Annotated in this window: 56 protein-coding genes; 52 read left to right on the plus strand and 4 right to left on the minus strand. The window is 31.8% G+C overall.

Features of this window, described 5'->3' with window-relative positions:
- The first annotated feature begins 169 nt into the window (after nucleotides 1–169).
- Together J2Z80_RS09800 and thpR are read left to right on the plus strand one after the other, a co-directional pair.
- The gene (locus J2Z80_RS09800; RefSeq protein ID WP_209454235.1) at nucleotides 170–721 is read left to right on the plus strand and encodes a GNAT family N-acetyltransferase; all 552 of its coding nucleotides are present in this window, start codon (nucleotides 170–172) and stop codon (nucleotides 719–721) included.
- A gap of 22 nt (nucleotides 722–743) precedes the next feature.
- Complete coding sequence (thpR, locus tag J2Z80_RS09805) at nucleotides 744–1,298, plus strand: RNA 2',3'-cyclic phosphodiesterase (RefSeq protein WP_209454236.1); 555 nt, start codon at nucleotides 744–746, stop codon at nucleotides 1,296–1,298.
- A gap of 9 nt (nucleotides 1,299–1,307) precedes the next feature.
- Here the strand turns inward: thpR and J2Z80_RS09810 are convergent, their stop codons facing one another.
- Nucleotides 1,308–3,026, minus strand: coding sequence for an Rqc2 family fibronectin-binding protein (locus tag J2Z80_RS09810; protein ID WP_209454237.1), 1,719 nt, complete (start codon nucleotides 3,024–3,026; stop codon nucleotides 1,308–1,310).
- A 179-nt stretch (nucleotides 3,027–3,205) separates the two neighbouring features.
- Here J2Z80_RS09810 and dapF point away from each other — a divergent pair, with 179 nt between their 5' ends.
- The 19 genes from dapF to J2Z80_RS09905 all read left to right on the plus strand — a co-directional run bounded on the left by dapF (nucleotide 3,206) and on the right by J2Z80_RS09905 (nucleotide 19,941).
- Nucleotides 3,206–4,039 (plus strand): diaminopimelate epimerase, encoded by an 834-nt coding sequence (gene dapF, locus J2Z80_RS09815; RefSeq protein ID WP_209454238.1) that lies wholly within the window; start codon nucleotides 3,206–3,208, stop codon nucleotides 4,037–4,039.
- A gap of 40 nt (nucleotides 4,040–4,079) precedes the next feature.
- Nucleotides 4,080–4,955, plus strand: coding sequence for a YicC/YloC family endoribonuclease (locus J2Z80_RS09820; RefSeq protein ID WP_209454239.1), 876 nt, complete (start codon nucleotides 4,080–4,082; stop codon nucleotides 4,953–4,955).
- A gap of 11 nt (nucleotides 4,956–4,966) precedes the next feature.
- The gene (gene remA, locus J2Z80_RS09825; protein ID WP_209454240.1) at nucleotides 4,967–5,251 is read left to right on the plus strand and encodes an extracellular matrix/biofilm regulator RemA; all 285 of its coding nucleotides are present in this window, start codon (nucleotides 4,967–4,969) and stop codon (nucleotides 5,249–5,251) included.
- 14 nt (nucleotides 5,252–5,265) lie between these two features.
- On the plus strand, nucleotides 5,266–5,874 hold the full coding sequence (gmk, locus tag J2Z80_RS09830) for a guanylate kinase (RefSeq protein ID WP_209454241.1): 609 nt from the start codon (nucleotides 5,266–5,268) through the stop codon (nucleotides 5,872–5,874).
- Between the two features lie 3 nt (nucleotides 5,875–5,877).
- The gene (gene rpoZ / locus J2Z80_RS09835; protein ID WP_209454242.1) at nucleotides 5,878–6,087 is read left to right on the plus strand and encodes a DNA-directed RNA polymerase subunit omega; all 210 of its coding nucleotides are present in this window, start codon (nucleotides 5,878–5,880) and stop codon (nucleotides 6,085–6,087) included.
- Between the two features lie 11 nt (nucleotides 6,088–6,098).
- A complete protein-coding gene (gene coaBC, locus J2Z80_RS09840; protein ID WP_209454243.1) occupies nucleotides 6,099–7,298 on the plus strand; it encodes a bifunctional phosphopantothenoylcysteine decarboxylase/phosphopantothenate--cysteine ligase CoaBC in 1,200 nt (399 codons plus the stop codon).
- A 30-nt stretch (nucleotides 7,299–7,328) separates the two neighbouring features.
- On the plus strand, nucleotides 7,329–9,524 hold the full coding sequence (gene priA / locus J2Z80_RS09845; RefSeq protein WP_209454244.1) for a primosomal protein N': 2,196 nt from the start codon (nucleotides 7,329–7,331) through the stop codon (nucleotides 9,522–9,524).
- Nucleotides 9,525–9,535: 11 nt separating this feature from the next.
- Nucleotides 9,536–10,015, plus strand: a complete 480-nt coding sequence (def, locus tag J2Z80_RS09850; RefSeq protein ID WP_192402659.1) for a peptide deformylase — start codon at nucleotides 9,536–9,538, stop codon at nucleotides 10,013–10,015.
- 1 nt (nucleotide 10,016) lies between these two features.
- Nucleotides 10,017–10,952, plus strand: coding sequence for a methionyl-tRNA formyltransferase (gene fmt, locus J2Z80_RS09855; protein WP_192402658.1), 936 nt, complete (start codon nucleotides 10,017–10,019; stop codon nucleotides 10,950–10,952).
- 2 nt (nucleotides 10,953–10,954) lie between these two features.
- Nucleotides 10,955–11,707, plus strand: coding sequence for a DUF116 domain-containing protein (locus tag J2Z80_RS09860; RefSeq protein ID WP_209454245.1), 753 nt, complete (start codon nucleotides 10,955–10,957; stop codon nucleotides 11,705–11,707).
- 4 nt (nucleotides 11,708–11,711) lie between these two features.
- Nucleotides 11,712–12,395 (plus strand): zinc metallopeptidase, encoded by a 684-nt coding sequence (locus J2Z80_RS09865; protein WP_192402656.1) that lies wholly within the window; start codon nucleotides 11,712–11,714, stop codon nucleotides 12,393–12,395.
- Between the two features lie 78 nt (nucleotides 12,396–12,473).
- Complete coding sequence (rsmB, locus tag J2Z80_RS09870) at nucleotides 12,474–13,817, plus strand: 16S rRNA (cytosine(967)-C(5))-methyltransferase RsmB (RefSeq protein WP_209454246.1); 1,344 nt, start codon at nucleotides 12,474–12,476, stop codon at nucleotides 13,815–13,817.
- Between the two features lie 45 nt (nucleotides 13,818–13,862).
- Nucleotides 13,863–14,894 (plus strand): dual-specificity RNA methyltransferase RlmN, encoded by a 1,032-nt coding sequence (gene rlmN / locus J2Z80_RS09875; RefSeq protein ID WP_192402653.1) that lies wholly within the window; start codon nucleotides 13,863–13,865, stop codon nucleotides 14,892–14,894.
- Between the two features lie 5 nt (nucleotides 14,895–14,899).
- Nucleotides 14,900–15,634: a Stp1/IreP family PP2C-type Ser/Thr phosphatase gene (locus J2Z80_RS09880; protein ID WP_192402651.1), complete on the plus strand. Its 735-nt coding sequence runs from the start codon at nucleotides 14,900–14,902 to the stop codon at nucleotides 15,632–15,634.
- A 4-nt stretch (nucleotides 15,635–15,638) separates the two neighbouring features.
- Nucleotides 15,639–17,540: a Stk1 family PASTA domain-containing Ser/Thr kinase gene (gene pknB / locus J2Z80_RS09885; RefSeq protein ID WP_209454247.1), complete on the plus strand. Its 1,902-nt coding sequence runs from the start codon at nucleotides 15,639–15,641 to the stop codon at nucleotides 17,538–17,540.
- Entirely contained in the window at nucleotides 17,540–18,415 is an 876-nt protein-coding gene (rsgA, locus tag J2Z80_RS09890) for a ribosome small subunit-dependent GTPase A (RefSeq protein ID WP_209454248.1), read from the plus strand. Before pknB ends, rsgA begins: the two co-directional genes overlap by 1 nt.
- Nucleotides 18,416–18,417: 2 nt before the next feature.
- A complete protein-coding gene (gene rpe, locus J2Z80_RS09895) occupies nucleotides 18,418–19,071 on the plus strand; it encodes a ribulose-phosphate 3-epimerase (protein ID WP_209454275.1) in 654 nt (217 codons plus the stop codon).
- Nucleotides 19,068–19,703, plus strand: coding sequence for a thiamine diphosphokinase (locus J2Z80_RS09900; RefSeq protein ID WP_209454249.1), 636 nt, complete (start codon nucleotides 19,068–19,070; stop codon nucleotides 19,701–19,703). Before rpe ends, J2Z80_RS09900 begins: the two co-directional genes overlap by 4 nt.
- A 52-nt stretch (nucleotides 19,704–19,755) precedes the next feature.
- The gene (locus tag J2Z80_RS09905; protein WP_209454250.1) at nucleotides 19,756–19,941 is read left to right on the plus strand and encodes a hypothetical protein; all 186 of its coding nucleotides are present in this window, start codon (nucleotides 19,756–19,758) and stop codon (nucleotides 19,939–19,941) included.
- A gap of 162 nt (nucleotides 19,942–20,103) precedes the next feature.
- Here the strand turns inward: J2Z80_RS09905 and rpmB are convergent, their stop codons facing one another.
- Nucleotides 20,104–20,292: a 50S ribosomal protein L28 gene (gene rpmB, locus J2Z80_RS09910; RefSeq protein WP_209454251.1), complete on the minus strand. Its 189-nt coding sequence runs from the start codon at nucleotides 20,290–20,292 to the stop codon at nucleotides 20,104–20,106.
- A 250-nt stretch (nucleotides 20,293–20,542) separates the two neighbouring features.
- Between rpmB and J2Z80_RS09915 the strand changes: the two genes are divergently transcribed.
- The 9 genes from J2Z80_RS09915 to J2Z80_RS09955 all read left to right on the plus strand — a co-directional run bounded on the left by J2Z80_RS09915 (nucleotide 20,543) and on the right by J2Z80_RS09955 (nucleotide 27,876).
- Entirely contained in the window at nucleotides 20,543–20,893 is a 351-nt protein-coding gene (locus J2Z80_RS09915; RefSeq protein ID WP_209454252.1) for an Asp23/Gls24 family envelope stress response protein, read from the plus strand.
- Between the two features lie 10 nt (nucleotides 20,894–20,903).
- Nucleotides 20,904–22,502 (plus strand): DAK2 domain-containing protein, encoded by a 1,599-nt coding sequence (locus J2Z80_RS09920; protein WP_209454276.1) that lies wholly within the window; start codon nucleotides 20,904–20,906, stop codon nucleotides 22,500–22,502.
- 8 nt (nucleotides 22,503–22,510) lie between these two features.
- On the plus strand, nucleotides 22,511–24,559 hold the full coding sequence (gene recG, locus J2Z80_RS09925; RefSeq protein ID WP_209454253.1) for an ATP-dependent DNA helicase RecG: 2,049 nt from the start codon (nucleotides 22,511–22,513) through the stop codon (nucleotides 24,557–24,559).
- Between the two features lie 19 nt (nucleotides 24,560–24,578).
- Complete coding sequence (locus J2Z80_RS09930; RefSeq protein WP_209454254.1) at nucleotides 24,579–25,421, plus strand: DegV family protein; 843 nt, start codon at nucleotides 24,579–24,581, stop codon at nucleotides 25,419–25,421.
- A gap of 110 nt (nucleotides 25,422–25,531) precedes the next feature.
- The gene (locus J2Z80_RS09935; RefSeq protein WP_013297986.1) at nucleotides 25,532–25,759 is read left to right on the plus strand and encodes an alpha/beta-type small acid-soluble spore protein; all 228 of its coding nucleotides are present in this window, start codon (nucleotides 25,532–25,534) and stop codon (nucleotides 25,757–25,759) included.
- Between the two features lie 168 nt (nucleotides 25,760–25,927).
- Nucleotides 25,928–26,155 (plus strand): alpha/beta-type small acid-soluble spore protein, encoded by a 228-nt coding sequence (locus J2Z80_RS09940; RefSeq protein ID WP_013297985.1) that lies wholly within the window; start codon nucleotides 25,928–25,930, stop codon nucleotides 26,153–26,155.
- A 211-nt stretch (nucleotides 26,156–26,366) separates the two neighbouring features.
- The gene (rsmD, locus tag J2Z80_RS09945) at nucleotides 26,367–26,951 is read left to right on the plus strand and encodes a 16S rRNA (guanine(966)-N(2))-methyltransferase RsmD (protein WP_209454255.1); all 585 of its coding nucleotides are present in this window, start codon (nucleotides 26,367–26,369) and stop codon (nucleotides 26,949–26,951) included.
- On the plus strand, nucleotides 26,920–27,399 hold the full coding sequence (coaD, locus tag J2Z80_RS09950; protein ID WP_209454256.1) for a pantetheine-phosphate adenylyltransferase: 480 nt from the start codon (nucleotides 26,920–26,922) through the stop codon (nucleotides 27,397–27,399). The genes rsmD and coaD overlap by 32 nt, the downstream gene beginning before the upstream one ends.
- Before the next feature lie 12 nt (nucleotides 27,400–27,411).
- Nucleotides 27,412–27,876: an ATPase gene (locus J2Z80_RS09955; RefSeq protein WP_209454257.1), complete on the plus strand. Its 465-nt coding sequence runs from the start codon at nucleotides 27,412–27,414 to the stop codon at nucleotides 27,874–27,876.
- Here the strand turns inward: J2Z80_RS09955 and ylbJ are convergent, their stop codons facing one another.
- Together ylbJ and J2Z80_RS09965 are read right to left on the minus strand one after the other, a co-directional pair.
- Nucleotides 27,877–29,040 carry a sporulation integral membrane protein YlbJ gene (gene ylbJ / locus J2Z80_RS09960; RefSeq protein WP_209454258.1) on the minus strand — a complete coding sequence of 388 codons (1,164 nt, stop codon included), beginning with the start codon at nucleotides 29,038–29,040 and terminating at the stop codon, nucleotides 27,877–27,879. It lies immediately after the preceding gene.
- Nucleotides 29,041–29,102: 62 nt separating this feature from the next.
- Nucleotides 29,103–30,308, minus strand: coding sequence for a nucleotidyltransferase (locus J2Z80_RS09965; RefSeq protein WP_209454259.1), 1,206 nt, complete (start codon nucleotides 30,306–30,308; stop codon nucleotides 29,103–29,105).
- Between the two features lie 149 nt (nucleotides 30,309–30,457).
- Here J2Z80_RS09965 and pta point away from each other — a divergent pair, with 149 nt between their 5' ends.
- From pta to J2Z80_RS10070, 22 genes are all read left to right on the plus strand, one after another.
- The gene (pta, locus tag J2Z80_RS09970) at nucleotides 30,458–31,444 is read left to right on the plus strand and encodes a phosphate acetyltransferase (RefSeq protein WP_209454260.1); all 987 of its coding nucleotides are present in this window, start codon (nucleotides 30,458–30,460) and stop codon (nucleotides 31,442–31,444) included.
- Nucleotides 31,445–31,472: 28 nt separating this feature from the next.
- A complete protein-coding gene (locus tag J2Z80_RS09975; protein WP_209454261.1) occupies nucleotides 31,473–32,675 on the plus strand; it encodes an acetate kinase in 1,203 nt (400 codons plus the stop codon).
- Between the two features lie 64 nt (nucleotides 32,676–32,739).
- Complete coding sequence (locus J2Z80_RS09980) at nucleotides 32,740–33,231, plus strand: YceD family protein (RefSeq protein WP_192401744.1); 492 nt, start codon at nucleotides 32,740–32,742, stop codon at nucleotides 33,229–33,231.
- Between the two features lie 12 nt (nucleotides 33,232–33,243).
- Entirely contained in the window at nucleotides 33,244–33,426 is a 183-nt protein-coding gene (gene rpmF / locus J2Z80_RS09985) for a 50S ribosomal protein L32 (protein WP_013297976.1), read from the plus strand.
- A gap of 106 nt (nucleotides 33,427–33,532) precedes the next feature.
- Nucleotides 33,533–34,117 carry a transcription factor FapR gene (fapR, locus tag J2Z80_RS09990; protein ID WP_209454262.1) on the plus strand — a complete coding sequence of 195 codons (585 nt, stop codon included), beginning with the start codon at nucleotides 33,533–33,535 and terminating at the stop codon, nucleotides 34,115–34,117.
- 2 nt (nucleotides 34,118–34,119) lie between these two features.
- Nucleotides 34,120–35,121 carry a phosphate acyltransferase PlsX gene (plsX, locus tag J2Z80_RS09995; RefSeq protein ID WP_209454263.1) on the plus strand — a complete coding sequence of 334 codons (1,002 nt, stop codon included), beginning with the start codon at nucleotides 34,120–34,122 and terminating at the stop codon, nucleotides 35,119–35,121.
- Nucleotides 35,108–36,109, plus strand: a complete 1,002-nt coding sequence (locus J2Z80_RS10000) for a beta-ketoacyl-ACP synthase III (RefSeq protein ID WP_209454264.1) — start codon at nucleotides 35,108–35,110, stop codon at nucleotides 36,107–36,109. Before plsX ends, J2Z80_RS10000 begins: the two co-directional genes overlap by 14 nt.
- 10 nt (nucleotides 36,110–36,119) lie before the next feature.
- Nucleotides 36,120–37,064 carry an enoyl-[acyl-carrier-protein] reductase FabK gene (gene fabK / locus J2Z80_RS10005; RefSeq protein WP_209454265.1) on the plus strand — a complete coding sequence of 315 codons (945 nt, stop codon included), beginning with the start codon at nucleotides 36,120–36,122 and terminating at the stop codon, nucleotides 37,062–37,064.
- Nucleotides 37,064–37,996, plus strand: coding sequence for an ACP S-malonyltransferase (gene fabD, locus J2Z80_RS10010; RefSeq protein WP_209454266.1), 933 nt, complete (start codon nucleotides 37,064–37,066; stop codon nucleotides 37,994–37,996). The genes fabK and fabD overlap by 1 nt, the downstream gene beginning before the upstream one ends.
- Nucleotides 37,996–38,739: a 3-oxoacyl-[acyl-carrier-protein] reductase gene (gene fabG, locus J2Z80_RS10015; RefSeq protein ID WP_209454267.1), complete on the plus strand. Its 744-nt coding sequence runs from the start codon at nucleotides 37,996–37,998 to the stop codon at nucleotides 38,737–38,739. Before fabD ends, fabG begins: the two co-directional genes overlap by 1 nt.
- Nucleotides 38,740–38,779: 40 nt before the next feature.
- Nucleotides 38,780–39,010 (plus strand): acyl carrier protein, encoded by a 231-nt coding sequence (gene acpP / locus J2Z80_RS10020; RefSeq protein WP_013297969.1) that lies wholly within the window; start codon nucleotides 38,780–38,782, stop codon nucleotides 39,008–39,010.
- Nucleotides 39,011–39,068: 58 nt separating this feature from the next.
- Complete coding sequence (fabF, locus tag J2Z80_RS10025; RefSeq protein WP_209454268.1) at nucleotides 39,069–40,298, plus strand: beta-ketoacyl-ACP synthase II; 1,230 nt, start codon at nucleotides 39,069–39,071, stop codon at nucleotides 40,296–40,298.
- Nucleotides 40,299–40,311: 13 nt separating this feature from the next.
- Entirely contained in the window at nucleotides 40,312–41,010 is a 699-nt protein-coding gene (rnc, locus tag J2Z80_RS10030) for a ribonuclease III (protein ID WP_209454269.1), read from the plus strand.
- Complete coding sequence (locus tag J2Z80_RS10035) at nucleotides 41,007–42,071, plus strand: elongator complex protein 3 (RefSeq protein ID WP_209454270.1); 1,065 nt, start codon at nucleotides 41,007–41,009, stop codon at nucleotides 42,069–42,071. Before rnc ends, J2Z80_RS10035 begins: the two co-directional genes overlap by 4 nt.
- Nucleotides 42,072–42,167: 96 nt before the next feature.
- Entirely contained in the window at nucleotides 42,168–42,428 is a 261-nt protein-coding gene (locus J2Z80_RS10040; protein ID WP_013297966.1) for a stage V sporulation protein S, read from the plus strand.
- Nucleotides 42,429–42,503: 75 nt separating this feature from the next.
- Nucleotides 42,504–46,055, plus strand: a complete 3,552-nt coding sequence (smc, locus tag J2Z80_RS10045; RefSeq protein ID WP_209454271.1) for a chromosome segregation protein SMC — start codon at nucleotides 42,504–42,506, stop codon at nucleotides 46,053–46,055.
- 16 nt (nucleotides 46,056–46,071) lie between these two features.
- Nucleotides 46,072–47,034 (plus strand): signal recognition particle-docking protein FtsY, encoded by a 963-nt coding sequence (gene ftsY, locus J2Z80_RS10050; RefSeq protein WP_209454272.1) that lies wholly within the window; start codon nucleotides 46,072–46,074, stop codon nucleotides 47,032–47,034.
- Nucleotides 47,035–47,426: 392 nt separating this feature from the next.
- Complete coding sequence (locus tag J2Z80_RS10055; RefSeq protein ID WP_209454273.1) at nucleotides 47,427–47,939, plus strand: RNA polymerase sigma factor; 513 nt, start codon at nucleotides 47,427–47,429, stop codon at nucleotides 47,937–47,939.
- Nucleotides 47,932–48,804, plus strand: a complete 873-nt coding sequence (locus tag J2Z80_RS10060) for a LolA family protein (protein WP_245301263.1) — start codon at nucleotides 47,932–47,934, stop codon at nucleotides 48,802–48,804. Before J2Z80_RS10055 ends, J2Z80_RS10060 begins: the two co-directional genes overlap by 8 nt.
- Nucleotides 48,783–49,115 (plus strand): hypothetical protein, encoded by a 333-nt coding sequence (locus J2Z80_RS15010; protein ID WP_245301264.1) that lies wholly within the window; start codon nucleotides 48,783–48,785, stop codon nucleotides 49,113–49,115. Before J2Z80_RS10060 ends, J2Z80_RS15010 begins: the two co-directional genes overlap by 22 nt.
- Nucleotides 49,116–49,280: 165 nt before the next feature.
- Nucleotides 49,281–51,839 (plus strand): ABC transporter permease, encoded by a 2,559-nt coding sequence (locus J2Z80_RS10065; protein WP_209454274.1) that lies wholly within the window; start codon nucleotides 49,281–49,283, stop codon nucleotides 51,837–51,839.
- A 17-nt stretch (nucleotides 51,840–51,856) separates the two neighbouring features.
- Nucleotides 51,857–52,399 (plus strand): ABC transporter ATP-binding protein, encoded by a 543-nt coding sequence (locus tag J2Z80_RS10070; protein ID WP_245301265.1) that lies wholly within the window; start codon nucleotides 51,857–51,859, stop codon nucleotides 52,397–52,399.
- Nucleotides 52,400–52,472 lie beyond the last annotated feature (73 nt).

A 52,472-nucleotide genomic window follows, 5' to 3' on the forward strand; every position in this document is an offset into this window, starting at 1 on the left:
ACACGGAAGTGAAGCCCTCCAGCGCCGATGGTACTGATTACTCGGGAGAGTAGGTCGCTGCCGGTAAAAATTTAGTAAAAGAGGTAGTCTGTTTTAAATGGACTATCTCTTTTTTGTTTTTTATGATATAATTAACGTTAAAACTATGATGAAAGGAGGCGAGTAAAAGATGCTAAAAAGTAAAAATATTGAACTTGTACCGTTTGAGTCCAAATATATTAAGAAATTTGTAGAATTTCGTAATAGTGAAGACAGTAGAAATTTTTTGATGCCTGGTATACCATATCCTGTGACAGAAGGTTCAGTTTCAGAGTGGCTTAGTAAAAGGGCAAATCCTAGTGAGTCAGGTGAATTTGCAATTATTTATAATGAAACTAAAGAATATATAGGCAATGTTTCATATGGCAATGTAGATTGGAAAAATAGACATTGCGAAATTGCAATAATGATAGGTGAGGAGAAGTATAGAAATAGAGGACTTGGTTCAGAAGCAATAATGATATTATTAGATTTTATATTCAATGAATTAAATTTGCATAGAGTTGAATTAAAAGTATATGATTTTAATGAGAGAGCAATAAGATGTTATGAAAAATGTGGCTTTAAAAAAGAAGGATTGCTGAGGGAAGTTGTATATAAACATGGTCGATATATAAACGAATGGGTAATGAGTATTGTTAAAGATGAATTTTCTAGGCATAATTACCAGGGAAATAATTGAAAATATACGTAATGGAGGAAATATGAGAGCTTTTTTAGCTGTTAAATTAAGTGAGAATATTATAAATGATATTAAGAATTTGCAAGAGGAGTTAAAGAAATATACAATAAAAGGAAGATGGACAAATAAAGATAATTTACATATAACTCTTAAATTTTTTGGCGAAATAAATGAAGAACAAGTTAGTAAAATAAGAGAGACAATAAATGATATTTCGGCGAATTTTAAATCTTTTTACATTAGATTAAATAAAATTGGTTGTTTCGAAGGAAAAGATAATATAAGAGTACTATGGGTGGATGTTAAAAATGATAATAACCTTATATTATTACATGATGCCATCGAAACAGAATTATCTAAGGCAGGATTTGAAAAAGACGATAGAAAATTTAAAACGCATATCACTGTTGCAAGAGATATTATTTTGAAAAAGAGCATAGAAGAAATAAACAATCTATATAGGTTAGATTCTGATTACTTTGCAGTATCAAATATATATCTTATGGAAAGCAAGCTGGAGAATAATAGAAGAGTTTATAAATCTATTTTTGATGTTCCATTAAAATCAAATAAGTAGGGGGGAAGCCTACTTATTGTCAGGTGTTACATATAATGTTTTTTGATTCGTGTAGATTACGAAACCCGGTTTTGACCCGGCCGGTTTTTTGACGTATTTTCTTAATGTGTAATCAACTGGTACATTTGATGAATTTTTTGCTTTGCTATGTAATGCAGCAAGTTTTGCTGCTTCTAGAATAGTGCTATCAGGTATCTTAGTGCCTTTGCTTTTGATTATGACATGTGAGCCAGGAATATTCTTTGTGTGTAGCCACATGTCGTTTATATCTGCAAATTTCATTGTAAGGTAATCATTTTGTACATTATTTTTTCCAATATAGATATCAAAATTGTCTGAAGATATATAATGTAGAGGCTTGGATATACTTTTCTTTTGTTTTTTGTCTTTATTTTTCTTTTTTATGTATCCTGTATCTGATAATTCTTCTCTTATTTCATCGATTTCTGATGGCAATGTACACTGCTCAACATTTAAAAGTTGCCCTTCTAGATATTCTATCTCTTTTTTTGTTTCTTCTATTTGTTTTGTAAGAAATTCTACTGCATTTTTTAATTTAGCATATTTTTTGAAATACATTTGAGCATTTTCATTTGGCGTATATTTAATATCAAGTGGTACTGTTATTTCTTCACCAGTATAATAATTTATTGTTTTAAATGCATCTGTTTTTTTGTTAAGTTTATACAAATTACTTGTTATAAGCTCACCATATAGCTTGTATATATCTGCATTTTCAGCATTTTTCAATTCATCTAATTGTTTTTCAAACTTATTATATAATCTCTCTAGATGTGTTTGAATAAGCTTTTTCAAATCATGAGAACGAGATTTTAAACTTTCTGCATTTGCTTTTTCTCTATAAAATTTTAATGCGGCTTCGTTAACACTTTTATAGAAAACTAAATTTTCATACTGTGTAAGCTCAATGATGGAAAATTCATAAGGATTATCGTCAACATAAGCGATACATGGTTTAAAGTTTGAATTTTCTAAGTAGCTTTTCAATAAATTTAAATTGTAAATTAATTTCTCTATATCATCTTCTGAAAGCTCATTTATGTATCTATCATCAACTTGACTTCTATATGCGATTTCTCTAGACAAAACAGGACTAAATCCTTCAAAAAGATTTAAAAGTGCCTTATCAATTTTTTTACCATTAAAAAGCTGTAATGCAGCAAATAAATCTTCTTTTTTAAATTTTTTTATGTTTAATTTATCCTGTGATGGCGGCAGTTCATATTTAATACCTGGCGTGATTTCTCGTATTTTGCTCATGTCTTGATATACTCGTTTAACACTGTCTACTATAATTTCACTTTCCTTATCTATTAATATAATATTGCTGTACCTTCCCATTATTTCAACTACTAATGTTTTCACTACTTCTTTCTCTAATTCATCACGGCTTAAAACATCAATAAAGACGATCCTGTCGAATCCTTTTTGATAAATATCAACAATTTTTCCACCTTGTAGATATTTGCGGAGCAACATGCAAAACATTGGTGGGTTAATTGGATTTTCCTTATATTCATCTGTTAGATATATCCTTGGGAAATTAGCATTAGCAGATATTAGCAATTTATAATTGTTACCAATATTTCTTATATATATAATAATTTCATCCTTTTCTGGTTGATATATCTTATCTATTTTACCACCCAGCAGTTCATTTCGCAATTCGTAAATAATGCCATAAAGTGTTATGCCATCAAGAGCCATATAAAAACAATCCTTTCTAAACAAGTTCTATATAATAGTATACCACGACAAAAATTAATTACAAATTGACAGATTATGTAATATAAGTTACAATTAATTGAGTAAATTTTTATAACCAGTTTTTTATAAAATTATGTTATAATATATATGCGTTATTTGTATTACCGAGGTGAAATATTGTGAAATTTACTAAAATGAATGGTTTAGGTAATGACTTCATTGTATTAGAAAATTTAGAAAACAAAGTGTATGATTATGACATATTAGCTAGAAAATTGTGTGATAGACATTTTGGAATAGGTGCTGATGGGCTTTTGATTGTTGAACCATCAGGAATAGCTGATATCAAAATGAGAATAATCAATTCAGACGGCAGTGAAGCAGAGATGTGCGGCAATGGGGCACGTTGCTTTGCAAAGTATGTTTATGAAAATGGCATTGTTAAAAAAGATAAGATGTCTGTAGAAACATTATCAGGAATTATAATGCCCGAATTGATTTTTAAAGATGATGTTGTAGAAAAAGTGAAAGTACACATGGGAAGTCCAATTTTTAGACCTGATATGATACCTGTAAAAACTGATAAAAAATCATTTATAGAAGAGGCAATTAAAATAGATGGTCGGTCTTATATTGTAACATCATTATTGGTGGGTGTACCACATACTATAATTTTTGTAAATTCAATTGATGAGAATATGATTTTGAATGTAGGACCATTAATCGAAAAGTTACAAATATTTCCACGTGGAACAAATGTAGATTTTGTGAAAGTTGAGAATGACAGCAATATTACAGTAAGAACTTGGGAAAGAGGTGCTGGATTGACTCTTGCTTGTGGCACAGGTGCTTGTGCGTCTGCAGTTGCATCAGCATTAACAGGGAGGACGAAAAGAAATGTTTATGTTCATTTTAAGAAAGGAGACTTGTATATTGAGTGGCTGTTAGATAATAATATTTATTTAACAGGAATTGCTGAAGAAGTTTTTACAGGAGAAATTAAGATTGTTTAGTTAAGAATAAAGTTGATTATAATATTTGATAGGTGATAAGATGATAAAGAGTATGACAGGTTACGGTAGAGGTGAAATAAGCGAAAATGGCTTTCATGTATGTGTTGAGATTAAGACATTAAATCACAGATTTTTAGATGTGTCATTAAGACTCCCAAAGCCATTAAGCGCTTTAGAAGAAAAGCTGAGATTAAGGATTGCTGACAGCATAAAAAGAGGAAGAGTAGAGATAAACGTTTCATTGGAGACATACGGAAAAAGTTTGGATGTTCTTGAATTGAATAGTGATCTTTTAAATCAATACTTGGCTATATTAAATACTATTAAAGATAAGTTTGCATTGTCAGGTGATATAAAAGTAAGTGATATTTTATCACTTTCTGGTGTTATAGAAATAAAAAATGTAGATATTGATGTTGATAATCTTTGGGTGACATTAGACAAGGCATTGTCTATTGGAATAAAAAATTTAATTGACATGAGGGTTTCTGAAGGTATAAAATTAAAAGACGATATAATGAATAGGCTTGATATATTAAGCAATATAATTGATAAAATAGAGGAGAGAGGACCAATTGTTGTTAAAGAATACAAGAAAAAATTAGAAGCACGTATAAGAGAATTGACTGGCAATGATTTTGATCAAAATAGATTTTTAACAGAAGTGGCTGTAATGGCTGACAGGACAAGTATCGCAGAAGAGATAACAAGATTTAGAAGTCATATCAGTCAATTTAGGGACTCACTAGATAGTGATATGCCTATAGGGAAAAAGTTAGATTTTTTGACTCAAGAGATGAATAGAGAAGCAAATACAATTGGTTCAAAATCAGTAGATCTTGATATTGTCAATGGGGTGATAGAGTTAAAAGATCAGATAGAGAAGATAAGGGAGCAAGTGCAAAACATAGAGTAGGGAGGATATTTATGGCAATCAAACTTATAAACATTGGATTTGGTAATATTATTTCGGCAAATAGATTAGTAGCTATTGTTAGTCCTGAGTCTGCTCCTATTAAAAGAATAATTCAAGAGGCAAGGGACAGGGGAATGCTTATAGATGCTACATATGGCAGGAGAACGAGAGCAGTTATAATAACTGATAGCGATCATATTATCTTGTCTGCTGTTCAGCCTGAGACTGTTGCAAATAGGCTTAATTCAAAAGATATTATTGATGAGGATATTGAAGATGAAGATTCTGAAGATTAAGGGGAATGATTTAGTTGTACAATAAAGGTTTGTTGGTTGTTGTATCCGGTCCATCTGGGGCTGGCAAAGGAACAGTGTGTAAGGCACTTTTAAAGAAAGATAACAATTTAAAATTAAGCATATCGATGACTACGAGAAAGCCTCGCAATGGTGAAGTCGACGGAGAAAATTATTTTTTCACTACTGTTGAAAAGTTTAAAACGCTTATTGAAAATAATATGCTTTTAGAATGGGCAAAAGTTTACGATAATTACTATGGTACTCCAAAAGAATTTGTACAGAAAAACATAGAGGAGGGTCATGATGTAATTCTTGAGATTGACATTCAAGGAGCATTAAAGGTTAAAGATAAATTTCCAGAGGGTGTGTTCATTTTTATTTTACCGCCGTCAATGGAAGAATTGAAAAACAGGATTAAAAAAAGAGGTACCGAAACAGAGGAAGAGATATTGAAGAGATTTAAAAGTGCATATGAAGAAATTAATTTTGTATCAAGATATAATTACGTAGTTATAAATGATGATGTGGATTTAGCTGTTGACAAAATTCTTGCAATTATAAAGGCTGAAAAATGCAGAGTTGATAGAAATAAAGGGTTATATCTTGAAATAAAGGAGAGATGATAGATGATTTTATATCCATCAATAGTTGATTTAATGAACAAAATAGACAGCAAGTATACTTTATGTGCATTGGTGTCGAAACGAGCAAGGCAGATTATAAGTGGAGAACCAAGTTTGATAAAGACTGACTCAAAAAAGCCCGTTACAATAGCTACAGAAGAAATTAACGAAGGACTTATAACGTTTGAAAGACAAAAATTTGGCATAAAGTAGAAGGTGTTTTGATGAACGGTTCAAAAAATGTTGTTCTTGGAGTTACTGGCGGGATAGCAGCTTATAAATCAGCAGATCTTGTTTCAAGACTCATTAAAAAAAATATAAATGTTGATGTTATTATGACTGAATCCGCTACGAAGTTTATATCTCCATTGACATTTGAATCTCTGTCTCATAACAAAGTTGTGGTTGATATGTTCGAAAGCCCAAAGTTTTGGGAGATAGAGCATATTGCTTTGGCAGAAAAAGCAGATGTATTTGCTGTAGTGCCTGCTACAGCAAATGTTATAGGGAAAATAGCAAATGGCATTGCAGATGACATGCTTACAACAACTGTGATGGCTACTAAAGGTAAAGTTATTTTAGCACCTGCCATGAATACAAATATGTACAACAATGCAATATTTAAACAGAATCTTAAAAAACTTATGTCATTAGGATATATAATAGTAGAACCAGATAACGGAAGGCTTGCTTGTGGGACATACGGAAAGGGTAAACTGGCGGATATAGGAATTATAGAAGATACAATACTAAAATATTTACTATTAGATAAAAATGATTATGATGGAAAAACTGTTTTGGTGACTGCAGGACCTACCGTTGAGCCAATTGACCCTGTGAGATATATTACAAACCGTTCATCCGGTAAAATGGGCTTTGAAATTGCAAAAGCTGTAAAGTCTCGTGGTGGAAGGGCTATTTTAGTTACTGGTCCTACAAATCTGGAGGATCCTATCGATATAGAAACGATACATGTTAACACTGCATGTGAGATGTATGATGCTGTTATGAAATTAAAAGATAATATTGATATTTTCATCGGTGCAGCAGCAGTTGCCGATTATCGTCCAGAAAGATATGAGCTTAACAAAATAAAAAAGAGTGATGACAATATAGAATTAAAGTTAATTAGAAACCCTGATATATTGTACGAATTAGGAAAGAATAAAGGCAATATAATTTTAGTTGGCTTTGCTGCTGAAACAGAGAATTTAATAGAAAGTGCTAAAGAAAAAATTAATAAGAAAAATTTAGATTTAATTGTAGCTAATGATGTCTCAATGGAAGGTGCTGGATTTTCAGGGGATACTAATATAGTTAATATAATAGATAAAGACCTGAATATAAAAGAATATCCATTAATGAGTAAGACTGATGTAGCACATACAATACTTGATGAAATAAAAAAATATTTTAATTTATAGCCTTAGCGGCTTTTTTTTATGGGGGTATATATGTTTGTCAATGTTGTTTTAAATGAATTTTTACGAAATATAGATAGAATACTTACATATCGAGTACCTGATGACATTAATAATTTAAAAATAGGCATGAGAGTCTTGGTTCCTGTCAACAAAAGTTTTGTTGAGGGATATGTAATAAATTTATTGGAAAAGACCGACTTACCAATTGAGAAAATAAAGCCAATAATGCGTGTTTTAGACGATATTACTGTGTTTGATGAAAAATTATTAAATTTAGCTATTTGGATGAGAGACTATTATAGATGTAATTTATCTGAAAGTTTACAATGTATTGTGCCTTCAGGAATAAAAAACGGCATAAAGAAAGTAAAAAAGGTGACGCTTAATAATGGATACCTAGATGATGTTTCAATTACATCAAGGCAATTAGAAATATTAAATTATCTTAAAGACAATGGCACAGTTTTATTATCGGATTTAGTTAAAGATTTAAATGTCAGTTATTCAACGGTAAATAGTTTAGTCAGAAGAGGAATTATCTATGTATATTACGATGAAGTAAATAGACTTAAAATGCCAGATTATAAAAGGACAGATAAACTTGTTCCTACAAAAGAGCAGGAATATGTAATTAATGAAGTAAAACGTTCAATAGGTAAAAATGTTTTTGAAAAATATCTTCTATTTGGTGTTACCGGCAGTGGTAAAACTGAAGTTTATCTTCAACTCATAGAAAAATGCATTGAGGAAGGGAAAGAATCAATTGTATTAGTACCTGAAATATCTTTAACACCTCAGACAATAGAAAGGTTTATCTCGAGATTTGGCAATTTAGTTGCTGTTCTTCACAGCGGACTATCGGATGGTGAGCGGTTCGATGAATGGAGAAAAATAAAAAATGGTGATGTTAAGGTTGTCGTCGGTGTAAGAAATGCCATATTTGCTCCATTTACAAACATAGGATTAATCATTATAGATGAAGAGCATGAGAACACCTACAAACAATCTGATTTTAAACCTAGATACAATGTAAAAGAAGTTGCAGAAAAAAGGTGTGAAATAGAAAAAGCAGTTTTACTTCTTGGTTCTGCTACTCCTCAGATAGAGTCGTATTATAAAGCTTTAAGGAATGAATATAAATTATTAAAATTAAAAGAAAGAATTGGACTTGAATTGCCAGAAGTTGAAGTCGTAAATATGAGCCGTGAATTAGCCGATGGGAATAATTCAATATTTAGCAGAAAACTGTATAAAGAGATAAGAGAAAACTTAATGAATGGTGAACAGACAATATTATTTTTAAATAGAAGGGGTTATTCTTCTTTTGTTATGTGCCGAGATTGCGGTTACGTTCCTGAATGTCCTAATTGCGACATATCGCTTACATTTCATGCTAATGAAGGAAAGCTGAGATGTCATTATTGTGGGTACAATATTAATACAGTTTACGTATGTCCTAAATGTGGTAGCAAAAGAGTTAGATATTTAGGTATTGGTACAGAACGGGTAGAAAAAGAAATAAAAAAATTATTTCCTAGAAGCAGAGTTTTAAGAATGGATGTAGATACTACGAAAACAAAAGGAGCCCATGAAAAAATTTTCAATGAGTTCAAAAATGGACATGCAGATATTTTAATAGGTACTCAAATGATATCAAAAGGCTTTGATATTCCTAATGTAACATTGGTTGGAGTAGTCTTAGCTGATGTAACGCTAAATATACCAGATTTTAGATCGGGTGAAAGAACATTTCAGCTTTTAACTCAGGTAGCAGGAAGAGCTGGGCGAGGAAGTAAACCTGGAAGAGTAATTATTCAAACATATGAAGAAGATAATTACAGTATTGTATCAGCAAAAAATCAAGATTATGAATCATTTTATAACGAGGAAATTCGGTATAGAGAAATTTACATGTATCCACCTTTTACACATTTGCTAAATATTGTAATTTCAGGTCCTATAAAAAATGATGTGGTAAATTGTGCAGCGTCAGTGTATAATTTAGTTTATAAAACTATTAACAAAAGTGAAAAAAAGAGCTATAATAAAGTGTTAGGTCCGTCGTCTGCTCCTATAGAAAGAATAAAAAATAATTATAGGTGGCAGATTATTATAAAATCCAGCGATAGAGGTATTTTGCAGAATGTTTGCGATGTTTTAAATACTCTTAAGTTGCATAGAGGCATTAAAATATCGTTTGATTTGGACCCGCTAAATTTAATTTAAGGAGGATTTTTATGGCATTAAGGTATATTAGAAAAATAGGAGATCCTGTATTATATAAGAAGGCAAAATATGTTGAAAAGATTGATGATCATATATTAATGATTTTAGATGATATGGCAGAAACTATGTACAGTGCAGATGGTGTTGGACTTGCTGCGAACCAAATCGGAATTTTAAGAAAGCTGGTTGTCATAGATGTAGGTGATGGTCTCATTGAATTGATAAATCCAGAAATAATTCTAGAAGAAGGGGAGCAGATAGGACAAGAAGGTTGCTTAAGTGTACCAAATGTAACTGCGGAAGTTAAAAGACCTAAGAAAATCAAGGTTAAGTATCAAGACAGAAATGGAGATATAAAGGAAATAGAAGGTGAAGACTTTTTAGCTAGAGCATTATCACATGAAATAGATCATCTGAACGGAGTATTATTTATTGATAAAGCGATAAGAATTATAAATGAAGATGAAGAAGAAAAACTGGAGGCTGAGTGATTTGAACATTGTGTTTATGGGAACACCTGAATTTGCTGTTCCATCTCTTGAAAAGCTGATTGAGTTCGGCCATAATGTAATGCTGGTTATAACTCAACCTGACAAGCCAAGAGGTAGAGGCAAAAAAATATCTTATTCTCCTGTAAAAGAGTGTGCTATAAAAAACAATATAGACGTATTTCAGCCGCAAAAACTTAAGAATAATAAGGAAGTATTTGATAAGTTAAGGAAGTTGAATCCGGATTTGATTGTTGTGGCTGCATATGGTAAAATTCTGCCTGAAGAGATATTGCAAATACCAAGGTATGGTTGTATTAATGTACATGCATCTTTGCTTCCAAAGTACAGAGGCGCAGCACCAATAAATTGGGCGGTTATAAATGGTGAAAAGGAAACAGGAATAACAATCATGTATATGGAAAAAGGATTGGATACCGGCGATATTTTATTGCAAAAGTCTATCCCTATATTGGAAGAAGATAATTCTGAAACTGTTCATGACAAATTAGCTGTTCTGGGTGGAAATGCTTTGATTGAAGCGATTAATAAAATGGTAGATGGTGCATTAAAGCCTGTAAAGCAAGATGATAGCAAGGCAACATATGCTCCAATATTGGAAAAATCTATAGGACTTATTGATTGGCAAAAGAGCGCAGTTGAGATAAAAAATCTTGTAAGAGGACTGAGACCCTGGCCTGTAGCATATACGTATTATAAAGGCAATATGTTAAAAATATGGGCAGCAGAAGTATATTCATATGAAGGTAAAGAAAAGCCTGGCACTGTAATTACTACAGGCAGTGCTTTAATAGTTAAATGTGGCAAAGATGCATTAAAAATATTAGAAATTCAATCAGAAGGTAAAAGAAGAATGACTGTGGAAGAATTTTTGAGGGGCCATACAATTGCAAAAGGTGAACAGTTAGAGGGGATATAATTTTGACAGGTAAAAAACGTATATTTTTAGGTGTCTTAAGTGTATTAATAATTTTATTAATTGCCGGAGTTTTATTACTATTGTTCATATTAAAAAATAAAAGCTCTGAAATATACGATTTATTAATGGGCTCTTTAATTTTGCTTTTTTCTATAGTGGCTATTTTTTTGATTTTTTGTATTATTGGTTTTATCTACTTAGTTTATAGCAAAAGTAATAACCGTACATTAAATAAGATATTGTTAACTTTAATAGATGCTTCATATCCAGTGTTACAAATATTAGGTGGATTTTTAGGAATTGATAGAGAAAAATTTCAACAATCTTTTACAAATATAAATAATTTTTTGGTTAATTCTAGACATGAAAAATATTTGCCTGAGGAACTTTTAATATTGACGCCACATTGTTTACAATTTAATGAATGTAAATTTAAAGTGACAAATGATATTGATAATTGCCGAAGGTGTGGAAAGTGTCAAGTTAGTGATTTGATAAAGTTAGAAGAAAAGTATGGTGTTAAAGTTGCAGTCGCAACAGGAGGTACATTAGCAAGAAAAGTCGTGAAAGATATAAAGCCAAAAGCTATTATTGCCATTGCTTGCGAAAGAGATTTGACAAGTGGAATATTGGATGTAAAAAAAATACCCGTTTATGGTATAATAAATACAAGACCTAATGGTCCATGTTTTAATACAAAGGTAAATATAAATGAGATTGAAAAAGCGATCATAAATTTCACGAATGGAGGATAGTATTATGCTTTGGTATTATGATCCCACATATATATTGCTTATACCTGCAATTTTGCTTGCAATGTATGCACAATTTAAAGTTCAAAGCACGTTTAGTAAATACTCAAATGTCAGAAATAGATATGGTTATAGAGCATATGAAGTCGCTAGAAGATTGCTTAATGAAGCAGGGCTTTATGATGTAAGTATTGAAATGATACCAGGAAGTTTAACTGATCATTATGATCCAAGAAGCAGGGTATTGAGGTTATCTCAGACAGTATATGGCAGTGATTCTATAGCAGCTATAGGTGTAGCAGCACACGAAACAGGACATGCAATACAGCATGCTAGTGGATATATTCCACTCAAATTAAGAAATGCCATTGTTCCAGTCGCTAATATTGGCACCAGCGTTTCTTGGCCGCTTTTGATAATGGGTTTTATATTTGGGCTTACACAGCTAATCGACATAGGCATTATATTATTTTCAGCAGTAGTTTTATTTCAGATAATAACACTGCCTGTGGAGCTGAATGCAAGCAATAGAGCTATAAAGCTTCTTCAGTCTGGTGGACTTTTTATGAGGGATGAACTTTATCCAGCAAGGCAAGTGCTTAATGCAGCAGCATTAACTTATGTTGCTGCGGCATTTACCTCTATTATGAATCTCATCAGACTATTAATACTAAGGGATAGGAGAGACTGATTTTCTATCCCTTCTTTTTTAGACATTTTATTTTTATAAAAGTTATTTGAGTATTTTAAATAAATACAGAGGTGTATTATGAATCAGCGAGATATTGCTTTTAAAATTTTATACGATGTATTGGCAAAAAAAGGTTATTTAAATATTGTGCTTAATAAATATTTAAATAATAATGAAATAGAAGACGTAGACAAAAGTTTTATTAAAGAGATAGTTTTTGGGACGATAGAAAGAAAGTATACGCTAGATCGTATTATCGATCATTACTCAACGAAAGGTATTAAAAAAATTGACGATAAGGTTCTTATAATACTTGAAATGGGTTTATTTCAGCTAATGTATATGGACAAGGTTCCCGATTATGCAGCTATAAATGAATCAGTTAATCTTGCAAAGAAGTATATAGGAAAGTATGCTTCTAAGTTTGTCAATGCAGTATTGCGAAGTTATTTACGCAATACCAAGCAGATTAAGTTTTCACAACCTGATGAAAACTTAATTGAATATTTGTCTTTTAAATATTCATTTCCTGAATGGATTGTTAAAAGACTGTTAAATAATTACGATAGAGATGCTACAGAGAGTATATTAGAATCGCTTAACGGCAGACCTGAAATATCAATCAGGATTAATACTTTAAAGATTGATGGAAAAAATTTTGAAAAAAAATTAAAGGATAGGGGACTTAACTATAAAAAAGGATTGTACAATGATGATGCCTACTATATAGGCTTAAAAAATATTACCAATGATGAAATGTATAATGAGGGATTAATTCTGGTTCAAGATGAAGGAGCCATGATTATTTCAAAGGTTTTATCTCCGAAGCCTGACGACATGGTAATGGATGTTTGCAGTGCGCCTGGAGGGAAAACTACTCATCTGTCTCAATTAATGAATAACAAAGGTAAAATAGTAGCGTTTGACATATATGAACATAAAATAGACTTAATAAAAAGAAATTGCAGGAGATTAGGCATAGATAATGTAGATGCACTTGCATTTGATTCAACTAATGTAAATAGTGAATATATAGATAAAGCTGATAAAGTTCTTGTTGATGTTCCATGCAGCGGAATAGGGATCATAAGAAAAAAACCGGATATAAAATTGAAAAATTATACAGAGAAAGATTTTGAAGAACTAAATAACATACAGTATCGCATACTTTCTTCCAGCTCTAAATATGTAAAAAGGGGTGGGTATATTTTATACAGCACTTGCACAATAGGCAGAGAAGAAAATATGAATGTAGTTGATAAGTTTTTAAATGAAAATAAAGAGTTTAAGATTTCTGATATAAGGCCTTTTTTGCCAGAGAAATTAATATCTTATGTAGATGATAGAGGATGTATACAATTGCTACCAAATATAAACAATACAGACGGTTTTTTTATATGCAAAATGCAGAGAAATAACTAATTTTTTATGATATAATATCTGTAAGAAAATTTGGAGGCGTTTTAATTGGTCGATTTAAAAAATATGACTATTGATGAACTAGAAAAATTTTTTATCGATATTGGAGAAACAAAGTACAGAGCAAAGCAAGTTTTTCAATGGATCTATAGAGGAGTAACAAATTTCGACGACATGACAGATTTAAAAAAAGAGTTGAGACAAAAATTAAAAAATATAGCATATATATCTAGCTTAAAAATTGCTCGGAAATTGGTTTCAGATGTAGACGAGACAGCAAAATATCTTTTTTTACTTGAGGATGAAAATATAGTTGAAGGCGTGGCTATAAAGTATAGTTTTGGCAATACTTCTTGTATATCTACTCAGGTAGGATGCAATATGAAATGCTCATTTTGCGCATCAGGAATTGAAGGAAAAGCTAGAAATTTAAATGCTTCTGAAATGGTAGATGAAGTTCTTATAATGAATAATGATTATGGTAAAATATCAAATATAGTATTGATGGGCAGTGGAGAGCCCTTTGACAATTATGATGAGGTTATGAAATTTATAAAAATTGTCAATAATCCTTTTGGTATGAGCATAGGCATAAGGCATATTACTATTTCTACATGTGGGATTGTTCCGAAAATTTATGATTTTGCAAATGAAGGTTTAGGTGTTAATTTGTCTATATCATTACATGCACCTACGGATGATTTAAGGACACAGTTGATGCCGATAAACAAGGTATATCCCATAAAAGATTTAATAAAAGCATGTAAATATTATATTGATAAGACTCATAGAAGAGTGACTTTTGAATATTCGCTAATAAAAGATGTAAATGATAGCTATGAGATGAGCGTAAAATTATCAAAGCTCTTAAAGGGTCTTCTGTGCCATGTTAATTTGATACCAATTAATTATGTAGGTGAAATTGGATATAAGAAAGCTGACAATGGGAAAATAATGGCTTTCAAAAATACTCTTGAAGAAAATGGCATTACGTGTACAGTTAGGCGTGAGCTCGGTAGTGATATTGACGCTGCTTGTGGGCAATTGAGAAGGAAATATTTAGCTGGAAGGGTGAAATAATACAAATGTTAGTATATGCTTTGACAGATACAGGCAATGTTAGAGAAAATAATGAAGATTCGTATTATATTTCTGATAATAAAAATCTAAATCTTTTTATAGTTGCTGACGGCATGGGTGGATGCAACGGTGGAGAGGTTGCAAGCAAATATGCGGTAGAGACAGTAACTAAGTATTTTTTTGACAATTATGATAATTGTAACAAAGATGACGAATCAATAAAAAAATTTATAAAAGATGCAATAACAACAGCAAATTCTTTTGTTTTTAACAAGTCGTTTTCTGATATAGATTTAACTGGAATGGGTACAACATTAACTTTACTTTTAATAGAAAATAATAACTACTTTGTCGGTCATATTGGGGATAGTAGAGCATACCTCATTAGAGATGGTAGTCTCATTCAAATCACAGAAGATCACTCATATGTGGAAGAACTAGTAAAATTAGGTAGGATAACGCAGGAAGAAGCAAGAATTCATCCGCAAAAAAATATAATAACTAGGGCATTGGGTATTGATGAGGATATAGAAGTTGATATATTTACTGGTAAGGTTTTAAAAAATGATGTTTATTTGTTGTGCACAGACGGATTGACCAACATGCTTACAGATGATTTGATTCTTAAAGAATTTAAAAACTCTGAAAACATAAACGAAGCATGTGATAATTTAATAAATCTTGCTAAACAAAATGGTGGCTATGATAACATTACAATTGTGGCGGTAAAGGAGGTGTGACAATATGATAGGTAGAATGCTTGGCAACAGGTATGAGATATTAGAAAAAATTGGTGAAGGTGGTATGGCAAAGGTTTATAAAGCTAAATGCCATCTTTTAAACAGAATAGTTGCCATAAAAATATTGCGCTCTGAATTTGTAGCAGATGAAGAATTTGTGAGAAGATTTAAAAGAGAATCGCAAGCAGCAGCCAGCCTTTCTCATCCTAATATAGTAAGTATATATGATGTAGGTCAAGAGGGAGATATTTATTATATTGTAATGGAGTATGTAAATGGTAAAACATTAAAACAATTGATAAGAGAGGCTAATGGACCTTTGCCTATACCGAAAGCTCTCGACATAACAAGGCAAGTTTGCGGCGCATTGGAACATGCTCATAAAAATCATATTGTCCACAGGGATATAAAGCCACAGAATATACTAGTAACAGATGATAATATTGTGAAGGTTACCGATTTTGGAATAGCTAGGGCTGCAAATGGTTCAACAATAACGTATGGTGGCGGAGATGTGCTCGGTACTGCCTATTATTTTTCGCCTGAACAAGCGAAAGGTTCTATGATAGATGAAAAAACTGATATATATTCTCTAGGAATTGTTATGTATGAGATGCTTACAGGTAAAGTTCCTTTCGAAGGTGAAAGCCCAATTTCAGTTGCATTAAAGCATATACAGGAAAATATTGTTCCACCATCTAAAATAAATCCAAAAGTACCGTACAAGCTGGATAAAATAGTATTAAAGGCAACAGAAAAAGATATAAATTTTAGATATAAAAGCGCAACCGAACTATTAAATGATATTGAGACATATATAAATAATCCAGATAAATTGATTATAACAGATGAAAATGATAATAATGTAACGCGGGTTATGAAATCTGAAGAAATAAATGAGAAGCTATCAGGAACGAAGACTCTTGAAAACAAGAAAAAGAGTGGCAAAATTTTTAGAAATATAGGAATTGCATTGCTGATTCTGGCATTAATGGCATCACTGTCATATGGGACCATGTATTTTTTAAATAACATGGCAATAGCAGATGAAGTAACTGTTCCTAATATAAAAGGGCAAACTCTTGATAAGGCAACAAGCATTCTAGAAAGCAATAATTTAAAATTGAACATAACAGATAGCCAGTATAGCGATGCACCAATTAATACAATTTTATCACAGAATCCGCCAGCTGGGGAGAAGGTAAAGAAAGGAAGCACAGTAAATGTAGTGGTTAGTAAAGGCAAACAGACATCAGTCGTGCCAAATGTTATAGGCAGTGAATATAGGGATGCACAATTAAAAATTAAAAATAGCGGTTTAAATGCTAACTTGATTTGGGATTATAATGACAACTATCCAAATGGTTATGTGTATGACCAAAACCCAAGACAAGGTGTTCAAGTTGAAAACAATACTGTTGTTGATATTTACGTAAGCAAAGGCCCAGAAATGGTGACAGTACCTAATGTTGTAAATATGTCACTTGACGATGCAACAAAAGCACTGGAAAATGTTGGCCTTAAAGTTGGCAATGTAACATCACAGCCTAGTGATAGTGTGCCTGACAATTTTGTAATAGATCAGAGTATTCCCCAAGGCACCAGTATACAAAAAGGCAAATCTGTAGATTTAATTGTAAGTCAATCAACTCAGCAGCAACAGCAGCAATCACAATTACCATCTGATTACAAAACAAAAGAAATTTCAATAGATTTGCCTAGCCAAGAAGGACCTATGAAAGTTGATGTTTATGTGATACAAGATGGCAATAAAACATTACAATATTCTAATACATTCACTTCTGCTGATAGTCCAATAACAGTTCCTGTTAGTGGCAAAGGAAATGTTATTATAGAAGTTGATATAAATGGCAGTATATATAAGACAATGGGGGCGAAATTTTAGTGAGGTTAACTGGCAGAATCATAAGAGGCATTGGAGGTTTTTATTATGTATATACCGAGCATGGCATTATAGAATGCCGTGCTCGTGGTAAATTCAGAATATCAAATATCGTACCAATAGTAGGGGATAATGTTGATATTGATACAGAAAATTTAAAAGATGGTTTCATAATAAATATACATAACAGAAAAAATGAATTAGTAAGACCGCCAGTATCTAATGTTGATCAAGCAATAATAACTTTTTCTATTGTAAATCCTGCTTTAAATAGACTACAGCTTGATAAAATGATTATATTAACTGAACTAAATGAGATACACCCTGTAATATGTATAAATAAAATTGATTTAGTGGCTGAAGATGTTTTTCTACCATTGTATAATTTATATAAAAATTTAGGCTATGACGTTATTGCTACTTCAAAGTTTGACAATATTGGTATTGATAAGTTAAAGGCAATGTTGATTGGAAAAACTTCGTTTTTTACAGGGCCATCAGGCGTAGGAAAATCATCGTTAATAAATTGTATACATGGAACTAATAAGCAGGAAATTGGAGATTTAAGCGAAAAGCTGCTAAGAGGGAAACACACTACAAGAAGTGTAGAGCTTATTCCTTTCGAAAGCGGCTATGTATTAGATACGCCTGGTTTCACTTCATTAAATTTAGATTTAGATGAAGCTGAACTTAAATATTATTTTAGAGATTTTAAAGAATATGAAACAAATTGCAGATTTAAATCGTGCTTGCACATAAATGAACCTGATTGTGGCGTAAAAATTGCCGTAAGTAATGGGTTAATAGATAAAATAAGATATTCTAATTATTTAAATTTATATAATGAGTTAAAGTCTAATAAAAGGAGGAGATATTGAGAATGGAAATTTCTCCATCTATATTATCTGCAGACTTTGGGAATTTACTATCTGATATAAAAAAAGCTGAAAAAGAAAAACCTGAATTTTTACATATAGATGTAATGGATGGACATTTTGTTCCAAATATTACAATTGGCCCGTTGGTATTAAAGGCTTTGAAAGGTAAGACTGATATTCCCTTTGATGTACATTTAATGATAGAAGATCCTGATAAATACATAAAAGAATTTGCCGAAGCAGGGGCAAAAAATATCACGGTTCATCAGGAAGCATGTTTACATTTAGATAGAACGTTGCAGTTTATTAAATCTATGGGTATTATGGCTAGTGTTGCATTAAATCCAGCAACACCGTTAGAAACATTGAAATATGTACTGCCATCGGTTGATATGGTTCTGATAATGACTGTAAATCCTGGGTTTGGGGGACAGGTATTTATAGATGAAATGTATGAAAAAATACGTGAACTAGCATATATTAGAAAAAGCAGAGGATTGAATTTCAAGATAGAGGTTGACGGTGGGATTAATGTAGAAAACATCAATGATGTAGTTTTTGCTGGAGCTGATGTGATAGTGGCAGGATCCTCAATATTTGGTAGTGGCGACCCAAGAGAAAATATAAAAAAACTCAGAGGTGCAGTAAAAAGATGAAAACATGCATTATTTCAAACGGTGAGTTTAACGACTCTGATTATATAAGGAAATTAATTAATAATTGCGATTATGTAATTTGCGCTGACGGTGGTGCAAATATTGCATATAAATTAGGAATAGTCCCCAATCTAATTATAGGAGATCTTGATTCGGCCGATAAACAAATTATTGACTATTATAAAAAAGATGGCGTTCAAGTAGATAAATATCCAACAGAGAAAGATGAAACAGATACTCAGTTAGCGACGCTTAAAGCTATAGAACTTGGAACCGATGAAATCATATATATAGCATCAATAGGAAGCAGATTTGATCATTCTATAGCAAATCTGTCACTTCTATTGTACCTACTAAAAAGAAATATAAAGGGAATAATAGCAAGCGAAAAAAATGAAATTCATCTTGTAGATAGGTCTTTAGAATTAGAAGGCAAGATAGGTGACATTGTTTCATTAATTCCATATAGTACAGATGTAAAGGGAATATACACTGATGGATTATATTATTCTTTATCAGGGCAGGATATGTCATTGGATATGCCTTATGGTATAAGCAATGTTTTTATAAATAATAAGATTAAGATTAAAATTGACAGTGGATTATTATTAGTAATAAAATCTAAAGATTAGCACATTACCCCTTCTTTACGAATAAACTATTATTGTGTAAGGAGGGGTTTTTATGTGGAATAGAATGTATAGAAAAATAAGGAATTTGAATAAAAAGATGAATTATTCTATAGGGTATATAATTATGGCTTTAGGAATTTTTATTCTTGTAATATACATACCTAGCTGGCTATGGATGGTACTACTAGGTCTATCTGTCATAATGATCGGATATTATATTAATGCATATTTCAAATAGTAAATAAATAGTTTAGAATAGAAATGATAAAGGGGGATAAATATGAGCAAGAAAAAAGAACCGAAAGTCTTTTATTTTAAAATTCCCGGTTTTATTAAAAAATTTTTAAGTTCTATAACCAAAGGTAAAAAATAAAAAGCGTGCATTTATGCACGTCTTTCTTTATATGGCCCTCTTAACCTTCCCTGACTTTAAACATTTCGTACAAACATTTAATCTTACAGGTGTTCCATCAACAATAGCTCTAACACGCTTTAAATTTGGCTGCCATTTCTTTATTGATTTTCTGTGGGAATGGCTATATTGATATCCTGCCATTGGTGTTTTTCCACAAACGTCGCATTTTTTCATTATGTGCACCTCCTCTTTGTCAACAATAACATTTTAACAAAAAAATAAATTTTCTTCAAGATTAATAATTAATTGCACTTAATTTAATGCATTAACACAACAATGATATTTTAACATTATATTTCATATAAGTAAATACTTTTTGAATTAAAATTTAATATCAGTTCCAGAAGATGACAATTATTTTTTTTATTTGTTGATGATTTAATTAGGATAAGGTAAAATATAATTATGATAGGAGGTTATATAAATGGATCAAACCAAAAATAACTTAGGTAAAATAGATATTTCTACAGATGTGATTGCATCTATAGCAAGTTATGCGACTTCTGAATGTTATGGCATTGTTGGCTTAGGAAAGCGTGGACCTGATGGGCTCATAGAGCTTTTTAAAAATGAGCAATCAGGCAAGGGAATTAAGATTACATCAGACGAAGACGGAATAGTTATAGATTTGTACATTATAGTTGAGTATGGTGTAAACATAAAAACTGTTGCTGCAAATATAATTGAAAAAGTCAAGTATACTGTAGAGACATTTACTGGGATCAAAGTTAAAAATGTAATTGTAAATGTACAGAGCATAAAAGTTGATATCTGAGGAGGAAATACTGTTGGATCATATAGATGGTAAAACTTTAAAACTTTTATTTAAAGGTGGGGCTCAATATTTATCAAATAAATCTGATGAAGTGAATAAATTAAATGTCTTTCCGGTTCCAGATGGTGATACTGGTTCTAATATGGCATACACTTTAAATTATGCTGTTAAAGAAATGGAAAAAGCATCCGATAATATAAACGATATATTAAATAGTCTTTCAAGGGGTGCTTTGCTGGGAGCCAAGGGAAATTCGGGTGTGATTTTGTCACAAATTATTAGAGGATTTGCTAAAAGCCTTTTAAATCACGATATAATCACTATAAAAGATTTTGCAGAAGCGCTAAATATGGGTTCTTCTGTTGCTTATAAAGCAGTGATGAAACCTACTGAAGGGACTATTCTGACTGTTGTTAAAGACTGTGCCAATAAAGCTTTAAAATTAAGCAAAATAAAGGACTTTGAAGTATTTATAGATGGGATTGTAAAAGCTGCTGCAGAATCAGTTGAAAGGACTCCTGATTTGCTACCTGTATTGAAACAGGCTGGTGTAGTCGATTCTGGTGGTAAAGGGTTTTTGTTTATATTGTTAGGAATGCTGGAAACAATAAAAGGACATGAAGTTGTTCAAGAATATACAACAAACGATGTTTCTACAAATGAAGCTGACCTGACAAATATAAATTTCAAATATTGTACGGAAATGCTTATAAAAGCCAATTCACAAATGTCTTATAAGTTAAAAAGAGAAATAGAATCTTTTGGTGACAGTTTAATTGTTGTTGGTGATGACGATCTTATAAAAGTGCATATTCATACAAATAACCCTGGCTTGGTATTGCAAAACGGCTTAAAGTATGGTGATTTATTAAAGGTCAAAATTGACAATATGAAAATTCAACATGAAAATATCATATTGGAATCAAAAAATAATTTAAAACAAGATAATAGTCTTCCTGCTAAAAAATATGGATTTTTGGCTGTGTCTCCTGGGGATGGAATAAGTAAAATATTCAAAGAATTGGGATGTGACGTTGTAATTGATGGGGGACAGACTATGAATCCTAGCGCTTTGGATATTTTAAACGGATTGGAAAAAATAAATGCTGAAAATATAATTGTCTTTCCAAATAATAAGAACATAATCATGACTTGCGAACAAGCCATGACGATGGCTGATAAAAACATATATGTGATTGCTACTGAAAGTTTCAATCAGGCAATAAGTGCAATAATAAATATCGATGCAAATATGAGTATAGATGATGTAATAAGAAGCATAAATGATACAATTGAGAAAATCACAACAATAGAAATAACATACTCTATAAGGGATTCAGTTATTGATGGAATAAATATTAAAAGTGGTGACATATTAGGATTTGTAGATGGTAAATTTACTGCAATTGGTACTGATTATAACGAAGTCGCTTTAAAAATTATAAGCGATAATATATCTGATGATACTTCTATAATAACTATTTATTTTGGCAAGGATGTTTCGGAAGATAAAGCAAAGGACTTACAAAATTTTATTTCGTTTGACGGAGATATAGACATTCAATATGGGGGACAGCCTTTGTATTATTACGTTATTTCCATCGAATAGGTGATTATATGGATCTTTCAAAATCTATACAATATGTAAAGGGAGTAGGTCCTAAAAGAGCTATATTATTAAAAAAAATCGGCATAGAAACAGTAAAGGATGCGCTGGAATATTATCCAAAAGAATATGAAAATAGAGAAAAAATAATACCAATAGATATGCTTAAGATCGGTGAAAAGCAGACTTTTAAGGCTTATATAGCGGGTAAGGCAAGGGAATACAAAGTAAAAAGATTAACTATTACAAAGATACCTGTTAAGGATGGAAGTGGTGCGGTTGAACTTGTTTGGTATAATCAGCCGTACATAAAGAGCAATTTTAAATTAGGCGAAGAATATATTATAAATGGCAAAGTTTCTTATAAATATGGACAGATATATGTTGAGAATCCGGTTATGGATAGAAGCGATAGTCTAAATATCAATGCTGGAAGGATTGTGCCAATATATAAATTAACGGAAGGATTGAGCCAGAAAGTTATAAGAAGTATAATTTTCAATCTTTTGAAAGAATATTTAAATGATATAGAAGAAATATTTGATGAAAATTTTTTAAAAGAATATAATTTGTTAGATATTAAAAGTGCAATAAAAAATATACACTTTCCCGAGTCTTCAAAAATGCTTGAAAGATCCAAATATAGACTTGTTTTTCAAGAATTTTTTATTTTGCAAATAGGATTGGCTTTGATAAAAAATAGATATAATGCAGATAAAGCAGGTATAAAATTTAGATGTGTCGATTTAAAAGATTTTTTTAGCAAGTTAAAATTCCGCCTTACACAAGCACAGGAGAGAGCTTTAAATGAAATACTTGATGATATGTATTCAGGGAAAGTAATGAATAGGCTTTTGCAAGGTGATGTTGGCTCAGGAAAGACGGTTATAGCAGCAGCAGCCATGTATGTTGCTGTGAAAAATGGATATCAGGCTTCTATAATGGCTCCGACAGAAATTCTTGCAAAACAGCATTATTTTACTTTAAAAGAAATATATGACGAATTAGATATAAAAATTGAATTGCTTACTGGAAGTATTGGTACTAAAAAGAAAAACAGCATTATTGAGGAAATTAGAAATGGTGAAATTGATATATTAGTTGGTACTCATTCTTTAATTGAGGAAAATGTACAATTCAAAAATTTAGGCTTAGCAATAACTGATGAACAACACAGGTTTGGTGTTCGCCAAAGAGCCGTATTTAAAGAAAAAGGTGAACAAACGGATGTCTTAGTGATGACGGCAACGCCTATACCAAGAACATTGGCACTTATGTTGTATGGTGATTTGAATATATCTGTGATAGATGAATTGCCACCAGGACGAAAGAAAATAGAGACATATGCAATAAGTGGTACTTTAAGAGACAGAGCATATAAATTTGTCATAAATGAAGTGAAAAAAGGGCGTCAAGCGTATATTGTTTGTCCATTAATAGAAGATTCAAACCTGATTAATGCAAAATCGGCAGAAGTTGTATATGAAGAGATTTACAAAGGGGTTTTTAAAGAATTTAGAGTTGGTTTAGTACATGGTGGAATGAATTCAAATGATAAGAATAAAGTTATGAATGAATTTGTTAATGGAGAAATAGATATATTGGTGTCTACAACGGTTATAGAAGTTGGCGTAAATGTGCCAAATGCTTCAGTTATTGTTATTGAAAATGCTGAAAGATTTGGATTGGCACAACTTCATCAATTAAGAGGACGTGTAGGAAGATCATCCCATCAATCTTATTGTATTCTTATAGCATATTCATACTCAGATGTTGTTAAAAAAAGATTGAAAGTGATGACTGAAACTAATGATGGGTTTAAAATTGCTGAAAAAGATTTGGAAATAAGAGGACCAGGTGAATTTTTTGGTGTAAAGCAGCATGGATTGCCAGAATTGAAATTAGCAAATATTTTTGAAGATATTGAAATATTGAAATTGGCTCAAAAAGCTGTTGAAAAATTTTTAAACAACGATATTACATTCAAAAGGCATGATACGATGAAAGCCGAACTAATTGAGCGATTTAAAGATAAATTGGAAGGGATTGTACTAAATTAACATGAGGGAGGAAATCAAAATGAGCAAGATTGCTATAGTAACAGACAGTGTATCAGATATACCTGATGACATAGTAAAATTGTACGATATTTATGTTGTTCCTTTGACTATTGACATTGATGGTGTATCTTACAAAGATGGGATAGATATAAAAAAAGATGATTTCTACAATCTGTTAAATTCAGGGAAAATGCCGACAACATCTCAAATATCTCCAATTGAATTTATGGAAGTTTTTAGCGATTTATTAAAAAGCTATGATGAAATTATCTGTATTCTATTGTCATCTAAATTGAGTGGTACATATCAATCAGCATTATTGGCTAAAGAAAACTTAAAAAATTCAAAAATAACAGTGTTGGATTCGAAAAACTTTTCGTTAGGTTCTGGATTTTTAGTTATAGAAGCTGCTAAAATGGCTCGAAACGGTTCTACAAGAGATGAGATAGTTGGCAAAATCAATGACATGATACCAAAAATAAGTTATATAATGATTTTTGATTCTTTAGATTATCTTTATAGAGGTGGAAGATTAAAAAAATCACAGGCTATACTAGGTAGTATTTTAAATATAAAGCCTATATTAGTCAATAATGATGGAGAGTTAGAAATAAAAGATAAAGTACGAGGGAGAAAAAATGCAATAAAGTGGATAATAAACTATATGAAAGAAACAAATGTTGATTTCAAAAGAAAAGAGATAGGATTACTGCACACTGATAGAGAAGAGTTTATGCTTGAAATTGAAAATGCCATTAGAAACGAGTTTGGAGTTACGAATTTTATTAAGAATAGAGCTGGCTGCTCAGCTGGCGTTCATGCAGGTCCATATGCAGTTGGTGTATTTTTTGAATTAGATTAAATAATAAACCATTTTTATCACCTTCATACAATTTTGCTAATGAAATCATAGTTTATAGAAATTCTTTTTGGGTAAATTAATATTGAAATCATTAAATGGAGGTGATAAAAATGGCAGCAGGTTCAGAGACGAAGAATCCTCTTGTAGTAAGAGAAGCAAAGCAAGCCATGAGCAAATGGAAATATGAAATAGCAAGCGAACTTGGAATAAATCCTCCAGCCGATGGTTATTGGGGCACACTTACATCCCGTGATTGCGGTGCTGTAGGTGGCCATATGGTAAGAAAAATGATCCAAATGGCTGAAAGCCAAATCGCTAACAAAGGTACACTTAGATAATAAAAAGATACCCTTCGGGGTATCTTTTTTAAATAAACTTATTTACGAAAAATAAATTATGTAAAATAAAAATTAAATATCGTTATATATATATGAAAATATTAACATGTATATATAAATTGTATATGGATAAATTAATATTGAAATCATTAAATGGAGGTGATAAAAATGGCAGCAGGTTCAGAGACGAAGAATCCTCTTGTAGTAAGAGAAGCAAAGCAAGCCATGAGCAAATGGAAATATGAAATAGCAAGCGAACTTGGAATAAATCCTCCAGCCGATGGTTATTGGGGTACACTTACATCCCGTGATTGCGGTGCTGTAGGTGGCCATATGGTAAGAAAAATGATCCAAATGGCTGAAAGCCAAATCGCTAACAATGGAACATTGAAATAGTTAAATAAAAGGGTAGCCTGTGTGGTTACCCTTTTTAATTAAAATAATCCAGGTAGTTGACTACCTGGATTGGGAGAGGAGAAATTGAAGGAAGAATTTTGGGGAAATTGGTTTCCCAATTATATTATTTTCCATATTTCAAAATTTTTATACATTATTTTGTATCTTATCGTAAAATATGCTAAAATATTTTAGTATTGGAGGTGTAATTTTGAGGGTTATATCTGGAAAAGCCAAAGGCAGAAAATTAAAATGCCCACCAGGTAAAGCAATAAGACCTACATCTGATATGGTTAAAGAATCATTATTTAATATTATAGGTGCTGATATATATGATTCAAGATTTTTAGATTTATTTTCTGGAACTGGAAGTATCGGTATCGAAGCATTAAGCAGAGGTGCTAATATTTGCTACTTTGTAGAAAAAGTATATAATAATATTAAATATATAAACGATAATATAAAGTTACTTGATTCAACTGACAATGCAAAAGTTTTGCATATGGATGTCCTTGACGCATTATATTATTTCAGCAAAAATAACATTAAATTTGATATTATATACATAGATCCACCATATTACAAAAATTTATATGTGGAACCACTGAATAAAATCAGCGAATATAAACTATTGGATTCATGTGGCTACATAATTGTTGAACATCATAAAAATGATATTTTAAATGATAAATATGGAAACTTGCAAAAAGTTAGAGTTAAGAAATACGGCGAAACTGTATTAACTTTTTATAAGGAGGCAGCAAATGAATATAGCAGTGTATCCAGGGAGCTTTGATCCAGTAACAAATGGACATTTAGATATAATTAAAAGAGGGGCAAAAGTTTTCGATAAATTAATTGTAGCAGTATTGGTTAATCCGTCAAAAACTCCTATGTTTTCAGTAGAAGAGAGAGTTGAAATGTTAAAAGAAGTAACATCTGATATTGAAAATGTGGAAATAGATTGTTTTTCTGGTTTACTTATTGAATACCTAGAAAAAGTTAATTCAAAAATAATTGTTAAAGGCTTACGAATGGTTTCAGACTTTGAATATGAATTTCAGATGGCGTTGATAAATAAAAAGCTTAATCCCGAAGTCGAAACAATATTTTTTATGACCAGCAATAAATATGGCTATTTAAGCTCTAGCATAGTAAAGGAAGTCGCAAGTTTTGGGGGGTGTTTATCGGATCTCGTTCCAGATTCAGTTATAAAGCACATATTTAAAAAATTAAAAAAATGAGGGGGCATTTTATTGGAAGCGACTGATAATCTTGAGGTTTTAGAATTATTAGATTCATTAGAAGACTACATAGAGAATAGTTCTACGATTCCATTATCACAAAAAACTTTAGTAAACAAAGAGGAAATTCTCGAAATTATAAAACAGATAAGAATAAAAATTCCTGATGAATTAAAAAAGGCTGAATGGATCAAGCAGGAAAGGCAAAAAATATTGATTGAAGCGCAACAAGATGCAGAAACAATTTTAAAAGAGGCTGAACAAAGAATAAATCAAATGGTAAACGAAAGTGAAATAGTTAAAAAAGCTGAAAAAAAAGCGTCAGAAATTATAGCTCAAGCTCAGACAAACGCTAAGGAAATTAGACTTGGAAGCAAAGATTACGCTGATGAGTTATTAGCTAAACTTGAAAAAAATGTTACAGAACTTTTAAATACAATAAAAAGCAATAGAGATGAGCTAAGAGGCATAAAATAATCATGCCTCTTTTCTTGTCAACGATACGATGATTATCAGAAAAATTATCGTCAACAACAGTGCGACAAACATGTATGATGATGTTTCAAATATGTTTAACATAGTTTTTACATTTCCTTGTAAGAAAACTTCTGACACCGATGTCTCACCAATGTTTATGAATTTTAAAAATATATAAGAAAATAATGCAGCCATAAAGCTATGTATTATTTTTGCAATGAAATATGGAAAGTAATTTATTTTTGTACTGTTTATAACGCCTATTACCTGGCCATGAGTTGAAAAACCACCCCATGCTAATATTGAGCTTACTAAGATAACTTTCTGAAATAATGGCGCTGTTGCTTGACTAATCAAGCTGGAACCTATTGTTATTTCCATTAGTCCACTAATATACCCCGCTATTAAGTTCTTATTAAATCCCATTATTTCAAAAACAGGCGCTAGTATTTTTTCTATGATATTTATTAATCCATAAACTTTTAAAAATTCTATTAAGACAGAAAAAGCAATTATATATCCACCAATGACGATCATTGTGTTCATGGATGTTTTAACAGCATTACCTAAAATTTCACCAAAATTAATATTGATATAATTAGATTTGCTTTCAGAGCCTTTACTTAAATTAAAATTCCCTCTATTTTCTTCTTTAATTCTATGTCTTCTAAATATGATGCCTGTTGCAAATGAGCCTAGGTAATTTGATAGCATTATAATATATCCAATTTTTGAGTTGCTAAACATACCCATAGCGACAACACCTAGCATGAATAGCGGGCCTGAGTTGTTGCAAAATGTCATTAATCTTTCTGCTTCCGATGTGTTTAAAAGTTTTTCTTCCCATAATCTTTTAATCACTTGAGCTCCAACGGGGTAACCGGACGTATAGCCGACTGCCATAGCAAAGGCTCCATTTCCAGAGACATTAAATAAAGGGCGCATTATAGGTTCTAAAAATTTTCCAATGGTTTTTACGAATCCTAGTTGTAACAATAATTCAGAGCCAATAAAAAATGGAAGCAAAGCAGGAAAGACCGTAAACAGCCATAAATTAATTCCTGCTTTTGCTGCTGAGAGAGAATTTTTTGGAAATACAATAATTGAAACAACAATAAACAGTACTGATATAACTAGAAAATTTCTTGATTTATTTTCGTTCAAAATATTTCCCCCTTTTATGTTTCCACATTTATATTTTTATTTAAAAGGGGATGATAAAATGACTATTTTATTACAATAAATTTTTTGGTAAAATCTAGTCCTGACACTGAGGCATTTTCGTATGCTAGTGTATATATATCAGTTGCTTTAATATCTTTTTCGAACATATATGTATCAGACAATATCTTTTTATAGTTTGAAACCTTTGTTATAATTGGTATTTCAGCCTTATTTTTAATCATCTTTAAAAGTTCAAGGCCCTTTTTATTCGCCCCTAATATTCTTATGTAGTTTGGGCCATCGTACCTTGAATATATATTGGATTCTATGCCTAATAAAACATGCAGTAATATTCTTCTTATTCTGCTTTCTGTGTATCTTTTAGTTTTTATATAGTCTATGATTTCATCTACATTATTGAAAAGGGATGAAGCCCTTTTAATGCGATTTTGTAATCCTTCTGTAACATCAAAAACATTTTCGATACTACAATTGTTTCTTAGCAGATATGTTATTATTTTGCTAAAATTTTCTAGAGTGACTGGTCCATGACCTTTATCAATACAATTTTTTAAAATTTCAATAGAATATTCTGGCATATACTTGCTCAATACAGAATAATCTTTATTTATTATAATTTCTCTTAAATATGTGGCACTAGCAAAAGAATCTTCCGCTTTCATAGAATTATATCCCGGGCCTAGCCTTTTTATTGTTACAGGCTTGATACTGCTATTTATCTTTATCAAGCTTTTTATGTATTCAATGCCAAGTATGTTATTAGGATTTCCAACTACATCATTAATATTTGAACCAAAATATTCTGATAGAGCCATTTCACGTGCTTTTGCATAAGTTATTCCTCTTTTTAAATGACTTTTTAAAAGTACTTTATAATCTTCCGGTTCATTTAAAAGGAATTTTGATATTTTATATAATTCATCAATTGAACCAAGTTCACTTCCAAATGAAATATAGTCAATGACATTTAGTGAATCTAACAGCTTTACTGCTCCATATGCGAAATTTTCTGCTGTAGAAACTGCATATATTGTTGGCAGTTCTATTACTAAGTCAATGCCTGATAACAATGCGGTTTCTGCTCTTGACCACTTGTCAATAATAGATGGTATCCCACGTTGAACAAAGTTACCACTCATAATTGCAATGACAAAATCTGCACCTGTAGTTTCAATTGACTTTTTTATATGATATATGTGCCCGTTGTGGAGAGGGTTATATTCTACAATTACTCCCAAAACAATCATTGATAAAAACCTTTCTAAAAAATATTTGTTTTTTACTTATTATTTTATAAAAAATATGTTAAAATGTAAAATGTGTATACAATATATTTCTCCTTTTTAATTCAGGAGAAAATATTAAGATAAATAATATTAAAGGAAGGGACGATCTTATGAGTATTATTCAAAACATTATTGAAAAAGCAAAAAGCAACAAAAAGAAAATAGTTTTGCCGGAAGGCGCAGAGCCAAGAACGCTGAAAGCAGCTGACATAGTGCTGAAGGAAGGGATTGCTGATTTAATTCTTTTAGGAAATGCAGATGAGATAAGGAACGCTGCTGAAGGGTTAGATATCTCAAAAGCCGAGATTATCGATCCTATAAAGTCAGAAAAATTTGATAAATATGCAAGCGACTTCTATGAACTCAGAAAAAATAAAGGGATTACGCTGGAAAAAGCTAAAGAGACTATTAAAGATAATATTTATTTTGGCTGTATGATGGTAAAAGAAGGTTATGCAGACGGATTGGTATCTGGGGCTATTCATGCAACTGCTGATTTACTAAGGCCAGCATTTCAAATTATAAAAACGGCGCCAAATGCAAAAATTGTATCAAGCTTTTTTATAATAGAAGTTCCTAATTGTGAATTTGGTGAAAATGGAGTATTTTTGTTTGCTGATTGTGCTGTTAATCCGTCACCAAATGCAGAAGAACTTGCATCTATAGCAGTACAATCTGCAAATACTGCAAAAACTTTATTGGGGATGGAACCAAGGGTTGCTATGCTTTCATTTTCAACGAAAGGCAGCGCATCACATGAATTAGTTGATAAAGTGAGGACAGCTACTGAAATTGCTAAAAATTTGATGCCAGATGTAGCAATAGATGGTGAATTGCAATTAGATGCTGCACTTGTTAAGGAAGTAGCCGAGTTAAAAGCACCTGGAAGTCCTGTTGCAGGACGTGCTAATGTACTTATATTCCCTGATTTACAAGCAGGCAATATTGGTTATAAGCTCGTACAAAGATTGGCAAAGGCAAATGCTATAGGACCGATAACGCAAGGAATGGGAGCACCTGTAAATGACTTATCTAGAGGATGCAGCTACAAAGATATTGTTGATGTAATTGCTACAACGGCTGTACAAGCTCAATAAAAAAGCTATGGTATGGAGGATGAAAATTATGAAAATACTTGTTATAAATTGTGGAAGTTCATCATTAAAGTATCAATTAATCGAATCAAAGGATGGAAATGTTTTAGCGAAAGGCCTTGCTGAAAGAATAGGGATAAACGATTCGCTTTTAACACACAATGCAAACGGCGAAAAAATAAAAATAAAAAAAGACATGAAAGACCACAAGGATGCAATTAAATTAGTTTTGGACGCATTGGTAAATAGTGATTACGGTGTTATAAAGGATATGTCAGAAATTGATGCAGTTGGACATAGAGTCGTACATGGAGGAGAATATTTTACTTCATCTGTTCTTATAAATGATGATGTTTTAAAAGCGATAACAGATTGCATAGAATTAGCTCCTCTGCATAACCCTGCAAACATAGAGGGAATTAAAGCTTGCAAACAAATCATGCCAGACGTTCCAATGGTTGCTGTTTTTGATACAGCCTTTCATCAGACAATGCCTGATTATGCTTACTTGTATCCGATTCCTTATGAGTACTATACAAAGTATAAAATTAGAAGATATGGATTTCATGGTACGTCCCATAAATATGTTTCACAAAGGGCGGCAGAAATACTCAATAAACCTATTGAAAGTTTAAAAATTATAACATGTCATCTTGGAAATGGTTCAAGCATAGCTGCAGTTAAAAATGGAAAATCGGTAGATACAAGCATGGGATTTACACCGCTAGAAGGTTTGGCTATGGGAACACGTTCAGGAAGCATTGATCCATCTATAATTTCATATCTAATGGAAAAAGAAAATATTACTGCAGAAGAAGTAGTTAACATATTGAATAAAAAGTCAGGCGTATATGGTATTTCAGGAATAAGCAGTGATTTTAGAGATTTGGAGGATGCTGCTTTTAAAAATGGTAACAAGAGAGCACAACTTGCATTAAATGTATTTGCATATCGTGTAAAAAAGACAATAGGCTCTTACGCAGCAGCAATGGGTGGTGTCGATGTCATTGTGTTTACGGCAGGTATTGGTGAAAATGGTCCTGAAGTAAGAGAGTTTATACTTGATGGATTGGAATTTTTAGGTTTCAAACTAGACAAAGATAAAAATAATGTAAGAGGTAAAGAAGCTATAATATCGACCGCAGATTCAAAAGTATATGTTATGGTTGTGCCGACTAATGAGGAGTATATGATTGCAAAGGATACTGAAAAGATTGTAGAGAGTATAAAATAGTATTCTTGACAAATGTTTACCCCATTAGTATAATTAATTTTGGCAATTATATTGGGGTGAGAAAATGAAAATAGATTTATCAAAGATTAAGGGACATAGGGGACGTAGCATTGAAGTTAATTATGTTGAAAATTTAAGTGTTCTGGAGGCAAATAACGACAGCTACGTAGTCAGCAAACCAATCAGTGTTACAGGAAACATAACGCATGATAGTGAAGGTATAATATTAAAGCTCTTAGTCCGTGGCGCTATTAAGGTTCCATGTGATAGATGCCTTGAGGAATTTGAGCATGAATTTATAATTTCAATAGATGAAATCTTAAATGAAGCTGATGAAGATTATTCATATGAAGTAGAAGATGATAAATTGGATTTAACTAAGATTGTCATTGAAAATGTAGAACTTTCTCTTCCTATGAAGTTTGTTTGCTCACCTGATTGTAAAGGTCTATGTCCTATTTGCGGTAAAAATCTTAATCATGAAAAATGCGATTGCCAAATAAAAGAAGTTGATCCACGCCTTTCAGTTTTGAATAAATTACTGCAGAAAATGTAGGAGGTGTATTTTATGCCAGTTCCAAAGCGTAGGACATCGAAAGCAAGAAGGGACAAAAGAAGACATAGTCATAGTTTAGCAATACCTGCTTATGTATTATGTCCACAGTGCCATGAGCCAAAGTTACCTCACAGAGTTTGTTTAAGCTGTGGTTATTATGATGGCAAAGAGGTATTGAAAGTAGAAGAAAAGTAATGGAGTTAACTCTATTACTTTTCTTTTTATTTCTTGACTTTTATATATTCTGTAATTTATAATTATGAGTAAGTCATAAAAACAACTTATATTTGGAGCTGATAATGTGGCCACTAAGCTAAATAAAAAAGAGAGATTAAGACAATTAAAGATTGAAATAGATAAAAATCCATTTTACACTGATGATGAACTTGCTGAGTTGTTTTCAGTAAGCGTACAGACAATAAGACTTGACAGGATGGAACTTGGAATCCCAGAACTTAGGGAGAGAATTAAAAATGTTGCAGAGGAAAACTATCATAAAGTAAAAGCGATAGTTGGAAGCGAGATAGTTGGTGAGCTTATCGATTTAGAACTGGGCAAAAGTGGCATATCTGTTTTTGAGCCGACACCTGATATGGCTTTTCTAAAGACAAAAATTATTAGGGGACATTATATATATTCACAGGCAGAATCTTTAGCTATTTCTGTAATTGATGCTGATGCTGCATTAATAGGCGTAGCAAATATAAAATATAAATATCCAGTAAGGATAGGTGATCGTCTTGTTGCAAAGGCAGAGGTTATTAGAAGAAGAGGGAATAAATATTTCGTATGGGTTATGATAAAAGTAAAAAATAAGGAAGTTTTTAGAGGTAAGTTTATTTTGGCATCATTAGAAAGTGATAATACTGAAAAGGAGATGCAATAATCTTGAGAATAGCAGTTGATGCTATGGGTGGTGATTATGCACCACTTGAAATAGTAAAAGGGGTTTACAAAGCTTTAGAGAATTTTAACATAGAAATTGTCCTTATAGGGAATAAAGACCATTTAGATAAATATGTTAGAGAAGAAAAAGGTTTGACTGTAGTACATACGACAGAAACAATCACAAACAATGAGCCACCCGTGGCAGCAATCAGGAAAAAGAAAGATTCTTCTATGGCGGTTGGTATTGATATGCTAAAAAAAGGCGAAGTAGATGCTTTTTTATCAGCAGGAAATACTGGTGCATTGATGGCTGGTTCCCTTTTAAAAATTGGTAGGATTAAAGGAATAGACAGACCTGCCTTGGCTCCGATTTTACCAACATTAAATGGTGCTACAATTTTGCTTGATGCAGGATCTAATACTGATTGCAAACCAATAAATCTGTTTCAATTTGCTGTAATGGGAAATGTATATGCACAAAAGATGTTAAATATAGATAATCCTAAAATAGGCTTATTTAATATAGGAGCAGAAGAAGAAAAGGGAAATGAACTGACAAAACAAGTATATGATTTAATCAAAAATTCCCATTTAAACTTTATTGGTAATGTTGAAGGTAGAGATATAGCGTATGGAATTGCTGATGTTGTCACTTGTGATGGATTTGTTGGTAATGCAATATTAAAATCAATGGAAGGAACTGCTTCTGTAATCTCTTCATTGTTAAAACAAGAGCTTCAAAAAAATTTATTGACAAAACTAGGTGCAATTTTAATTTATAATAGCTTAAAAAATATTGTTAAGAAGATGGATTATACGGAATATGGTGGAGCTCCACTTCTTGGTATAAAAAAACCAGTTATTAAAGCACATGGAAGTTCAAAATCAAAGGCAATTTTTAATGCCATAAGACAGGCAAAGACGATCGTTGAAATGGATGTCATATCTCACATACAAAGGGAAATAGAAGTGATTGGAGATGATATAAGTGTCGCAAAATAATACTTTTAAAGCTGGTATTCTGGGGACAGGGAGTTTTCTTCCAGAAAATAAGTTGACAAATAAAGATTTGGAAAAGATGGTTGATACATCTGATGAGTGGATTGTATCCAGGACAGGCATAAAAGAAAGGCGTATAGCTCCGCCATCTATGACAACATCGTATATGGCAACAGAAGCTGCAAAAAAGGCTATTGAAGATGCTAAAATAACTGCTGAAGATATAGATTTAATAATAGTTGCGACTGTAGTTCCAGACATGAACTTTCCATCTACAGCATGTCTTGTGCAAGCGAATATTGGTGCTATAAAAGCAGCAGCATTTGACATAGAGGTTGGCTGTTCCGGATTTATATATGGACTTTCCATAGCAAAACAGTTTATTGAAAATGGTACATATAAGAATGTACTTGTAATAGCTGCTGATGTACTTTCTAAGATAACAAACTGGGAAGATAGAAATACTTGTGTTTTATTTGGGGATGGTGCCGGAGCTGCAATAGTAGGACAAGTAGAAGATGGATATGGAATTTTAGATAATTTTATTGGTGCTGATGGAAAAGGTGGCATGCATCTTTATATGCCTGCTGGTGGATCACGAATGCCTGCTTGTGAGGAATCTGTTAAGAATAAACTGCATACAATTCACATGAATGGACAGGAAGTTTTTAAATTTGCCGTAAATGTTATGAATACTGCTACTATAGAAGTTTTAAATAGATGCGGGTTAAAACCCGAAGATGTAGATATTTTTATACCGCATCAGGCTAATATCAGAATAATAGATGCAGCAATAAAAAAATTAAAATTGTCTAAAGAAAAAGTTTTTATAAATCTTGATAAATATGGCAATATGTCTGCGGCGTCTGTTGCTGTTGCGTTGGATGAAGCTTTGAAAGCTGGTAAAATAAAAAATGGTGATATTATACTGATGGTAGCATTTGGAGCTGGCTTGACATGGGGTTCAACTGTAATAAAGTGGTTTAAATAGGGGTGAAGATATGTTAAATACAAAAATTACGGATTTATTTGGTTTGAAATATCCTATATTTCAAGGTGGAATGGCATGGGTTGCAACAGCTGAGTTAGCTGCTGCAGTTTCAAATGCCGGCGGTCTTGGCATTATTGGTGCAGGAAATGCACCTGCAAGCTTTGTAAGAGAGCAAATACAGAAAGCCAGAAGATTGACTGATAAACCTTTTGGTGTTAATGTAATGTTGATGTCGCCGTTTGTGGATGAGGTAATGGAAATAGTTTTAGAAGAAAGAGTAAGTATGATAACGACAGGTGCTGGCAATCCAGGAAAATATATAAGTAGATTAAAAGAAAGAAATATAAAAGTTGTGCCAGTTGTACCATCTGTTGCATTGGCTAAAAGAATGGAATCTATTGGTGCAGACGCAGTAATAGCAGAGGGAACAGAATCAGGAGGGCATATAGGTGAGCTTACAACTATGGCTCTTGTGCCGCAAGTTGTTGATGCTGTTAGTATTCCTGTAATAGCAGCAGGTGGTATTGGTGACGGTAGAGGTGTTGCAGCTGCTTTTTGCCTTGGAGCATCTGGTGTACAACTGGGTACACGATTTGTGTGTTCGACAGAATGCACAGCAAATGAAAAATACAAGCAGTATATTGTAAATGCAAAGGACAGAGATGCAGTTGTAACAGGAAGGGCGACTGGACATCCAGTCAGGTCTTTAAAGAACCACCTTACAAGAGAATTTGAAAAAGCCGAGCAAAATGGAGCGTCTAAAGAGGAACTGGAGAAATTAGGAGAAGGCAAATTGAGGGATGCTGTAGTATATGGTGACGTTTTAAATGGTTCTGTTATGGCTGGTCAAATATCAGGTCTTATAAGCGATATAAAGCCTGCAAAAGAGATAATAGAAGAACTTTTTGATGATGCTAAAAAGATTATTAAAAATCTATACGGAGGCTTTGAATAATGAAAATTGCATTTATTTATCCAGGTCAAGGTGCACAATACGCTGGAATGGGAAAAGAAATATATGATAACTTTAGTGAAGCAAAAGAAGTTTTTGAAGAAGCTAATGATTCATTAGGATATGATATTGCAAAGCTTTGTTTTGAAGGTCCCGATGAAGAACTTATGAAAACTGAAAACACTCAACCAGCTATTTTGACGGTAAGCATTGCATTGACAAAAGTTTTGTCAAATAAAGGCATAAAAGCAGATGTAACTGCTGGTTTAAGTTTAGGAGAATACAGTGCACTTGTATATTCAGGTGCATTGTCGTTTAAAGATGCAGTGAGACTTGTAAAAAAGAGAGGCGAATATATGCAAAATGCTGTTCCCATCGGAATCGGAGGAATGGCAGCAATAATAGGACTTGATAATGAAACTGTAGAAAACATATGCTATGATGTAAAAGATGTCGGAATTGTGGAGCCGGCCAATTATAATTGTCCAGGTCAGCTATCAATAGCAGGTGAAATTAAAGCATTGGAAAAGGCTGTTGAGCTGGCTAAGGTTAAAGGTGCGAAAAAAGCTGTTATGCTTCCAGTAAGTGCTCCATTCCACTGCTGCATGCTTAAAGAAGCTGGCTTTAAGTTAGAAGGAGATTTGAAACAAATCTATACATATGATATGTCTGTTCCTGTCATAACTAATGTTACTGCAGATTACCTGAAGATGGATGAAGTGAAGAAGATGTTGGTAAGACAGGTAAGCAGCCCTGTTTTGTGGGAACAATCTATACGAAGAATGATTGAAGATGAGGTGGATACATTTATTGAGATAGGTCCAGGGAAAACTCTGACAGGATTCATGAAAAGGATAGATAAGACCAAAAAAGCGTTAAATTTTGAAGATATGGGTACGCTTGTTAAACTTCTATCGAGTTTGGAGGTGAATTAATGGAAAAGGAAATAAAGACGGCATTAGTGACAGGAGGCGGAAGAGGAATAGGCAAGGCAATTACTTTAAAACTAGCAGAAGATGGTTACAATGTCGTTATTAATTATTCAAAAAGTTCGAAAGATGCTGATGACACAGTACTAGAAGCTAAGAAATTAGGTGTAGATGCATATGCAGTGAAATGTGATATTTCTGATTACAAAGAAGTAGAAAAAATGATCGACAACATTATAGAAAAATTTGGACATATCGATGTTGTAGTTAATAATGCCGGAATTACAAAAGACAATTTGATTCTTCGAATGTCAGAAGAAGATTGGGATAATGTGATAGATATAAATTTAAAAGGGACTTTTAATGTAATAAAATTTGTTTCTAAGTATATGATAAAAAGAAGAAAAGGTAAAATTATAAATATATCCTCAGTAGTAGGTATTGTTGGAAATGTTGGACAGGTAAATTATGCATCATCAAAGGCGGGAATTATTGGATTGACAAAATCTTTGGCTAAAGAATTAGCATCGCGGGGCATTACAGTCAATGCAGTTGCGCCGGGTTTTATTGAAACAGATATGACAAAAATATTAAGTGATTCTGTAAAATCTACAATGATAAATTCAATTCCATTAAAAAGAGCAGGAAAACCACAGGATATAGCAAATGTCGTGTCTTTTCTTGCTAGCAATGCTTCAGATTATATTACAGGACAAGTAATTAATGTTGACGGGGGAATGGTAATGTAATATTATTCTAATATGGGTGTTTTGAGAGGAGGTGAACTTTATGGAATTTGAAAAGATTAGAGATATTATTGTAGAGCAGTTAGGCGTAGATCCAGAAGAAGTTACTATGGAATCATCTTTTATAGATGACCTTGGAGCAGATTCTCTAGATATTGTTGAGTTAATCATGGCACTTGAGGAAGAATTTGATGTTGAAATTCCTGATGAAGATGCAGAAAAAATAAAAACTGTAGGTGATGTAGTGGAGTATCTGAAAAATCTTGAAAAATAATACTAAGTCCCGCAAAGGCGGGACTTAATTCGATAATTTATTTAACGGAGGATTATTTATGAACAGAGTTGTAATAACTGGTATAGGAGCTATAACTCCAATCGGTAATAATATAGATGAGCTGTGGGATTCACTTATTAACGGCAGATCTGGAATTGATAAAGTCACGAGATTTGATGTTTCCTCATATCCTACAAAATTAGCAGCTGAAGTAAAAAATTTTGAACCAACTGAATATATAGATAAAAAAGAAGCCAAAAGAATGGATAGATTTACACAGTTTGCACTGTCATCTGCAAAAATGGCTTTGATTGATTCTGGGCTTGATTTAGAAAAAGAAGATCTAGATAGAATCGGTGTTATATATGGTTCTGGAATAGGCGGTATAGAAACACTAGAAAATCAACAAAATATACTAAAGGAGAAAGGGCCTGGCAGAGTAAGTCCGTTTTTTGTTCCAATGATGATAGCAGATATGGCAGCAGGACTTATATCAATTACTTTTGGCCTTAAAGGCCACAATGAGACAATAGTCAATGCATGTGCATCTAGTACGAACGCCATAGGTGATGCCTTCAAGGTTATTGAACGAGGTGATGCAGATGTAATTGTGACAGGCGGAAGCGAAGCTGCTATAACACCTCTAGCAATTGCGGGATTTTGCTCGATGAAGGCAATGTCAACAAATGATGATCCTAAAACAGCATGTAGACCATTTGATGCAAATAGAGATGGTTTTATAATGGGAGAAGGTTCGGCTACGCTTATACTTGAATCACTAGAACATGCTTTAAATAGAGGTGCACATATTTATGGCGAAATTGTAGGCTACGGAGCTACTGCTGATGCATATCATATTACGGCTCCAGCACCTGAAGGCGAAGGTGCTGCAAGGGCGATGAAACTTGCATTAAAGGATGCTGGCATTGTTCCCGAAGATATAGATTATATTAATGCCCATGGAACTTCCACAGAATACAATGACAAGTATGAAACTATGGCAATTAAAAATGTATTTGGGCAACATGCGTACAAACTAAAAGTTAGTTCAACAAAATCTATGACCGGTCATATGCTTGGTGCATCAGGAGCTGTTGAAGCAGTAGCAACGATACTGGCGATTAAGAATGGAATTGTTCCACCTACGATTAATTATGAAACGCCAGATCCTGAATGTGATTTAGACTATGTACCTAATAAAGCATTAGAAATGGAAATAGATTATGCTTTATCAAATTCATTTGGTTTTGGAGGCCACAATGCAACATTAGTATTTAAAAAATATTGAAAGAGGAACAATCATGGAAATCAGTAATAAATACAATAATCTGGAGAAAAACATACGTTATGTTTTTAACAACAAAAAATTGCTTAAAAATGCGCTAACACACAGTTCATGGGCAAATGAAAGCAAAAATGCAGGCATAAGCAATGAAAGATTAGAATTTTTAGGAGACTCTGTTTTAAGCATTATAATTAGTGAATACTTGTATAAAAACAGAAGCGACTTAGAAGAAGGATATTTGTCTAAGTACAGGTCTGAAATAGTTTGTGAACCTTCCCTTGCCAGATGTGCCAGAGAAATAGATCTTGGCAAATATTTGCTTATGGGAAAGGGCGAAGAGATGACTGGTGGCCGCAATAGAGAGTCTATTCTTGCAGATGCTATGGAGGCATTGATAGCGGCTATTTATCTGGATTCAGATCTTAAAACTGCGAGTGATATAGTTTTAAGGCTTTTTGATGAAATAATAAAAGAAGTATTAAGCGGACTAATATATCGTGATTATAAGACAAAACTGCAAGAAGTTACGCAGAAAATGGGGTCAGAAAAAATAATCTATAAACTAATAAATGAATATGGACCTGATCATAACAAAATGTTCGTAATAGAAGTTTATGTTGGTGAAAATAAGCTTGGCAGAGGCATAGGAAGAAGCAAAAAGGAAGCTGAACAATATGCTGCCATGGAAGCTTTAAATAAGATGGGATTGAAATGAATAATATTTATATTATACCAATTTTTATACCACATTTAGGGTGTCCACATAAATGCGTGTTTTGCAATCAAGATGAGATTACTGGTTTTAAATCCAAGGTTGATGAAGAATATGTAGATAATACTATAAAGGAATATCTAAAAACTATACCAAGAGAATCGCATATTGAAGTCTCTTTTTATGGGGGAAGTTTTACTGGAATACCTTTAGAAAAGCAAAAAAAATTTTTAAGCATAGCACAAAATTATATTAAATCTGGTGAAATTGATGCAATACGCCTTTCAACAAGACCTGACTATATAGATGATGCTATTCTTGAAAATTTAAAAAAATATGGTGTCTCAATTATAGAACTTGGTGTACAAAGCATGGATGAAGAGGTATTGCTGAAAACCCTGAGAGGTCATACTGCAAATGATGTTTGCAATGCTTCAAGATTAATAAAGCAATATGGCTTTACATTAGGGTTACAAATGATGATAGGTTTGCCTGGAGATAACAAGCAGAAATCGTTAAAAACGGCTAATGAAATAATTTCTCTGCAGCCAGAGTTTGTAAGAATTTACCCAACTCTTGTGGTAAAAGGCACTTATCTTGAAAAGATGTATAGAAATGGTGTATATGAACCGATTGATTTAGAAAGTGCCGTAGAATTGTCAAAAATACTGTATATAAAATTTAAAAAAAATGGTATAGATGTGATTAGAATCGGTTTACAAGCAACAGACGATATTAATGTTAATAGTGATATTGTGGCAGGTCCTTTTCACCCTGCTTTTGGGCAATTAGTTAAATCATCAATTGTGAAAGATATTTTAGATAGTATATTTCAAAATAACGGCATAGAAGATGGATTAGTAGATATTTATACTAATCCTCGGGCAACATCAACTTTAGTAGGACAAAAAAAGAGAAATAAGATTTATTTAGAAACAAAATATAATACAGAAATAAGGATAATTCAAACATCTGATATTCCGGAAGATAGTGTATATGTAGGATTTAATGGTCAATTGTATAAAGACTCGATGGAAAACTACATAAATAAGTCCACTATATAATCTTTAAAAAAATTTTTATAAAAAGAAGGATTTGATAAATATATATAGAATATATATTTTGTATTCATTTTCAATTCTACTAAGGAGGTTATTATAGTGGAGGTTCTAAAAGTATCAGCTAAATCTCAACCTAAATCTGTAGCAGGAGCGTTGGCAGCAGTATTAAGAGACAAGTCTGTAGCTGAAATACAGGCTGTTGGAGCAGGAGCCGTAAATCAAGCTGTTAAAGCGATAGCAATCGCAAGAGGATTTGTGGCACCTAATGGTATAGATTTAATTACTATACCAGCTTTTTCAGAAATAGAAATAGAAGGGGAGACCCGGACAGCTATAAAGTTCATAGTAGAGCCAAGATAATTAAAACCTGCTGATGCAGGTTTTAATTATCTTTTATAAATTACTTTTTTCAACATTAAAAACTTGGAGGGTCTTATGTTTTTAAAAAGATTAGAAATAATAGGATTTAAATCCTTTGCTGATAAAGTTATATTAAATTTTGAAAAGGGAATAACGGCGATAGTTGGTCCAAATGGAAGTGGCAAAAGTAACATATCGGATGCTGTAAGGCTTGTTTTAGGGGAACAGAGCATTAAAAGCTTAAGAGGTAATAAATTAGAAGACGTAATATTTGTGGGCACTGAAAAGAGAAAGCCTTTAAGTTTTGCAGAAGTAACTTTAACGTTGGATAATAGTGACCACATGCTTCCTTTGGATTTTACGGAAGTCGTTATTACCAGAAAAATATTCAGATCTGGTGAAAGTGAATTTTATATTAATAAAACTCAATGCAGGCTAAAAGACGTATATGAATTGTTTATGGATACAGGAATTGGGAGAGATGGATATTCTATCATTGGTCAAGGTAAAATAGACGAGATATTAGTATCACGACCAGAAGATAGAAGACAAATTTTTGAAGAAGCATCTGGAATATCAAAGTACAAATACAAAAAAGAAGAGGCCATAAAGAAGTTGATTGCTACTAACGAAAACATAAATAGAATAAATGATATATTATGTGAGCTTCAAAATCAATTAGAGCCGCTATATGAGCAAAAAGAAAAGGCTGAAATGTATACAAAATTGCAAGAAGAGAAAAAACGAGTAGATATAACAATACATTATTTTGATGTAGAGGAATTATTTAAAAAACTAAATAATCTTAAAGAAGAACAAGATGTTATTGAAAAAGAGATATTAAAATTTCAATCGGAAATTGAAGAACGAAAGAAAACTCTTGATAATGAAGAATCAAAAATCAACAATTTGAAGAAAGAATTAGATATAAACAAAGAAAATTATTTTAATTCTTTAAATGATATGGAAACTATAAATGGCAAAATAGACCTTTTAAACGAAAAAATTAAAAATAGCCAAGAAAATATAGATAGGTTAAAAAAATCATTAGATGAAGGTAAAATTAAATCTACTACAATATTGAAAGAAATAGAGAATATTAAAAATGATATAAAGAGATTAGAATCAAGAAAGATGGAATTAGAGGCAAATCTAAATGATCTGACTTTGAAATATGATTCGACAAAAGAAGAAGCTGATATGAAGCAAATAGAAGTGGAAACTGCTAAGGAAGACATCGTAGACATTTTGAATGAGATTGCAGAAAATAAAAACAATCTTTCAACTACTGAAATAATGAGAGATAACTTATTGGAAAAATTAAATGAATTAAATAAAACACAAGGAATGTTGCTTGACGATATAAACAATAAAAAAGAAGAAATAATTAAAATAAGCAGTAATATACAGTCGCTTAAAGATGAAATAAAAAAAATGTATAGTGAAAAGAATTCTATTGAAACTGATTTAAATGCTTTAGAAAATGAAATTAAAATCAAAAATGAAGAATATGGAAGAATGCTAAATGAATACAATAGTAATTTATCAAGGCTGAAAGTCTTAAGAGAAATGGACAGAGATTATGAAGGGTATAGCTACAGCATAAAGAACTTAATGAAATACATTGAAACTGATAACAAAGTTAAGCAAAATGTATTAGGTGTTGTCGGTGAGCTGATTAAAGTAAAAAGTGAACATTCATTGGCTATTGAAATAGCTTTAGGCTCAGCTATTCAAGATGTCATCACAAAAACTACAGAAGATGCAAAAAATTTAATATCGATCTTAAAGAAAAACAATTTTGGAAGAGCGACATTTTTACCCCTTGATAATATAAGCTATAAATCATTTGATCAATCGCTAGATAATGTCGATGGTGTTGTAGGATTGGCTTCTGATATAATAGAGTACGACAAAAGAATTGAGAAAGCTATAAAATTTATTTTAGGAAGAGTAATAATAACAAAGGATATTGATACGGCACTTTTACTGACAAGAAAATTTAAAAACCAATTTAAAATAGTCACATTAAAAGGTGAAGTTATAAATCCTGGTGGCTCAATAACTGGCGGAAGCATTAATCATAAATCTCAAAACATATTAAAACGCAAGGAAGACATTAAATATGCAAGTATGAGATGTAAAGAATTAGAAAAAGATCTAAAAGAATTGGAAAAGTCAAAAGAAGACTTAACAAGAAAGACAGAAACAATCAAGGAAAAGCTGGATAATGTATTAAAGGATATTAACAATAGAGAAAATACTTTTGATGAATATACAAAGAACAAAGCGACTTTAGAGAGCGAAATTGAAAAAATATACGCTACTATAAAAGACAACGAAATAGAAAAAAGTCAATTAGAAGAAGTTATAAAAAGCTATAACAAAGAAATTGAAAGTTATAAGGGTAAAATTTCTATCCTCAGTGAAAAAAAATCATCATTAGACAAAATAATTAAAGACTACAAAGATAACCGTGATAATAATAATGGCTTATTAAGTAAGTTGGAGGCAGAAATTACAAATTTAAAGATAGAATTGGCAAGATATGAGCAAAATTTACAAAATGATATTTCTAAGTTAAATGAAAAACAATTAGAATATGAAAATACGATAAAATACATCAGTGAAATTGAGAACAACCTTAATAAATATGGAAATTCTAAAATAATTTATGAAGAAGCTAAGCAAAAGTCTATAGAGGAAAATAATGCTTTAAAAGATAAGTTAAAATTGACCAGTGATAAGATACAAAAACTTGAAGATATGTTGAATCAGAAAGTAGATAAAATCAATGATGCTAAAAATGAGTTAATTATTTTGGAGAAGGAACACTCAAAGAGATTAGAAAAAAAACGAAGCTTGGATTTAAATATTCAAAAGATTGAGATGGAAATAGAGAATATTAAAAATCGCCTTTGGGAAGATTATGAAATAACAATTGGAAATGCTAAATCCTACTTAATCGATGAAAGCATTTCAACATTGAGGCAACGCTCATTAAAACTTGCTGCAATGATAAGAGATTTGGGCGTAGTCAATCTAAATTCTATAGAGGAATATAAAAATGTGAAGGAAAGATTTGATTTTTTAAAAAAGCAATATGATGATTTAGTAGATGCAAGAAATTCTCTTAACTCTATTATTGACGAGACAAATAAAATTATAAAAATAAAATTTAAAGATAATTTTGAATTAATTGAAGCCCAATTTAAAGAGACATTTAAAAAATTGTTTGGTGGCGGACGGGCTGAATTGATTTTAACAGATCCAGATGATCTGTTGAATACCGGAATAGAGATCAATGTTCAGCCGCCTGGTAAAAAATTGCAGAATATTTCTCTTTTATCTGGTGGTGAGAAAGCATTAGTTGCAATATCATTATTGTTTGCTATGATATTAATAAGACCTACTCCGTTCTGTATACTTGATGAGATTGATGCAGCACTTGATGATGCAAATGTTGATAGGTTTGCATCCTACCTGAAGGAACTTTCTAAAGATTCACAGTTTATTGTTGTCACACATAGAAAAGGTACGATGTCTGTAGCTGATACATTATATGGAGTAACGATGCAGGAGAAAGGCATCTCGAAATTATTATCATTGAAATTAGAAACTGCTTAGAAAGGAATGCAAAAGTATGTTAAATTTTTTCAAGAAAAACAAAAAAGAAGATGCTAATTTAGAAAAAGATAAAAAGGGGCTATATCAAAAATTAAAAGATGGTTTAACTAGGACAAGAAATAATTTTACGGCAAAAATTGATAGCATTTTATCTTTAGGAAGAAAAATAGATGATGAATTATTTGAAGAATTAGAAGAAATTTTGATTTTAGCCGATGTTGGTGTTGTTACTACTGAAAAAATTATAGAAAATATGAAAATTAAGGCAAAAGAGCAAAAGATAAAAGAAGCCGATAAGATAAAGGATCTACTTGCAGAAGAAATATACAATATCATGGAAGTTAATGAAAGACCATTTAATATAACATCTCCAACTCTGATCTTAATTGTCGGCGTAAATGGTGTTGGCAAAACAACTACAATAGGTAAACTTGCCAATAAATATAAAAATGAAGGTAAAAAGGTCTTGCTTGTAGCTGCAGATACGTTTAGAGCTGCAGCAATAGATCAATTAGAAGTTTGGGCTGGCAGAAATAATTGTGAAATTATAAAACATGAAGAAGGTTCTGATCCAGCGTCAGTAGTATTTGATGGTATAAAAGCGGCAAAGGCGAGAGGTGCTGACATAATTTTGTGCGATACAGCAGGAAGGCTCCACAACAAAAAAAATCTCATGGAGGAACTAAAAAAAATATATAGAGTAGCTCAAAGAGAATTTGATAATGCAAATATTGAAACTTTATTAGTTTTAGATGCTACAACGGGTCAAAATGCGGTACAGCAAGCAAAAATCTTTAAAGAAGCAGTAAATGTAACAGGAATTATTTTGACGAAGCTTGATGGTACAGCAAAAGGCGGCATTGTAATATCGATAAAATCCGAACTTGATATACCAGTAAGGTTTATTGGCGTAGGAGAGGGAATTGACGACCTTCAAGAATTTGATTCAGAAAAATTTGTCAGAGCATTGTTTGAATGATCTTATCAAATGAAGGATTATAAGCCAGGTGAAAACCTGGCTTAGCTAGTATTGTTAGAATGCTTATTATATAAGGAAATAATAAATGTTCTTGAAAACATTGATAATAGAAAGGAACTTATAAAAGTTTACGTAAAATTATCTATATTATACCTTGAATATGATGATATAGCGAATTGTGGCCATTATTTAAAAAAGATAGAAAGTATCATGAATAATGAAATACTGTATTATTTAAAACATCTAATTAAGTTCCTCAAAAGTTAAATAAAATTCTCGACAGTATCTCTTTTTTTTTAAGTTGACATTTTGTATTACATAAATATTTATGTGAGACCTTTTTATAATTTTTACGTCTTATATTATAGATGCAGTTTATGTGGGAGGTTAAAATGGATTATCCAGATCTTGAATATTTATGCGATAGAACATGGCCGTTATTATTTAAATACGTCTATTATAGAGTGAATAATGTGGATGATACAAATGATATTGTTCAAGAAACATATTTGAGGGCAATTAAAAATTTTGAAAACGTGCGGGATAAAAAATTTTTTTTGCCTTATTTAAAAAGCATTGCTAGGAATATTATGATAGATAAATACAGAGAAAAGAAAATAAGTGATATACATTTTAATGAAATGAATGTGGAGATGTTTTCTGATAACGTAATGTTAGAAGAATATGTTGTAAATCTTGAAGAGAAAGATCGCCTTTATTCTTGCCTATTGTCTTTGCCTGAAAAATACAGAACAGTTATAGAACTTCGCATTATAGAAGGTCTCAGCCTAAAAGATTGCGCAAAGATATTGGGCAAGAGTACATCAAGCATAAAAAATATTCAGTATAGAGCAATAATTAAATTGCGTGAATTGATGAAAAAGGAGGTATTGCGAAATGAATAGTGATGACCTTAATAAGCTTATTGATGAATTAAATATTAACAGTGAATCGGCTTTTGATGATGAAGAAACGATATCACTGCTAAAAAATTTAAAAGATTTAAAAGATACCTATTATAAAGACAAAGATGTGATTAAAAGCATCAAAGCTAAAAGAAGGAGAAAGTCATCGCTTATTGCTGCCACCTTGATATTCTTCACATCAATACAATTATTTAATTTACCTTTAATAGGTACAAAAATCGGAGATGGTACCTTATCACCATCTTATAATATCGTTTATGCAATGCAGAAGACCTATAATAGTGTGAAAACCATAGTACTTGATACAAACATAGTAGAGACAAATATAAAAAATAATAAAGTGATAAAAAAGGAGTTCTGGAAAGAAATATATGCAGGGCCATTAAGCTATCGAATGGAGGGGTGTGATCAAATATTGATTGCTGATGGCACTAAGACACTGAACTATGATAAAAAATCGAAAAAAGGTGTTTTGAAATGGACTAATCCATTGGCATCACCTGTGTTGAAACTAAAATCGCAAGTGGACGATATATATAAATATGGTAATTATAAACTGGTTGGCAGTGAAAATTTAGACGGTATCGACACTAATGTAATTAAAGTTGAGACAAAAATAAAAAAAAGTAAAGCAAAGTTTAGAATAAAAACAGACACATACTGGATTGACAAAAAGACAAATTTTATAGTTAAACATGAAGAACTAAATGGAGATGTCAAAAGAATAGTAACATATAATATAGATTTCAATACATTAGTAAATAAGGATGATTTAAAGCCAAATTTGCCAGAATTGTATATGTATATAATACTTTTGACAACATGTATATATTTAACTCAATAGAAGATGCTAAAAAAGCATCAGATGATGTAATTATACCTGATAAACTTCCCACAGGCTTAAAATTCTTCAATGCATGGAAATACAAAAAAGATCCTAATCCATCTAATCCTTATAATCACTCTATTCAATTGTGCTATTACAATGAAGATTACACTAAAGTAGTTTATATAGAAGAGTTTAAAAAAGGCGATAAAATACTTGTAAAGATTTCTACAAATTTCGTACATGGTGAACTAAAACCTACAATAGATGACTTAAAATCAAAGTACAGAAATATTGATATTACTCTGTCAGAGTTAAGTGTTTATTGATTAATACTGAGGGATTCTTTATAAAAATCAGTGCAATTATATATTTTGCAGCACGGGATTTTGTGGCGAATCAATATGGTATGTGTGTGAGTCATTCTTATGATTCAAACGTCTTTATATAGAGGAGGTTATGCATGAACTATATAAATACAGGGGTTGATAGAAATGAAGGTATATATATATTTAGCATTATCATATCTGAAAAAACAAAGAGGAAGGACGATTGCTTTAGTATTAGGTGTCGCCTTGGCAGTAATGCTTGTATTTGGTACTAACGTTATATTTGAAAGCCAGAGCAGAAATCAGCTTGCTAATATTTACAAAATGTATGGAACATATCAGGGCATATTTACTAATCTAAATAAAGACTTGACTGAGAAAATAAAAAATGATAAAGACGTAAGTAAATCTGCAGTAGCAGCTAATCTAGGAAATCTCGTTACTGATAATGGAATTTCAATGATATTAAATTCAACAGACAAAGACTACATAGAGATGAATGGATACACTCTTACAAAAGGTCATTTGCCAAATAAGCAAGGAGAAATAGTATTAGAATCACAGGCTTTAAAAAAGATGGGACTTAAAGAAAAGCTGGGTAAGACAATAAATTTTAAAATCAAAAAGGAATATAAAGATGAAAACGGCCTGAACCAAATATACATAGAAAACAAGTTGTTCAAATTAGTAGGGATATTAGATAAGCCCAAACAATATTATGATGGATACTATTCACTGAGAGGATTTACATACTTTAAAGAAGGTGAAAAAAATGTACTGCCTGACAATCTTATAACATATGAAGAAATCGTCAAATTGAAATCAAAGGCTAATCTATCGGGTCAGTTGAATCAGATAAGAGAGAGGTATAATATAGGAAGATGGGATTATGACCTAAATATACAACTGGTAACAGCACTTGATGATTACAGTTCTCAAAATACGAATGCTTCTGTACGTCATTTTAATATTTTGATAGTAATTACAGCGATTCTTCTTATATATAACATGTTTAACATATCTTTAATAGACATGATAAAACAAATAGGCATGATGAGGGCTATAGGGTCGTCAAAGAAACAAGTGAGACTGATAATAGGATTTCAAAGCTTATTTATTCTCATCATTGGATTATCTCTTGGTCTATTGATGGGTATTGCATTTTCATATATTGGGATGAAGTTGTTTAACTTTGCATTTTTAGATGTATCACAATCAACAGTGTACATAAGTGCGAAAAACATATGGAATGCAGTAATAGTCGGTACAGCAACAGTCATATTATCAAGTATAATACCCATATGGATGTCAGGAAGGATATCACCAATAGAAGCTATGAGAAAGAGCGATAGATCAGGTGGAAAACAAAGAAATAGAGGATACCATAAGTTTATAAAAAAGATATCTGGGATAACAGGTGAGATGGCATATAAAAATGTGTGGAGAAATAAGTGGAGGACTATAATAATAGTTGTATCAGCAGCAATGGCAGGATATTTATTTATAGATGATATTGCATTTCTTAACAACCGAGATGCGGTGTATAATACAACACCGTATGTTTTAAACATGCATGACTATGATTTTAAATTGTTGTTTGGTCCAAATATAGATCTATATTTTACAGGTTATACAAATGATGATGTAAAAGCCATATCTCAGATAGAAGGAGTGAAAAAAGTAGGTACAAAGGTATCTATGGAAGGTTTTTTGGAATCTGATGTAAATGATTTAGATAATGACTTTAAAAAGTACAATGGAATTTCAGATACAAATAGAAATGTGGAAACAACGATAGAAGTAAAAGGCTATGATGATGATCAGTTGCAGGGATTTAAGAAGTATATAGATAAAGGGTACATGTCATCGCTGAATACTTCATCAGATAAATATCCAAATGCAATAGTATTTAATTACTATTATGATATTTTTAAACATAAGCTTGAGGGAATTAGAAAAGATTTAAAAGTTGGTGATACCATGACAATAAGGATTCCTGTTATCAGAAATGGCAAAATAGCATATGAAGAGGAAAATATCAGAGTAGGTGCACTATTAAAGCAGGAATGGACAGCTAAAGGTGACAGTACACGGGGAGCCAGGATGGAGATAATCCTTCCTCAAAAGTACTTAATGACCATTTCAGGGAAAAGTACATATGACCAGATCAGTGTGCAGTCTGAGGCGGAAAAGGACACTTATGTGTATGATAGTATAAACAAGATTCTAAAGGACAAGCCTTTTGCAGGTGTGGAAAGCAAGCTAAGTTATATAGAAAAGAGCCAAAAAGGATTTACGGGAGTATTGAAATCAGACATGGTGATCGTAGCATTGATATTACTAATAGCAGGCATGAATGTATATAATACGCTAAAAACCAACTTATTGATACGTACAAATGAGTTTTCCACACTTAGAGCAATAGGCATGACAGTCAAGCAGCTTAAAAGCATGATAATAAAAGAATCGATTATTTATGGCCTTTTAAGCAGCATAATAGCGGCTTTAATAGGCAGTTATAACGTTTATTCATTTTACAGTTTGGTAAACAGGCAGTACAAGGCTGGATTTAACATAAGCGAAAGGCTGCAATTTAAATTTCCAGTTATACCAATACTATTGTACAGTGCTATAGTTATTGTTATATGCATATTGTCATCTTATGTATCTGCAAAGAAAGTAGAAAAGCTTAATATAGTAGAAGGTCTAAATATAATCGAATAAAAGATGAGGTGGAGATTATGGGCATATTAGAGACAGTAAAATTGACTAAGACATACGGCAAAGGTGACAATAAAGTAGAGGCTTTAAAGGAAGTATCAGTTTCTATAGAAAATGGAAAATTCACTACTATAGTAGGCCCCAGCGGTTCAGGTAAGAGTACGCTGCTTCACTGCATGGCAGGACTAGATGTGCCTACATCAGGTGAAGTATTATTAAATGGTGAGAATATATTTAATCTATCAGAAGAAAAACTTTCGATACTGAGAAGGCGAAACTTCGGATTTGTATTTCAAAGCTTTAACCTTATACCAGTTATAGACGTGTATGAAAATATAACATTGCCAGTATCATTAGATAATAAAAAAATAGATAAGGACTACATATCGGAAATAATAGAAATTTTAGGACTAGAGAGCAAGATAAAAAGCTTTCCAAATGAACTCTCAGGAGGACAGCAGCAAAGAGTAGCAATAGCAAGGGCACTATCAAACAAACCAGATATAATATTTGCAGATGAACCAACAGGTAATTTAGACAGTAAGAGTGATTTCGGAAACTAATTTCCAGCAGCATACAATGACATAAATTAGATATTAGATACAAAAAATAACAATGATTTTGCGATAAAAATAA

The organism is Thermoanaerobacterium butyriciformans (genome assembly GCF_017874545.1).
In the GTDB taxonomy this organism is placed as follows: domain Bacteria; phylum Bacillota; class Thermoanaerobacteria; order Thermoanaerobacterales; family Thermoanaerobacteraceae; genus Thermoanaerobacterium; species Thermoanaerobacterium butyriciformans.

What these genes read in the sequence shown, in the direction of transcription:
- pknB (WP_209454247.1), top strand. Translation starts at nt 15,639, where the DNA reads ATGATAGGTAGAATGCTTGGCAACAGGTATGAGATATTAGAAAAAATT.
- rpmF (WP_013297976.1), top strand. Translation starts at nt 33,244, where the DNA reads ATGCCAGTTCCAAAGCGTAGGACATCGAAAGCAAGAAGGGACAAAAGA.
- coaD (WP_209454256.1), top strand. Translation starts at nt 26,920, where the DNA reads ATGAATATAGCAGTGTATCCAGGGAGCTTTGATCCAGTAACAAATGGA.
- smc (WP_209454271.1), top strand. Translation starts at nt 42,504, where the DNA reads ATGTTTTTAAAAAGATTAGAAATAATAGGATTTAAATCCTTTGCTGAT.
- rpe (WP_209454275.1), top strand. Translation starts at nt 18,418, where the DNA reads ATGGAAATTTCTCCATCTATATTATCTGCAGACTTTGGGAATTTACTA.
- rsmB (WP_209454246.1), top strand. Translation starts at nt 12,474, where the DNA reads ATGAATCAGCGAGATATTGCTTTTAAAATTTTATACGATGTATTGGCA.
- J2Z80_RS09915 (WP_209454252.1), top strand. Translation starts at nt 20,543, where the DNA reads ATGGATCAAACCAAAAATAACTTAGGTAAAATAGATATTTCTACAGAT.
- priA (WP_209454244.1), top strand. Translation starts at nt 7,329, where the DNA reads ATGTTTGTCAATGTTGTTTTAAATGAATTTTTACGAAATATAGATAGA.
- J2Z80_RS10070 (WP_245301265.1), top strand. Translation starts at nt 51,857, where the DNA reads ATGGGCATATTAGAGACAGTAAAATTGACTAAGACATACGGCAAAGGT.
- J2Z80_RS09880 (WP_192402651.1), top strand. Translation starts at nt 14,900, where the DNA reads ATGTTAGTATATGCTTTGACAGATACAGGCAATGTTAGAGAAAATAAT.
- J2Z80_RS15010 (WP_245301264.1), top strand. Translation starts at nt 48,783, where the DNA reads ATGTATATATTTAACTCAATAGAAGATGCTAAAAAAGCATCAGATGAT.
- J2Z80_RS09975 (WP_209454261.1), top strand. Translation starts at nt 31,473, where the DNA reads ATGAAAATACTTGTTATAAATTGTGGAAGTTCATCATTAAAGTATCAA.
- ftsY (WP_209454272.1), top strand. Translation starts at nt 46,072, where the DNA reads ATGTTAAATTTTTTCAAGAAAAACAAAAAAGAAGATGCTAATTTAGAA.
- fabK (WP_209454265.1), top strand. Translation starts at nt 36,120, where the DNA reads ATGTTAAATACAAAAATTACGGATTTATTTGGTTTGAAATATCCTATA.
- J2Z80_RS09980 (WP_192401744.1), top strand. Translation starts at nt 32,740, where the DNA reads ATGAAAATAGATTTATCAAAGATTAAGGGACATAGGGGACGTAGCATT.
- fabG (WP_209454267.1), top strand. Translation starts at nt 37,996, where the DNA reads ATGGAAAAGGAAATAAAGACGGCATTAGTGACAGGAGGCGGAAGAGGA.
- J2Z80_RS09905 (WP_209454250.1), top strand. Translation starts at nt 19,756, where the DNA reads ATGTGGAATAGAATGTATAGAAAAATAAGGAATTTGAATAAAAAGATG.
- rnc (WP_209454269.1), top strand. Translation starts at nt 40,312, where the DNA reads ATGGAAATCAGTAATAAATACAATAATCTGGAGAAAAACATACGTTAT.
- fabD (WP_209454266.1), top strand. Translation starts at nt 37,064, where the DNA reads ATGAAAATTGCATTTATTTATCCAGGTCAAGGTGCACAATACGCTGGA.
- J2Z80_RS09930 (WP_209454254.1), top strand. Translation starts at nt 24,579, where the DNA reads ATGAGCAAGATTGCTATAGTAACAGACAGTGTATCAGATATACCTGAT.
- J2Z80_RS09965 (WP_209454259.1), bottom strand. Translation starts at nt 30,308, where the DNA reads ATGATTGTTTTGGGAGTAATTGTAGAATATAACCCTCTCCACAACGGG.
- recG (WP_209454253.1), top strand. Translation starts at nt 22,511, where the DNA reads ATGGATCTTTCAAAATCTATACAATATGTAAAGGGAGTAGGTCCTAAA.
- pta (WP_209454260.1), top strand. Translation starts at nt 30,458, where the DNA reads ATGAGTATTATTCAAAACATTATTGAAAAAGCAAAAAGCAACAAAAAG.
- rpoZ (WP_209454242.1), top strand. Translation starts at nt 5,878, where the DNA reads ATGATTTTATATCCATCAATAGTTGATTTAATGAACAAAATAGACAGC.
- acpP (WP_013297969.1), top strand. Translation starts at nt 38,780, where the DNA reads ATGGAATTTGAAAAGATTAGAGATATTATTGTAGAGCAGTTAGGCGTA.
- def (WP_192402659.1), top strand. Translation starts at nt 9,536, where the DNA reads ATGGCATTAAGGTATATTAGAAAAATAGGAGATCCTGTATTATATAAG.
- J2Z80_RS09900 (WP_209454249.1), top strand. Translation starts at nt 19,068, where the DNA reads ATGAAAACATGCATTATTTCAAACGGTGAGTTTAACGACTCTGATTAT.
- J2Z80_RS09810 (WP_209454237.1), bottom strand. Translation starts at nt 3,026, where the DNA reads ATGGCTCTTGATGGCATAACACTTTATGGCATTATTTACGAATTGCGA.
- J2Z80_RS10035 (WP_209454270.1), top strand. Translation starts at nt 41,007, where the DNA reads ATGAATAATATTTATATTATACCAATTTTTATACCACATTTAGGGTGT.
- thpR (WP_209454236.1), top strand. Translation starts at nt 744, where the DNA reads ATGAGAGCTTTTTTAGCTGTTAAATTAAGTGAGAATATTATAAATGAT.
- J2Z80_RS09800 (WP_209454235.1), top strand. Translation starts at nt 170, where the DNA reads ATGCTAAAAAGTAAAAATATTGAACTTGTACCGTTTGAGTCCAAATAT.
- J2Z80_RS09935 (WP_013297986.1), top strand. Translation starts at nt 25,532, where the DNA reads ATGGCAGCAGGTTCAGAGACGAAGAATCCTCTTGTAGTAAGAGAAGCA.
- fabF (WP_209454268.1), top strand. Translation starts at nt 39,069, where the DNA reads ATGAACAGAGTTGTAATAACTGGTATAGGAGCTATAACTCCAATCGGT.
- coaBC (WP_209454243.1), top strand. Translation starts at nt 6,099, where the DNA reads ATGAACGGTTCAAAAAATGTTGTTCTTGGAGTTACTGGCGGGATAGCA.
- J2Z80_RS09820 (WP_209454239.1), top strand. Translation starts at nt 4,080, where the DNA reads ATGATAAAGAGTATGACAGGTTACGGTAGAGGTGAAATAAGCGAAAAT.
- remA (WP_209454240.1), top strand. Translation starts at nt 4,967, where the DNA reads ATGGCAATCAAACTTATAAACATTGGATTTGGTAATATTATTTCGGCA.
- J2Z80_RS09940 (WP_013297985.1), top strand. Translation starts at nt 25,928, where the DNA reads ATGGCAGCAGGTTCAGAGACGAAGAATCCTCTTGTAGTAAGAGAAGCA.
- J2Z80_RS10060 (WP_245301263.1), top strand. Translation starts at nt 47,932, where the DNA reads ATGAATAGTGATGACCTTAATAAGCTTATTGATGAATTAAATATTAAC.
- rpmB (WP_209454251.1), bottom strand. Translation starts at nt 20,292, where the DNA reads ATGAAAAAATGCGACGTTTGTGGAAAAACACCAATGGCAGGATATCAA.
- J2Z80_RS10055 (WP_209454273.1), top strand. Translation starts at nt 47,427, where the DNA reads ATGGATTATCCAGATCTTGAATATTTATGCGATAGAACATGGCCGTTA.
- J2Z80_RS09865 (WP_192402656.1), top strand. Translation starts at nt 11,712, where the DNA reads ATGCTTTGGTATTATGATCCCACATATATATTGCTTATACCTGCAATT.
- J2Z80_RS10065 (WP_209454274.1), top strand. Translation starts at nt 49,281, where the DNA reads ATGAAGGTATATATATATTTAGCATTATCATATCTGAAAAAACAAAGA.